Below are 56,534 nucleotides of genomic sequence, written 5' to 3'. Positions count from 1 at the left end.
TTTGACATCTGTAACTCCTCGTTATTCAGATTATATCTGTTAAACAAGGTGTACGGTTAATCGAGGGAGGATCATCTGTTTGAAAATTCCTATCAAAATCTATTAATGAGAATATGGCTTCTATTGATTATTTATGCATTACTAAAATGATGCTCTTTCTAATAAGGCATAAAATAATTTAAGAAAGCTTGAAAAATAAAATTGACTTATTAAAAGATAACTTCTAAGCTTTAATTGTGCAGTGCAACATGAAGGGGAATACCATGCAAAGAGAATCACAAAGAAACATAGAAGAAAATTTTAATTTAATGAGTCGTTCTGCAGAGGAACTAATGAAGCTTAATATAAAAACTTTACAAAGTTTTTCATTTATAAAGCCTGAAGATTTGTCAAAATTAAACAGCCCAACCGAACTTATGGAAAAAACCTTTGGTATTATCTATGAAAATGGACATAAGATGCTTAATTATTGTGAGGAAGCAACCGAAATTGTAGGTCAAACTGTTGCTAACGCTTCAAATCAAGTTAAAGAAAACTTTTCTCAAGCAAAAAATACTGCCGAATACGTTATGAAAGAAGCTAAAGCTAATATTAAAAAGGCTGTATTCTAATTTTAATAATAAGGGGTATGTCATGGAAATTGAAAATAACGATACTTCAAGACAATCAAAACGAGTCTTGGAAGAGACTAAAAAATTAGGAACTGATATTTATAATGATGGCACGGAAACAATTAATGAGTTGAAAGACAAGTTTCAGGAGCATTCTGACAAAGTTGTTCAGAATGTCAAAGAAAAACCCTTTACTTCTTTATTAATTGCAGCAGGGATTGGTTTTATCTTATCTCGGTTGTTAAAGCCTTAATAACTTACATCATTTAATGGATTCATTTTAAAAGTGCATTTTATGCACTTTGTTTTTTTATCTCACTTCAGGAAAACTTTCTTTTATAGTGGGATTTTGAACTTTACAAGACCATAGCCCATGGATTGCGTATCCCATTTTCATCTGAAATTCCTTTTTGAATAACAATAAGTCAATATCAGTATAAGGAGCTCGTGCAAACTGAGCCTTTCCTCCAGAAAACCCTAGATGTTCGTAAAAAGAACCTTTGCTGAATATTTTTAATTATTCTTTTTTAAAAGGAATAAATTTTGCATTGACTAATCACTATTTGAGGAAATTCCATAATGAAGTTAGCAAAAGAAGTCATTAATTTTCTTAAAAAAAATGAACTCAAATTAATTACCGCAGAGTCTTGTACGGCAGGAAAAATTCTCTCTCTCCTCGCCGAACAGGAAGGATGTGGTGATTGTGTAGAAGCTGGTTATGTCGTGTATTCCGAAGCAGCAAAAAAATCCATCTTAGGTGTTAGGCAAAATACAATTAATAAATATACCCTAACTAGTGAACAAGTTGCTTGTGAAATGCTTATAGGGGTACTGAAAAAAAGGAAAGGAACAATTGGTGTTGCTACTACTGGAATTACTGGCAAAAAATCCATGGATGGCATTCAGCCCGGAACTATCTGTCTTGCGTGGGGAATCATTAACAATAATAGAGTTAAAATACGGTCTCAGACTTTTTGGTTAAAAGGATCAAGGAAAGAATTAGAATTAAATGCGGCAAAAATTGCTTTAGAAGGATTAATGAATTTTTATGATGAAATACAGAAAAAATATTCTAATATTTAAAGAAAGTGGTTCAAATCGAGATTATTTGTAAAAATTTAAATAATTGGCTGCAATCCAACAGTATTAAGTCTATTGTTTAGTTGTATTTTAAAATTTAAGCGGAAGTTTTAATCGTTAATTGATCACCCTATCAAGTGAGTAAAAGGGGGAGTACAAATGGTAAGCTTTGAATATAAGGGTTTTTTAGGTTCTTATGAAATAAAAAAAATACAGTCTAATTTGTTTGCAGCAGATGGGGATATTCGAAAAAAAAACGACTCATTCGGTTATGCAAGAAAATTTTATACCGAAAATCTTAATGAGTTGGATGCTCAGAAAGACATTATCAGTTTAATGGAAGACTATATTAATTATGAACTTCAGCAAATAAAGGAATAGGATAAAAGTATATGCTACCTAAGCTTTTAAAATTTTATAATAGTCAGAGAGGGTTGCTCTCTGACCTTAATTATTAAATAACTGGTCGTTGAGTGGATTCAGTAGGAGCTTCATGACAAACTTGCTTGCATTTCATACTCATACACGCACCAATACAACTTGAGATAGCACCAATAAAAAAGAGCATAAACATAATCCAAGAGCTTCCTGTGAGGGTATTTGGTGTAACTTTCACATTGGTTTGATTATTCTCCATTGCCATATTTGAACTGCTTGAGTTTGCACTTGAAGTTATCGCAATAGGTTGAGGCGAAGACTGATCAACAGATATAGTAGGTGCTAAATTTTTAGTATAAGCAGAAGTATAATGTGATAAAGGCATTATCATAAGAGCACTTAATAAAAGGGCGATGCTCCATGTCAAAAAGCCATAAATTACTCCACCGTGACAATGACAGTGATGTGAGCGGCCTAAATAGCCAGCGACAAATCCTGCACTGCCCATAGAGATAATGACTCCAATTAAAAATCCAATTAAACCTCCTATAGCAATAGCAGTTGTGCCATTAGGAGATGCATTAAAGACACTTAGACCAATTGCTACTCCATAGAGCTGGAGTAAAAAGCCAAGCCCCACGCCAATAAATGCTCCTGAAAAAATGGCAGACCAAGAGATATGCGGTGAAAAATCACATTTTGAATGAGTTAAATCATTATTCATAATAAAATCCTTTTTATAATTGAGAGACTGGCCAAATTAGGGTACTAATAGGAAAGCCTAATAGCCATCCAATAATATAACCTATAATAATCTCCTTATATATCCCAATAAGGTATAGAATATTCCAAAAACTTTCCTGAGCTAAAAGCAGGCAGGCTGTGGGAGATTTTTGATAATCTATATGACGGGTAGTAAATTAAAATTATATGAACCCAACATTTTGGTTAATTAAGGATTGTTTCTTTAAGCCCAATTTATTCCCATGAAGGTACTGTTCAAGAATGGTTTAAACAACTGTCTGCAGTGGTCTAACAGGGACATTACGAGGCAACGGTAATCAGGCTTTTGAGAGTACCTGGTCATAGATTAAGTGAGTAGATAAATGATTAAAATAGGTAAATACAATAAATTAAGAGTAATAAAAGAGGTACCGTTTGGACTCTATTTAAATGGAGAAAATTTTGGTGAAATTCTATTACCCAACAAATTTGTGCCAAAAGGCGTAACGATTAATGACCAAGTAGATGTTTTTATTTACTTTGATTCGGAAGATAAAATTATCGCTACCACAAAGACCCCTTTTGCGCAGTTAGGTGACTACGCTTTTTTAAAAGTTATTGATGTCAATTCTGTCGGTGCCTTTCTTGATTGGGGTTTGGATAAGGATTTATTAGTCCCTCGAGCGCTACAACAACGGCCTATGGAGAAGGATAAATCTTATCTCGTCTATGTGAAACAAGATAATCAAAATCGTATCATTGCTAGTTCTAAACTCGATGATTTTTTAGATAAGTCTCAGCCCCATTTTAAACAGGGAGAAGAGGTGAATCTTTTGATAGCAGAGTCTACTCTATTAGGGACGAAAGTTATTATTAATAACAGTCACTGGGGTTTAATTCACGCTGGTGATATTTTTCAACGCCTCAATTATGGCGCAAAAATTCAAGGTTACATTAAAACGATACGAGAAGATGGCAAAATAGATGTAGTCTTGAGAAAAATTGGTCAAGATCGAATTCATGAGCTAGCAACGCAAATACTTAAGGAGCTACAGGAGGCGGGTGGCTTTTTGCCCTTGCACGATAAGAGCCCCTCTCTGGATATAAAACGCATGTTCGGTGAAAGTAAAAAAGGTTTCAAAGCTGCGATTGGTCACCTTTATAAACATAACGAAATTGATATCGAAGAAAATGGCATTCGGTTACGTCGTAAAAAGAACAAGGCCGATAATTAATTGAGCTAGAGCATTTACTTAATTTTATGAACATTCACTTTGCGTCCTTTCAATTTCCCATGTTGTAGATATTGTTGAGCTTTTTCGACGTGGTTGTGATGAATTGCTACATAGGAGTGTAGGGCTGTGACATTAATTTTGCCAATAGTGTCTCCTGCTAATCCTGCATCTTTGGTCAATGCTCCTAGAATATCTCCCGGTCGAATTTTATCTTTTTTACCGGCAGCAAGGCATAGGGTAACCATTTCTGGTACTAATCGACTGTCATGATGGTTTTCAAGTTCATCACTATTTCCCCAGAGAATAGGGTGCAGAAAATTATCTTCAATAGCGCGAATTCTTTGTGCATCTGCAGGGATTGTAATACTTAAAGCAAGGCCTTTATTCCCAGCGCGTCCAGTTCGGCCTATACGATGAACATGAACATCGTGATCAAAGGCGAGATCAAAATTAATCACGGCAGGAAGTTCTTTAATATCAATGCCTCGAGCTGCAACGTCAGTTGCGACCAGGATTGAACAACTATGATTGGCAAATCGCAAGATAGCCAGATCGCGATCGATTTGCTCCATATCCCCATTTAAAGAGATAGCGCTAAAGCCTTCATGGATAAGTTCGCTTGTCACATCCGTTGTTTGTTGTTTGGTATTACAAAAGATTAAAGTTGAAACTGGTTTAAAGTGTAACAATAATGATTTCAATAAGGAAAATTTCTGATCGGGCTTGGTTACTTCATAAAAACGTTGTTCTATATCCATTTCCGTAGGAGGCGTTTCAATAAAGATTTCTTTGGGGTTAACCATGAACTGTTTTGATAGTTGTTTGATTTCTTCAGGATAGGTCGCAGAAAAAAGTAAGGTTTGACGTTGTTTGGGACAAGCAGAAATAATGCTGCTGATGTCATCAAAAAATCCCATATCCAGCATTCTATCTGCTTCATCTAAAACTAAAGCTCGAAGTTTGCTTAAGTCTAAAGAGGAATTATTTAAGTGCTTAAGAACTCTTCCCGGTGTTCCTACTATGATATGTGCCCCGTGTCTTAATGAGTTTAGCTGCGGTTTCATCGGTATGCCACCGGACAAATTAATAATTTTAACGTTAGGCATCAAGCAGGCTAATCGACGGATTGCTTGACTGACTTGCTCTGCGAGTTCACGAGTAGGGCAAAGAACCAAGCCTTGGACTCCAAAAAAGGAGATCTTTAAATTATTTAATAGAGATAAACCAAAAGCAGCCGTCTTTCCACTCCCTGTTTTTGCCTGAGCAATGATATCCTCATTTTTAAGGATTATGGGAAGACTTTGTTTTTGAATAGGAGTCATATTGTCATAATTTAAAGAAGCGAGACTTTCTATTAATTCTTGACGCAAGGGTAACTGGGAGAAAGATAGTTCTTGATTGGTGAATTCGGATTGAATCATTGGAAGCACTTGTGTTTTATAAATTAAAGGTAGACTAACATTTTCAGTTCAATTTTGAAACAGTTTGTTTTTGGACTGGGTTAATTATGTTTTTTTCCTATTCAGTATTTTTAAACATGGAACTAAAATTGAAAGTTAAGTGTTAATTAATCTAAATAATGTTAAAATTGCACCTCTATTCACACAATTAGACTTTAATTCAGTCTTTTTGTTTTATTTATACATTAGGAACATTGGATGCAGATTGGTACTGTTATACGTTTTAACAAAATAAAAGGTTATGGTTTTATTTCTCCAGAATCGCAGGGCAAAGAGATTTTTGTTCACTTTTCTGAGGTTCAAACTACCGGTTACAAAGAACTAAAAGAAGGGCAACGTGTTAATTACGTCCTTAAACAGGGTGAAAGAGGTGAATTTGCTACACAGGTAAATATTATTCTCTAAAATAGTGAAGTGAGGCAGGGGTTGATGTTAGATGTAAAAAATATAGGTATGCAGTTTGGACCAAAATCGTTATTCCAAAATGTGGATTTGATCTTATTGCCCACTCAACGTTATGGTGTAGTCGGTGCCAATGGGACCGGAAAGTCTACTTTTTTAAAAATTTTAGCCGGCGAAGAGCAAGCCTCTCAGGGCTCTGTGGAAAAAGCAAAAAATCATAAAATAGGTATTTTGAAGCAAGATCATTTTCGTTATGAAAAAGATCGCCTCGTTGATGTGGTTATTCGTGGAAATGCCGTTTTATGGGACGCCCTCTGTGAAAAAGAGAGCTTATATGCTAAAGAAACCTTTAGTGAGGAAGATGGCTACCGTTTAAGTGAATTAGAAGAAATAGTGATGAATCAAGGCGGTTATGAAGCAGAATCTACCGTAAAAAATTTATTGCTAGGTTTAGGTATTGCCGAAAAATTCCATTATGGTCCGCTGAGTGCTTTATCGGGTGGTTACAAACTACGAGTTTTATTGGCACAGGTTCTTTATCAAAAACCGGATATTATGTTGTTGGATGAACCAACCAACCATTTGGATATTATATCCATTGCATGGTTGGAAGAGTTTTTGAAAACATCGTTTAAAGGATTATTAATTTTTATTTCCCATGATAGAAGTTTTCTCAATAATACCTCCACCAATATACTTGATATTGATTATGATACCGTACTGGATTATCCAGGAAATTATGACAAGTTTTGTTTCGCGAAAGAAGAACGATTACGATTGAAACAAAGCGAGTTGAAAAACCAGGAAAAACGCATAGAAGCGTTACAAGGTTTTGTTGACCGGTTTGGGGCAAAAGCAAGTAAAGCAAGCCAAGCCGCTTCACGTCAAAAAATGATAGATCGTATTGAATTAGTTGAGATTAAAGACTCCAATATTTTCAAACCTTATTTTAATTTCCAGCACAAAAAATCTTCGGGTAAATTGGTTGTTAAAGTCGAGCAGCTACACAAAAAATTTGATGAACGCGTATTATTAAAAAATGTATCTTTTAACATACACCGTGGCGATAAATGTGCAGTTATTGGACCTAATGGAATTGGAAAATCAACATTACTGAAAATTTTATTAAGAGAACTCTATGCCGATCAGGGAGATTTTGAATGGAGTGATACTGTCAGTGTGGGTTATTTTGCACAAGATTATCGAACTCAGTTAATTCCAGAACAATCTGTATTGCAATGGATGGAAGATAATATTGCTGCACCTGGACAGGAAATTAGAAAAGTGCTTGGGCAAGTATTGTTTCGTGGATCAGATGTAGATAAAAAAATTGGGGTATTAAGTGGTGGGGAGTCTGCCCGGTTAATTATGGCCAAATTAATTTTAGAAAAACATAATGTTCTGATATTTGATGAGCCAACCAACCATTTGGATCTTGAGTCAATAGATGCTTTAATCGAAGCAATCCAACTGTTTCCAGGAACAGTATTATTTGTAAGTCATAATCGTTATTTTATTGATGATATTGCAACGCGTGTTATTGTATTAACTGAGCAACATGGTGTGCAGAATTTTCTCGGTAATTACCATGATTATTTAGAACAGTATGGACAAGATTACCTTGCTACGGCATAGAGTCGGTTGACTAGCTACCCTTAATTACTGAAGGGTAGGCTTCTAAGAGCGGTTGGACTACACACTGCTCCAAAGATCCTGTATTGATTATATTTAAAATTACTCTTAACTTAGGTATCTTTAGCCTTAAAAAGTATGAAGAGTATACTATGTTAAGCTTACAAGATTCTTCGCAATTACATTCGCATAGTCAAAGGAGGAATCTATGGGAGAGAAGGAGATTCGCGCGGCACTGGAGAGGCGTGCCAAATGGGTAGAGTAACTCAATAGCCAATGCGCTTAATTCAGTTTTAGCCAAAATCTTAGCGATAATCTGAGTTATGACCAAATTGTATCGTTAAAATATTGACTAATTAGAGAGGATCCTTTTGATTAGGGTTCCCGACTGAGGGGGAAGATAAGGATTTTCAAAAGTTATAAACGTTATTTTTTTCTTCTGGATAATGTAAGCACGGAGAGTTTAAAAATTTCTCTATGGATAAATGTGATAATGGGGAAGTGAAATTTCCACTTTTAGCATTCTCACTAGTATGTAAAGAAATTTCTCCTTTTTTATTAATTAATATTACTGCTGAGTTATCAATATACCAAACAGGATAATCTGAATCATCGATACAATCCTTTTTCGCAATTTTGATTTGATATAATGCCCCCAGTGAACTCTTATCAGCCGCTAGAGGAATTGAATCCATGGGTTGGATTGCTAGAGCACTCCTTCTGGGAGTATGCCTTGCATCACCATTTTCATCTACAACTAGCAGGAGTAATTCTCTATCCGTTATATAAGGTTGATAATTTGGGTCTGATTCAATTTTATTACATGCAGATATAAAATTTTTTAGCCAGGGGCATTGGAAAATATGAAATTTAGAACGCATTTTATCTTCCTTATAACAGATAATTTACAATATGGTTAATATTATAACAAATTATAAATTATGTGGATAGTTGGTCCGATTCTAAAGGTTGCCGTTTTTGCAGTTATCTAGTGCTATTTTTAACCTTTTAAATTAAACTTTGACCAACTAGATTGTTTTAGTTAAAATGAGACCAAATTGATCCTCTAGGATACGGTCTTTATGTTTAGATTTCCCCCAATTATAGCTGCATTCTGCATTGCTTTATCACCTCTTGCTTATGGCCAAGTATCCATTTTGCCTGACGTTAAAGTTATTATAAAGACCGATGTATCTGATGGAGCTTCAGAAATTTTTTGGAGACATGGTTTGGGCATGTTCATATGGAATTTTGGTATGTGTTTTCCTAATCTTACACAGTCGGGAGGTCTTGATTTACAAACAGAGTTAGAGACGTTTATTCATGGTGAAAATGACGGCCCACCTGGCCAATTGATAGCAGAAGATCACAATCAGAATTTAAAGGACTCTTCTATTTCTGAAGGCGAATTAAGCACCACAAATATTGATATTTTTCATGACTCTCAAAACGGAGAAACTTCATTTTGTATTCTGCAAGTAACTCTTGATAGAAATACCTCAAAATTATTATCAGCGAATTGGTTGGTCAATGATCCTTATCAACCAGATCCTTCTGTTAAACCCGCTCGCTGTACTTTCTCAATGGCTGATCAAGTCATCACTATTAATGTGACGAATAATTAGAGGATTTAACTCATGAAGAACCTTATTTTGAAATTTGCTTTGTTTGTAATGACTATGGTGTCAAGTACTTTAATCTATGCACAAGATGAAAAAGATCCCCTCATTGTTGTAAACAATTATTCGGATCATTCCTATGAGAAATATGCGCCTGCAGGCCTACTTCATTTCTCAGTTCACCATTTTGAAAAAGCGGAAAATAGTACTCTGTTTAGTTCTGCTGCAATATTAAAAGGCGATAGAATTGAAGGCAGCTTCTCTGGTAATAACTATCATGAGCGAGTTGAAATAAGAAGTATGTCTGGCTATTACATTTGTGCTGTTGGGCTTAAAAAATTCGACTCCCAAACCCCTGTGGAAATCAATTTGTTGCAAGGGACTAAACAGATGAGAACCCATGCAAAATGTCAATTTAGCCAAGATGGAAATGGTGTAACTATAAATATAATTAATTTTTAATGTTTTTTAAACGCACGGCGTGTAAAAAACCATTCTAAAAGAATAAATAGAGGTCCTAAAAGAAAGGTATGCTGCTTGAATTTAGGATGCAAAGCCACTCTTTTAAGCACAGTTCGGAGCAATTGTAAACGAAGAAGAGTCCATATAAATTTAAACATAAATCAACTCCAAAACAAAGGACAATAAAAGTATAGTATATATTTAAACCAAATGGGCTAATATATATTCTTAAAAATGGAGAACTTGTGTTAAAAGGAGTTGATGTTTTAGGCTTCACCGAAGCCACTAATTGGATATTTTGCATTCATATTGCACTTTATAGGCAATAATTGAGTATAATTATGAAATGTTTTAATTTTTGGTTCGGATAAATGGGAAAAGATTTAAATCAAACAGAAGCTGCGTTACTTATTCAAAAAACTTGGTGCGGGCACCAAACCAGGAAAAAATACCATTTTCAACAGCTTCCAAAGGCCGGGTTTTTTGTTAGTAAAACCTATATTGTTGGTAATGATCCGAAAATTGGAGACTTAGAACCTTATAAGACCTCAAAAGGTAAAATTGCGCTAGTGGCTACTTCAGGCATAAGAGCTCTTGATCTAATCTGTACCCTAGGCAATAAAGAAAGTACACCTAAATTGATTATTGTTGATTACAGTCGCTTTGTAGTTGAGTTTTGGAGAAAATTACGTGAGTTAGTAGTATCTTCTCACTTTTCAGATAACAGCGATTTTGAGCAAGCTTTTGTTAGTTTCTTAACTAAAAATAAAGACTTATATGAAACTCAAGATCGAATATTTGATGATAAGAGAAATCTAAATTATGAAAATCAAAATCCGGTTATTTACATGAAAGAACTGGTAGAACGTCACAGTTTAGAGTTTGTTGTATCAGTGATTAAGCATTCCACTATTATTGCGCAATCTTGGCAAGAGCAGAGTTTATTTTATGTTTTGAAAAACATTATCGACCTCAATAACATTGAGGAAGTTTATGCTTATCCTTCTAATATAGAAGCAGCTGGAAACTGTACTAGGTTAAGCATTAAGCTCTTGAATCCTAAACTAACTATTTCTACAAATCTCCCTAGCGCAACGTCTATTCCAGACCGCGTTTTTTTGGAAGAACGAATAGAAATTGATGCATCGGATTGGACCGATGATTGTGATGATTCCGAAGACTCTGATGATGAAGATGTCAATGTAGATTCTGAGCAAGAAAAAACGATTGATGAGGAGAGTCAGACTTTAGGACTCTAGCCTACAGCCTTTCGAACTTGCGTCCCTACGCAATTTCGAATTATAAAAGCACCGATAATATTTCTCATGAGTTTGTCTTTTAGTATCTTCATTTTTTAATTTCCCCTGTTTCATTATATAAATGGGTAAATACATATTGTTCAGGTGAAAAATCATAGTTAAGAATATCTGATTGTTGCACATTACTAGCTTGGCATCTAAAGTAGAAAAAACAGTTTTTTTTCCTCTTTAGTTCAGTAACTTTAAAGCATCCTTGAAAAATAAAAGGGGTTTCCCAAACAGCACCCAACACAAGAGTTTCAATATTAATTCCTATAAATTGTTTCTTATTTGACAGGATGCATTCAACCAAGCTCTAATAACATTATAAAAAATAATACAAATATAAAAGGCTTGAAACGGTAACAAGCAAAAGAGTGAGAAGACCCAGAAAATTGGACAAAGTACCATTTCTTTTATCACCCATTATCTTTGAATTATTAGCAATTAAAAGAATAGTAAAGAGTAAGGGGGGAGAAACAAGACAATTGGCAATCGCAGAAATAATCAGTGCCTTAATTGGATTAACTCCAATTAAATTAAGTAATAAGCTCAATAGAATTGAAAGGATAATAAAAAAGTAAAACATTTTAGCCGACTTAAGTGAATGATTTAATCCCTCTTTATGATCAAAGGCTGTGCAAAGAGTATAAGAAAGGCAGCCACATAACACGGGTATGGATAAAAAGCCCGTTCCAATAATCCCTAATGAAAAAAGAAGAAAAGATAACTCTCCTGCGATTGGTTCTAACGCTTTGGCAGCAGTCTCCACGGTTAAAATATCATGAATACCATTTTTATAAAGAATTGTTCCAGTGGTTAAGATAATAAAATACATCACCAGATTTGAAGCCAACATTCCTATACCCACGTCAATTTTCATGTCAAAAAATTTATTTTCAGTAACAGCTTTTCGTTTAAATCGTAGCTCTTCTGCTGACATGGTCGTTTGCCAAAAAAAGAGATAGGGGGAGATGGTGGTGCCTAATATTGCAACTAATAAACCAATAAATTCTTTATTAAAATGTATTTCAGGAACGAAAGTTGACTTCAAAATTTCAATGGTGTTTTGTTTTGCTAAAAACGGAACAACTAGATAGAGAAGTAAAGACAAACAGAGGTATTTTAGAAAAGACACAATTTGTTTATAACTTAGAAAAATAATGCTATGAACTATCACTAAACAAATAAATACTGAAACAGCCCAAATAGGAATAATTGGGAAAAGCAAATGGATGACTGCTGCCATACTTGCCAGATTTGCACTTATATTAAATACTAAAGTCGGTACCATAAGAGAAATTGTAAAAATCACTAGGCTTCTAGAATAGTGATTTTTAATATTAGCTATTAATCCTTTAGAGGTCACAAGTCCAATACGGGCACACATTTCTTGAACGGCAAACATTAATGGAAAAGTGATTAACGCAGTCCATAAAAAAGCTAAGCCAAAATGAGCGCCTGCTTGAGAGTAAGTTGCAATGCCAGAGGGATCATCATCGCTTGCACCTGTTATAAGGCCGGGTCCTAATTTTTTTAAGAAGGCGGAGATTTTTTTCATGAGTTTGACCCATTTTAAAAAGGAACAACTAAGCACTATTCATTTTTTTAGAAGTAAATCAGGTTTTTCGACAAATTCAAGCACTGTTTTGCAGAGTATTTTATACTATAGGTTATAAAGGAACTTATTTAAAGCGTTCAGGATCTTTAATTCTATGGGCCTCAGATAATTTATCTTCAATCATTTTTTTCAAAAGTTGCCGATGACAATGATTTTCGTCGGTACAAGCGGATGAACATAACAAGGTGATATTTTCTCCTGACTCTATCACTTTTGCGAGAAAAGCAATTAAATTTTGTGAGTTTTTATTGTTCATTTCTTTGAAATATTGAAGACAATATTTGTCCCATACGATGGGTATTCCCGTCACTTTTCCATAAGCTTTTGCATGTAATTCCCGACTAGGAGCCAGTTGTCTAAACCAAATGTCCCAGGTTTCATCTTTTTTAGGTAAACCTCGAGGACGATAGCGACACACAAGAATCCGCCAGCCATCTGTTGGTGAGTTTGGGTCACACCATCTTTTAGTATTAATAACCATACAAATCAACATTTATGAGGATAAAAGTCATGTACAGTATAGTCTATCGATTGAGTAGTTAAATTAAAGCTAGAATTGGTAAGGCTAATTAACGTTTCGATGTAGAAAAAATTACCTATTCTCATAGGATAAAAAATATACAAAAAGCATAAGCTCCTGGCTGCTGCATTAACAGCTAAGCCTCTGAAGGAAGCAAAGAGCGCTGTATTTGACCCTGAATAAAATTAATAGATGTGCCTAGCATAATGTCATTTTTGATGAAGCTTGGTCTTTTTTAATTCTAGTTATCAATACTTGGGAAACAAGTGCATGAATTAATCATGCACTTTTATTAAAAGATAGATTATCTACCAAAACGTGGCTTATTTTGGTCTTCATGGCTTTCACCATGACGATCCTGACCTTGGCGATCTTTGCCATGCTTATCTTGAGCTTGCTGATCTTTGCTATGGCCTTGTTGATCTTTGCCATGCTTGTTCTGGCCTTGTTGATTTTGGCCTTGGTGGTCTGGGCGTTTTTGATTGTCCATAATAATTCTCCTAAGTTGTTTTTAAATTCCCCTTTAAGGAATAGTCCACATTAGCTCTCTATGCAAACCTAAAAAAATAATTGATTCCCCAAGTTCCTAAATACTCTAGTAAAATAGAGCCAAAAAAAATTCCTCTAGCTATGATTTAACTACGCTCCCAAAAGCGTAAATTGCGACATAGAGCTAAAAATTCCGAGGTTTCTTTGGCATTCTTTATTAAGCATATTCCTTTATCAATTTTGATACCCAGGTTGCTAAACAAGCTGTCTAAATCCTGTGTGTATCCAATAAATTTGGCATGAACATAGGCATCTTTTATAAATTCTTCTGCTTTAAACAGATCCATTCCAATTAATGACTTCCAATCTGGAAGTAATATCGCCACAGCATCATAGAGAACAGAGGGCCCTCCACCTAGTTTTTCATTTGCCTGGATTTTAGAACCATCATTCAAGGTCACACAACCCACTCGAGGCGCAATAATCGCTATTGTTGCCCCTTCTTTTATAGCTGCTTTTTTAAAAGAGTCATAAATGGTGGCATCGGCCCCATCAGAGATTAGTATTCCTAATTTACGACCGCTAAATGTTTGATGAGAATTTTTTAATATGCTGAGTTTTGAAGAGGGCTTCAAGCTTTCAAGCACCGTTGTTTGGTTAGGCGATGATTTAGGCAACTTTTCTAGGCCTAAATTATTAGCTACAGTAGCGGCAAGTGCTTGATCAATATGAATTAAGTGAGAAACTACTCGGGCACGTATGGCTTCTTTTTCTACTTTGCTTAACTCAAAAGTCAGTGCGTCTGCGATATGATGTTGCTCAATAGGGGTTTGACTAATGTAGAATTGACGGGCTTGACTGTAGTGATCACTAAATTTTTCTGGACGCACTCGTAATTTTAAGCCTTCTTCTTGAGTTTCAAAAGATGAAAAACCCTTAGAGCTGTTTTCACGAGGTCCTTCATTCCAAGAGTTAGGCTGATAATTAACACGACCTTTAGGATTGTGAAAAGCCATATGACCATCTTGTTGGAAGTTTGCAAAAGGGCATTTGGGTGCATTAATAGGTAGATGGGTAAAATTTGGACTTCCTAGACGTTTCAATTGCGTATCGAGGTAAGAAAAATTTCGCCCTTGTAACAGAGGGTCGTTAGTAAAATCAATTCCCGGAATTATATTTTGTGTACAAAATGCTACCTGTTCTGTTTCTGCAAAAAAATTATCAACGCAGCGATTTAATACTAAGCGCCCTACAATTTTAATGGGAACTTCTTCTTCAGGAATTAGTTTGGTTGCATCGAGCACATCAAAAGGAAATTGGTTGCAAAACTCGTCATCAAATAGCTGTAAGCCTAGCTCCCATTCAGGGAAATCCCCATTCTGAATTGCATTCCATAGATCTCGTCGATGAAAATCAGGATCAGCACCGTTGATTTTCACTGCTTCGTCCCAGGTGACAGATTGTAAACCCTGCTTGGGTTTCCAATGGAATTTTACAAAGGTTGACTCTCCCTCTTCGTTAACTAGCCTGAAGGTATGGACACCAAAGCCTTCCATGAATCTAAAAGAACGAGGAATAGTTCTGTCTGACATAATCCACATAATCATATGCATACTTTCTGGAGTCAGCGAGACAAAATCCCAAAAATTATCATGAGCAGTTTGCGCTTGAGGAAAACCCCGATCAGGCTCATCTTTGGCAGCATGAATCAAATCCGGAAATTTAATTGCATCCTGGATAAAAAAAACGGGAATATTATTACCAACAATATCCCAATTTCCTTGCGTGGTATAAAGTTTCACCGCAAATCCACGAACATCACGAGCTAAATCCGGCGAACCTTTATTGCCAGCTACAGTAGAAAAGCGTACAAATGCCGGAGTTTTCTCCCCTTTCTTTTGAAAAGGGGCGGCCATAGTTAAGTCGCTTAATGTTTCATAGGCTTCAAAATAGCCATGTGCTCCAAACCCACGTGCATGGACAACCCGTTCCGGAATACGTTCATGATCAAAATGAAAAATTTTCTCGCGAAATAGAAAATCCTCAAGTAAAGCAGGACCCCGGGAACCTATTTTTAGTATATTAGCATCATCACTTATTAGAGTACCTTGTTGGGTGGTTAATGAGGGTAAGGTTTCGTTTGAGATGGAATGGGTATCACCACCTATTCCTTGCAAAACGGATTCATCATGAAGTTGAATTTTATGGTATTTGTTGCGGGTGAAGTTCTTCTTTCCCATTGATTTTTTATCGTCTTTATTTGACATTCAACATTCCTTGTTTATTAATCTAAATTTAGTGTAACTTAATTTTCCTTTTATCTAAATTATTTTCAAATTTTTTTATTTTGAAAAGCGTTAATTTACTTTAGTAAGATAATTGTGTTCCAGGACTTTTTTTTAAGCAAAATGATTTTCCTAAAATCAAGGTAAGGAAAAAATATTACAGATAGAAAGACTATACTTAAAAGGTTTTCAAATTTTATAAGGCTTTATTATTTAATGGTTCATTTCATATTTAGAATTCAGGAAACTATAGATGTCAGACGATTCAAATCAATCAAAACAAGCGAAGATAATTAAAGAACTAAATGTTAGTTTAACGTTTAATGTGACACAAGAAATCGCGAGGCGCGTTAAGTTTTTAAAAAATTATCTAAAAAAATCGAAAAAGAATACTTATATTTTAGGTTTAAGTGGTGGAATAGACTCGACAGTGACTGGTACTTTGGCGCAAATCGCCGTCAAGGAACTCTGCGATGAAGGATACTCCTGTCAATTTATTGGGATAAGGCTACCTTATGGGATACAAAAAGATGAAGCTGACGCAAAAATGGCAGTGGATTCCATTAAACCCGATGTTAACCTAACTTTTAATATTAAACCCATTTGTGATGCAAGCTTAGCAGCTCTAGAACTTGGAAAAACTCGCTTTGAGAATGAATTTCACAAAGATTTTATTCTAGGTAATATAAAGGCGCGTGAACGAATGATTATTCAGTATGCTCAGGCAGGAATTAGTAACGGCTTAGTTTTAGGTACTGATCATGCTTCCGAGGCCTTAATGGGATTTTTTACCAAATTTGGTGATGGTGCTTGTGATTTAGCTCCCTTAACGGGACTTAATAAAAGACGAATTAGAAAAATTGCTTCACAGCTTAAAATACCTGAACGATTAATTAATAAATGCCCAACAGCGGATTTAGAAAGTTTAGCCCCCCTACGTCCTGATGAAGATTCCTACGGACTAACCTATGATCAGATCGATGATTTTCTAGAAGGAAAAATCCTAGAAGAAGAGATATATCAATTAATTTTTAATGCTTACAACAGTACTTCCCACAAAAGGAGATTGCCTGCGATTCCACAAGAGAACGGCCCATTTAATTGACGATTTTAAATTCAATGGGTTTGAAAGAGAAATTATTCGATTGCCCAGCAGAACAAGCAGTTAAACCTACAATTAAATCCATATGGCTTTTGAAGATAATCGTATCTCCTTTTTTACTTAAAGGAGGTAATACTTTCAACATGCCTGTTGCTGGATTCAGTGATACATTCATAAATATATTAAAGGTCGTAGTTATTTGCTCTTGCTCGATCCCATACTTTTCTAAAGCTTGAGCTAAATGTTCATAACAACCGTCGGGTGGGTTTGGATTTTTATAAGTAATGCGGAATAAATTTTTGCAGCAGGGTGAATATAAAAAATCATGTTGTCCTACCTCATCGTGAATAATGGTGAGCATGGGATTACTTTTATTGGAAAACAAAATGTTATTGGTAGAAAGGAAAAGTTGACCGTTATAATCAATACTTTTCCCTGACGATAAAAACTCCTTCTTATTGGCTAATGAGAAACAAAACAAATCAGCAACTTGCTCCCCTAAAACATCCTTTACGATTAACAATTGGTTCTTTTTTAAAATAAATCCTTTGCCTGAACAGGGCGCTATAGTAAACCATTTGTGTTGAGTTTTTTTCATTTGCTTAAAAGGACAATAATAATCTTTATTAGTTTTCCGTCCACTATACTGAAGTGCTTCCGAAGCTTCGCCATAATCCATTAGCATTGGGTTTATCGAGCCAGAAAATTTACAATCTTTTTCTCTGATTTTGTCCCGCATACGGTCAAAAACGCCTTCCTCTCGCAGTTTTTCAAACTGCTCATGTAAATTAAACACAAGAGCAGGGCATACAAATTGTCTTGCCTTTCTGGAGCTCTGGGGATGCAAACCAACTATAAAAAAACCATAGCCACCTAAACTGAAGCTAAACATAGGATTGGTAATATCAGCGCTAATTGTTTCATCCCAATCATACATTTGGTTATCAAGATTATGTAGAGATTGAAGGCGAGTCCACATGTTATTCTCAAATTCTAATTCTGTTAATTCAGTGGGGGCTTTAAAAATAACAACGAGAGTCTGAAGTAAATTTTTTTCTAACTTCCAACCTTCGATGAATTGGTAAATTTTACTTAAAATTAGAACATCATCCTTCGCTGAAGTTAAATCTCGAGCAGTAATGAAGGTAATTTGCTTTCTTTTTGCAGCAGCTTTAGCCCCAATGCAAGGAAATTTCGGGTTTTCTATAAATTTTAAAAATGTCTTTTCTATTTTTAACATGAATGCATCAATTCCTTTTGATTAGTATTAGTAGAATAAAAATTCAAATTAGATTATAGAAGAAGTTCAGCGACCTTGTTTTATTGAAATCAGAACATCTAATAGGTTATCTTAAAAAATCACTCAAAATCTTAAATTAGCTATGTACTTATTCGTAATTTATATTGGAGGTTCGCATACTCAGTCTCTTATTGAACTTCATGATATACGCTTTGTAGTAGCCGATTGCCTTGAAGAAACTTACCCTAGTTTGCACGAAAGCTGGTGGGGAATTCCTTCAAGCTTGCATATAGACGCTTGGGGAAAAGTAACCTCTATTCCTGGTTATAAGATACATTTATCTAAATCACCTTCTCAGGGTGACAAGAAATTATACTTTGTAAACTTAGGCGGATATGATCCACTTCAATTTACTGAGCTACATAAAAATATTTTTATTGCAGCCCCAAATATAGCTGATGCCAAACGAACCGCACTCCAGCATGTCGCAGATTGGAGCATGGGGCATCGTGATTTTATTTATGATGTAGATAGCCTACTTGACTTGAATGAATTATTAGCCAGTGAAAAAACATTCATTCACTTAATACCCGATCCCAATAGCAAGTTATTTGAATTTACTTGTAAATATATTGCGATCAAGAACATCAAACCTGGTTAAATTTTCTTCAATTAAATCAATAGCAAAAAAAACGAAATTTTTTTTATTTTTAGGTTCAACTACACTTTATTAACCACGAACTATTATGGATTAGTTATGAAAGCTCTTTGTTGGCATGGAAAACATAACGTACAAATAGATGCGGTGCCTGAACCACGAATTATCAATAAGCAAGATGCAATTATCAGAATAACGGCGACTGCAATCTGTGGCTCTGATTTACATCTCTATAACGATATGATGCCTACCATGGAATCCGGTGATATTTTAGGGCATGAATTCATGGGAGAAGTAGTAGAGGTTGGCAAAGGTAATAAAAAGCTAAAAATTGGTGATAAGGTCGTAGTTCCTTTCACTATTTCTTGTGGAAAATGTTTTTTTTGTAAAAATAAATTATATTCCCTCTGTGATAGTTCTAACCCTAATGCTGAGCTTGCAAAAAAGCAATTGGGACAATCTCCTGCAGGCTTATTTGGGTATTCCCATTTATTAGGCGGTTATTCGGGCGGTCAAGCAGAATTTGTTCGTGTTCCTTACTCCGATGTAGGTCCCATAAAAGTCCCTAATGATATTGCTGATGAAAAGGTTTTATTTTTAAGTGATATTTTACCTACGGGCTATATGGCTGCAGAAAACTGTCAGATTAAATCTGGTGATACTGTAGCTATATGGGGTTGTGGTCCTGTAGGACAATTCGCCATAAAGAGCGCATGGATGTTAGGAGCTGCAAGGGTCATTGCCATTGATTGTATTCCTGAACGTTTAAAACTTGCAGAGAGCTATGGTCAAGCTGAATTAATTAATTTTGAGAACGAAGATGTTTATGAGGCACTTATGGTCATGACTCGTGGAAAAGGACCCGATGCTTGTATTGATGCAGTAGGATGTGAAGCCCATGTAGGCCCCTCTTATGATTCGGTAATTGATCGGGTAAAACAAGCTGCTTCTCTTACATCAGGTAGAGCTCATGTCATCAGGGAAGCTATTAAGTGTTGTGCTAAGGGAGGTACTGTATCTATTCCCGGTGTGTATGTCGGTAATTTAGATAATATACCAATTGGCGCTGCAATGAATAAAGGTTTGACTTTTAAAATGGGCCAAACTCATGTTCCTCGATATTTAGAGTTACTTTTAAAGAAAATTTTAGATGAAACCATCGATCCATCGAAAATTATTACTCATCGCATTAAATTAAAAAATGCTCCCGATGCTTATAAAACATTTAATGAGAAAAAAAACGGTTGTATCAAAGTAGTAATGACACCTTAACAAGGAGGTCCTATGGATATCTATGACTATTTAAAATTAGACCACGACCATGTAGCTCAATTATTTAAACAATTTGAACATTCGACATTGCTAGATCGTAAAAAGCAAATTGTAGCCTTAATTACCCAAGAACTTTTTGTTCACGCTCATTCTGAACAAGAAACTTTTTATCAGGCTTTAAAGAAATTTGATTTGACTAAAGAAGAGGCTTTGCACGGACAAAAAGAACATAAAGAAATCGAAGATCAAATAAACCTTATTGTAAATTCTAAGGAATTTGCGGCATCTTGGGTAAAAAAAGTGGAGAAATTAAAAGAAATTGTCGATCATCATGTAAAGGAGGAAGAGGGTACTATTTTTAAACATGCAAAAAAAGTTTTATCAAAAGAAGATGCTTATATTATTAAAGAAGAGATGCATTATTTAAAACAAAGTTTATTGCTCTCTTTAAAAAAAGCAGAGTCGACTTCGTCTAAAAAATCCAAGTCTAAAATAGATTCACATGCACATAAGGCGAAAAAAAAAATTAAATAGAGTATCTGGAGTTTTTGAAAAAATGTAATTTATTGCTTAGTGACTTTCAGCTTAAACTTGAGAGGGTTAAATAAAACAACTTTCTTGTCCGTAAAAAGCTCGGAAGTACTCACTAAGTCTTAAGTCTAGATAGTCAGATCAAGGGAATGCGTTTGATAAGTTGAAAAAGAAGTTGTATTGAAAACCTGCCAATTAATAGTACATTTTAAATTATTTGAATCAATTAAATAAAAACTATTCAGTTTGTCTTTACTACGCAGGCAACAGAGCGAACCTGCATGAAGAATGGCACAAGAGCCAGCCTGATTTTTCGAAATTAACTTTAAAGTTGCATAATGTAAATGTCCAGTACAAACCATGTGAATCGGACTGTCTTTTAAATAATTTATAAACTCTTCTGCATTATTTAAAGGATGATGCATCCCTGAAAAATAATTCAGATTATGGTGGAAAAAAAGAATATTTAATTGCCCTGAAGTTGAAGAAAAATGATTTTTAATACGATCTAAGGTTTGAGGAGCTAATGTTCCATCTTTAATTTTATAAGGAGTGACACTATTAACCCCTAAAATATTAACTTCGTCATTGTAAAAACTAGCATCTAGCTGGGGGGAAATATAGTGTTTGTATCGTTTAAAAGGATTAAGTAGTCGCGAAAACGCATTATAGAGTGGAATATCATGATTTCCGGGAACTATTAGAAAGGGAGCAGGTAGGCGCTTTAAGAATATTTGCAGTAGTTGGTATTGTTCGTGCCTCGCTCGTTGTGTCAAGTCGCCTGATATAATAATTATATCCGGTTTTAAAATGGCTAAACTCTCAAAAAAAGGTTCAATAATTAAGGGATTATGCATCCCGAAATGTAAATCTGAGATATGAATTATTTTCATGATGAGATCGATAAAAAAGTTAATGAGTGGGGTAGGGTTTTAAAAAGTAAAGGCCCTTTAACCTTCTGGGTATCACCATCCAAAGAAATAGTAATTTCTTTGTTATTATTAAAATATACCTCAATAGGCAATTTCGATTGATGTATTTCAAACTGCGAGTCGCTAGTAAATAAATGTTTTATTATTTTTAACAAGCGTATTTTGCCGTGTTTTAAAAAATACAACCCTAACAATGACGCATGAAAACTCTTCCTTTTTAAAGTCATGGGAAATTCGTATGAATATAAATTATTACTCACCATGAGAAAGGAAGTACGTAGGGAAAGATTTAGATGTTTACTCTTAATTGTTAAAGAAATGATCCTGTGCTTTTTTAAACTGTGAATAAAACTGGGTATATAACTTAACCATTTATTATAAGTTCGGGTGTATAGATCGCGTTTATTAGCAAATTTCGGATAAAACCCAACAGAAGCATTATTAAGAAAAATAAAACCGTTTACTGTTCCTACATCAATTGTAACTGTCTGGTTTTTTTGAAGACTTTCAATTAAGTCTTTGGCATTCAGTGGTAATCCTAATTCCTTAGCCAGATGGTTAAGAGTTCCCAAAGGAAGGACGCCTAAAATAGTCGAAGTATTAATGCAATATTGTGCAGCAGTACGTATGGTTCCATCACCCCCTCCAACAAAAATAAGCTTATGCTTAGATATACATTTTTGTAAAGTTAAAGCTAATTTTTTTGGTGATATCACATACAATTTGTAAGGTATTTTTGTTTCTTCAAATGCATCCAAATAAGGTTTGTATTCGGCGTGATTTTTTGCCTTATTATTAATAACAACAGCAATAGTATTCATTTTTTCTCCGTTGTCTCATACTGAAATATTCGGCTTCTTACCGACTAAAGTTTAATAAATTCAACTACATTGATTTGATCTTGTCTGGTCTAGAAAGGAGATAAAAAGATTCTGAAGGTATGATTTTAATTATAGATAATTATTAATATAAAAGCGTAGATAATTATAATTCCTTAATTTGTGGTCTTAAATGACATTGGTAAAAAAATATCAGACGAAGATTTTTCTGCTAATATTGAGAGAAATACCCTTAACGGCAACGAGTTGAACTACCTAATTAGGCCAGAAGTATCACCAAAAAATTACAGGATATTTATTTTAGTCTACAGAATGGAGTAAATTAAGGAGTAATGGGTATGAGCTTGAAAGAAATTCGCGAAAAGTATGAAAAATTACGTGAAATTATTGCCGAACGTCAGCTTTTCGAGGGTAAAATTGAAAACCAAAAGCCGCCCTATATTACTCATCCTACCCATGCTAATTTTTTTGATATAAATGGTTATACCCTACTTCATTATGCTTCTATGGCTGGTGATGAAGAAGCGGTTGCTAATCTCATCAAGGATCCAAACGTTAATATCGAGCAGATTCCACTTTTTCAAAAGGAAGGAATCACTGCCTTAGAAATGGCATTAGAAGCAGGGCACCTCGAGATAGCGAAAATTTTATTTGAGAGGGGGGCAAAATGTTCTCATATCTTAGCGGCGAAAGTACATCCAACCTGCCGTGTTTGGTTTAATGATCAAATTTTAGAATCACTCAATGAATCTTATCCTCAATTAAAGGAATCAAACTTCGATAAATCAAAATCAAGCAGGTTTTTTAATAGTTTTATGGCTAGTCCCTTTGACAGGCTTGCAGAGCTTGGCGATTTAGAGACTATTAAAAATGGAGCTAATGAATTTCGATATTCGGAATCACTCTTACCAAGACTACTACTTATTGCAGCTAGTAATGGCCATCAAGATCTTGTGGATTATCTACTCTCAAAAGGAGGGGAATTGAGTCCGAACAATTCTTCTTTCAGGCAAACGGCATTACATGCAGCAGCTCAGCATCATCAACATCAACTGGTTCAATATTTATTATCCTTGGGTTCTTATATAAACTATCAAAACGAAGTAAAAAAAACTCCCTTGATGTTGGCTGTAGAAGCGAACGACCTTAAAATGGTAAAGTTACTCTTGGAGCATCAAGCCGATGTTCTGTTAAAAGACGTTTATGGAAATTGTGTTTTTCATTATGCTATTCGTCAAAATAATCCAGAAATTACTCAATTGCTACTGGAACATCCTCAAAAAGAATTACTCTTAAAGAGCAAAAATATTTATGGTTTTACCGGCGTTGATAGGGCGATTGATGCCGGTAATGAAGAACAACTAACATTAATCTATCCTAAGAAAGAGCTGGAAGCGGTTAGAAAAAATCCATTATATGGTCAACAAAGGGCAGCAATCAATCACCGATATTTGCTGCCCATAATGCACTATTATTTGATGCTTAATTATCGCGATACGGATTATCTTGCTATTACTGGCCACTGTAATGGTTTTTCCATTTTGCGAAATTTTTATTCTGCAAGAGGACAGAAGTCATACTATTATGAGAATCTTAGATTTATTTCTAAATTGCGCCGTAGTTTATCTACCTTAAATGCCTCCTTCCCAGAAGAATCAGAGCAAGCAAAATATCACGAAAGTGTCAGTTCATTACTTGAGTATTGGACGCAAGATATCATTTGGTTTCAGGGTACAGCAACAAGAAGTGTAATCCCTATTCCTCAAGAGGAAACAGAAAGAAAATTTGAGCTAGTTGCCCCAGCAACAAAAGAGGTTTCTATTGTTTCTGTTAGCGATATGGACACTAAACAAATGACACTAGGACAAGTGAATGAGTATTTATCCCTCATTAGGAAGATGCCCGCAGGAATCCAATTTAATCTAGGAGGTGGTGAGCACGGAACAAGTGGTGATGTGGTTGAGAGTGGTACCTATGTTGATTATCATGATCCTAATTTTGAATTTGAAGCCGATCCTGAGCTGCTCGCCCATTCTCTTAGCGATCTCGTTATGGATATAAAATATCGTGCTATAAAAAAAATAACAGAGGATAATAAATTACCAATTTCTTTCTATATTTTCTATTTTAGTAACCAAACAGAGGATATTGCTCTAGATAAATTCAAGTTATTTTCAAAGCAGGAGCGGCCCAAAAATAAAGAAACAGCTAAAAAATATCAAGAAAATTCCCCTTGTCAATTTACCCATCTACATGCAGCATTAATAACTGGGAGTAGTCGATCTTTAGAAAAATTACTTCAAGAGGGACATTGCGATCCAACAGCTAAAGATAGTTTTGGCCGTAATATTTTTGATATAGCACTTCAAAATAAAAACGCCAAAATGATATCTCTAATTCTGCAATATTTACCCAATACGTTTGATATCAGTGAGGCCCTTTTATCAAATTCAACAGAAGATAATAATCAAATTTCTGATATTCTGATCAAATATGCAAAACCAGAAGATCTTATAGCATTGTGTGTCAAACAGATTGAATTTAGTAATCTTGCCTTTGTTGAAAGTTTTGTGAAACACCATAAAGAGATTATCAACCTATGTTCAACCAGGGGCCATAGTTTATTAGTAAGTGCCCTAGAACTGAAAAATTACTCTATTGTTGAAGTTTTAATAAAAAATGGAGCCTCGAGCTTGCTTTTAGGCAAACCAAAAAATATTCTTGATGAGGAACCACAGCCCATATCAGCTTTACAGTATGTCATAGACCAAAATTTAGTTGATTATTTTTCTGTTATTCTGGGCGATTCACCTCAATTTCTAGGGCTCTTGAAAGCTCATAGTGAAGGAAACACCAAGCAAGAAATAGAATTATTAAAAGAGATGACTTTTGATTCCCCAGAGCCAATGCATCAAAGTATTTTGAGTATTTTATTAGTTTCTGCAATTAAATTAAAAAATACCGAGCTTTTTATCGCATTGACTCAAAAGGCTAATAGAGCCATTTTAGACCAATTATATGACGGAAAACCGTTGATTGTGCAAGCAGTTGCCGAAAAAAATCTGCCAATGCTAGAAGCTCTATTAGAACAAGGCGCATGCGTCGATAATCAAACTCATCCCGGTAAAAATACAGCTCTTCATGTTGCATTAAAATTAAAATTAGATAGTGAATTTATTAAAGTTTTAATCGACTATCATGCAAGAACTGATATCGCAGATAGAGAAGGTGTTGTTGCTACCCAACTTGCTAATACGGCTCCTGAAGACATACAGCAACTAATTTCTCCTAGTCAGTATAGACCTACTATGTTTAAATGAGATGGCGCTAGCAACCAGAAACAAAACTTTTTAGTGCTATTGTTAGTAGAACAAAGGGAAGCGGCATGCCCATGGCGCAATACTTAAATTACTTAATATCGAAGAAAAGCATGGTATAGGTGGTTTGCTTTAAGAGTCTTTGACTGCAACAAATATCTGTCTAAGGGGTTATTAACAAATGATAAATCGCATCTTCATCGTGGGTCATATGGGTACAGGTAAGTTTATATTTACCGAAGCATTGGCTAAAAAATTAGGATGGCAACTCGTTGATGCAAATCCAAGCCTTGAACGTTATATTGGACGACTTACAAGAGACATTCTGGGAGAGCAAGGAGAAGCATCCTTTAATCGCTGTCAAGCAGACATCATTTCTCATTGTATAGGAAAAGAAAATGTTGTCGTTTTATTGGAGGAATGTATTGTTTCGAGCGAACAATGTCGAAAATTATTGTCCTCAGAATTTGTTGTTTATTTGAAAGTCTCTATACCAACTCAACTTGGTCGTATGAAAAATGGTCGGGTTCCATCGCTCCCGGTGGATGATATGAAAAGTTTCTTGGAAAAACAACATCAGGAACGAGATGCTTTTTATGAAGAAGTAGCTACCTTAGTTGTTGAATCTGTTGGTTATTCTGATCAAATTTTGGAAATTAATAAAATTATTGAGGAAGATATCAACAAAGTTATAAAGGCCATTGCATAGGGAGAAATAGAGATTCTCTTTTCCCTTAAATACTTTTAAGTATGATTAATCCTAAAATTAGACAGGAATATATAAAGAGTAGGGGATCCGGTGAGATACAACTTTCTTAATATTTCTACCATGCAATCCTACAGTGTAAAAGCAATAAATAATATAAAGATGAAAACATGATAAAAATAGATTTCCTTAAAAATTATCCTGAAGCAATCGAACCGCTTGCTCAAATTTGGTATCAAGTTTTAGGACGCATATGGGTTCCTGATGTGTCTATTGAGCGTGTTAAGCAACGATTTCATGAGCATTTGAATGACAATGTAATCCCATTGACTATACTAGCTCTTTCTGAAGACAAACCTGTTGGGATGTGTAGTTTGCGTGAGAATGATGGTATTCGTCCTGACTTAATGCCTTGGCTTGGTTCTCTTGTGGTGGATCCTGATTACCAAAATCAGGGTATAGGAGAACAGCTTATTAATGCTACGAAACAAAAAGCCAAGCAATTAGGATTTAATCAGCTATTTTTATTTGCATTTGATCCAACGATTCCAGAGTATTACCAGAAATTAGGTTGGCAAAAAATAGGTCTAGATCACTTTAAAGAGCATCCTGTTACCGTAATGGAGCTTGGATTATGAGATTTACTTTGTCCTTTGAAGAAAATCCAAACCCCAATGATTTTGAGGTCTTGATTAATGGTATTACTGATTATGCCAAGCAACAGAAAGGATTTGATGCCTTAGATTTCTTTGCATTCTTTATTCGTGACGAGAGTAAGACGATTGTAGGTGGCTGTAGCGGTGCAACGCTTTATGGTGGCTTACACATCGACAGCCTTTGGGTTAGTGAGATTATTAGAAATAAAGGATGGGGTACAAAATTAATCAATGCTGCCCTGACTTATGGAAAAGAAAAAAATTGTAGCTTTGCGACAGTGAATACCATGGATTGGGAAGCCCTCGGGTTTTACCAAAAGTTAGGTTTTAGAGTGGAATTTAAGCGAACCGGCTTTCATAAAAATTCGGTATTTTATTTTCTACGTAAAGAGTTTTTACAGCCTCCCTTATCGAAGCCAGGACTAGATCAAATAGAAATACGTGTTTTTGAACCAAAAGATATTCCTCTTTTAGTCACAGAGTTTACTCGTAATCGTTGGCATAAGCCCCAGTCTACTTTTGATCTTTATTGGCATGAGCAGAATACTAACGAACGATTTATGTGGGTTGTTTTTTATAATGAACAGATTGCAGGTTATGTCACTTTAAAATGGGAATCTAGCTACCAATCTTTTAAAGAACAACATATTCCCGAGATTATGGATCTGAATGTTTTGCCACCTTATCGCAATAAAGGGATTGGTACAGGTTTATTAGAGGTTGCGGAGCAATTAGCATCAACTCGAAGTCAGGTAGTTGGTCTAGGTGTTGGATTGTACAACGATTATGGCAATGCCCAAAAACTATATATTAAAAAAGGTTATATTCCCGATGGGTTGGGAGTAACTTACAATTACCAACCGGTTATTCCTGGAGATAGTGCGCCCGTGGATGACGATTTAGTATTGTGGTTCACGAAACAGTTGAGCTTACCTTAACAATGAACGAAGAAAGATGAAATTTCCTTCCCTTTTAGGTTTAGATACAAGTTAGGTGAGCAAGGCCTCTCTTTTTATCAGGAGGCCAGATAAAAAGAATACACTTATTCAATAGAATAGGTGTTTGATTAACAGAAGCGGAACTTATACATTAAATAGGGTGGATATTAGCCGTGATTAGGAAGTAATCTTAGTTGAACATGCTTGAATGACAACTACAAAATTGAAGTGGGAACAAAGTTGTCATAAAAGTGGTCGACGTACATGCTAGGCCTTTTTCAGCGAACTGGCAGTGTCATAAGTATAAGGGTTAAGGTAATTTCTAAATTCGTCAATAGGAATTATTTTCGTAAAGAAACCATATGAAGCTTCATCTGGGTCAAAAGTATACTCTAAAATGTTTGGTTTTCCCGATACTCCACCCAAACCAGGCAGTACTACACCTCCTTGAAATGCATGGATTGCGCGATGTCTGCCTTCCAATATTACAATTTTATTATCGTGACGCATGGCTAGGGTCACTTCTGAAGGTGAAAAATCATTTCCCCTGTCATCGTCTGGTTCGCCTTCAAGATAACATGCATCTACCTTGAACCTGATTGTTTGTAATCCGAGGCCTTGAGATTTATTTTCGAGTGTTATGAATATACAATAATCAGATGTCAATTCCTTAATTTCAGATGTTTTCGGTAACTCACCGAAAAAGTTTTCTGCTATAAACACTGAGTTCGATTTTTGTGTTTGAAATAGGAAGGCTTTATAAGCAAACATAATGATATTCCTCTGAAAGGCTTTTTTATATCCTATTAATTGTTTGGTTTTTTCTGAATGAATAATATACATAACAAATATTAAATAAACATTAACAACTTTCGTTGAATCAATGGATCGAATTGCCCCAAATTGTGTGGGCCCGTATGCCTTGGGTAAGATAACGTACCTATCCCTCACAAGCAGGGCAAATGAGGGAAATATAAAAAAGGTGTCCTATGAATGTTCTAGATCGCCAAAATTTGAAAAATCAAAATTTTGCGATAGATAAGGCTTTTTATCCCATTAAGAACTAGAAGGGAAAGGTTGATAATTCAATGGTCTTGTCAGCTATTAAACTATTTTTATAGATTGCAAGCGCGTTGACTATTGTTTCATCCTGAGAATCTTTTTTATTGTTAGTCGCATTCACGATTGGTTCAATAACTTCATTATTGAGTTGTTTAATGGAGTCATTATTGTTCTCAGTAAGATGTTCTTTTACCTTAATCTCATAGGTTGCCCTAGCTTCATTAGTAGAAGCAAATCCTAAAGATGCAGCTATATTGTATTTCAAATAGGTACCATTATTACTAGCAAGTAAACTGTAAATTAACAAATCTAAAACGACCTGATCCTCACTATATTCTGCAAAAAGGTCTTGGAATGTTTGAGCACGTATACGGCCACGTTCATTATCAAAAAAACGTGATAAATATCCTAGAGTAAAGGGTCTATCTTCCGTATAGTTCCCTATCGCTGTCTGACAAAGTTGAGAAATATTTTTAGTTTCTTGATCGATATAGTTTGCTTCTCTATTAAGAAAAACAAAACGACGAAATATTTTTTGTGTCTCACAGGGATTGTTTGCAGTAAGAGTTTCAATATTCTCTATTATTCCTTTATATGAGTCCAGCAATCTCGGATTGATTATTTTTTCTAGCCCACGAAAATCCTCTATCAATCCTGTGATATGTATATCTAACTTTTCGTTGAGCTTCTCTTTTAATTCTTCATTTAGAAAATTCAAATCTTCTCGATTTAGAAGAGAATCATTGAGTAACGTACTAATTTCTTCATAGGCTGTAAAATCAGAATCCTCTTGATGAGGAAAGGCTTTTAGTATTCCTACTAATTCCTGCAGTTTTTCAATGGCTCTTGTTCTAGCGGCTCCTCTACGTTCACATTTTTCATCTTCATCTATCAATAAAGGAATTTGTCCGATCTCTTCGTTATATTCTTGTTGTATTTTCTCTATACCCTCCTTAATTGCAAGGAGCTCAAAGTTTAAGTTAAATTTTTCTTTATCTTTTTTAGCAAAACTCCTTTCTTGGCTTTGAATAAAATCAATTGCTTCTGAAAGTTGTTCTAAAGAGGATTTAAAATGGTCTTTAAGATATTTTATATGGGCGGCTTTTGCCTTAGCTTTATCGAATTGCAATTCATAGGCACGAATTTCCTTTGCAGAGAATTGAATATGGTGTAAAGGGTGATTTGGATCATAAAAATCATTATTATGTTCACAATCCTTAAACAAAATTCCATGTCTTTTTTCCCATTCCTTAGGTGCTGTTGTAAAAGTATATGAAAAGGGAGTCGAAAAACTCTCCATCCGTATAGCCTTGTCACCAGGTGGAGTAAAGGTGTGTAAAGGAACATTGGCTTTCTGAAGTTTATTCCAAAGAGTGAGCATAAGTTTCTTTAAGTGCTCAATATTGGGCTTGTCTCCCTCAAGGATTGAGGGTAGATAAATACATACTTCCTTACCTCTCTGATCCCTATCATTACCAAAGCTATTTGTGGTGCCATCAAAATCTTTTAAAGCTTGTTGATCATCTAATTGTATGATCTTAATATCTACTTTTTCGCCTTCAAAAACCTCTTCGAGGATTTTTCTCACCAGAGCAAAATTTTCTCTATTCATCAAATAAGTTGGATCTACATGGATGCGAAATTCCTTTTTAGGACTTTCGTAAGAAATTTCTTGTTTTATAGTTAAAAACTTCGACATCGCTGAGGTACCCCATCAAAAAGATTTTGGCAAGTATATTTAAAAGTACAATTAGTTAAACTGGGTTGCTTACTATAAAGTGACTACCTAGTTTAATTAATGGTCAATTATAACGCATTTTGAGCCAATTAATACTATTTTTATATTCATCATTGCTATTTGAATGAGCTAACTTTATTTATAGTTTATCGTTGAGATTGGCAGCTTATTAACTAAGTTAGTGGAGCACTCCTAAAGTTAAATGGCCTCTGGATAATCGATGTCGAAGCCTCAGCTCAATCATGTAAGCTTATTTATTTAGGCGAATAGCAGCTAGGGTATTGATGTTGCCTCCAAAGCCAGAGACCTATGTGATAAGAAGTCTTCGACGTAAACAAGTGTCTACCAGCTTTAGTGGTTCAATGAAAAAGCTATCAAAACCATATTTTAAATTCATCGTTAGTTTATATGGATATGTAATCGAAACCATTATCATCATTCAATTTGCACCCTATATGCACCCTGATAGTTTTGATTCGTCGGGTATATTTTATGTAACCCATTGATTTCATTGGCGTCCCGGGCAGGATTCGAACCTGCGACCTGCCCCTTAGGAGGCGTAAAGTTTTTAATTTTATGTTGTCCGATAAAATCCATAATTCCTTATAAAATATAGCATTTATCCCTATTGATTTGTCCGATCTTGTCCATTAGAATTCATTGCTGTCCGTAGATTTGGCTATACCATAGGCTATACCAATTTTTATTAAATCCAACCTGGAGTGCAATATAATGGATTCGAAAAAAGCACCAACAAAGCAAGAAACTCAAGAACGCAAACAACGTGGAGGAACTGATCGCAGTGCAATGTTTCCTGTGGCTCCCCCAAAGGTTGAGTTACCAGAAGATTATAGTCCATGGCTTACTGATTTAAAACAGCGTATTCACTCGGAACGATTGCGTATTGTTTTAACCAGTAATGCGGCGATGATATTGTTGTACTGGGATATTGGTCATCGTATTTTAGAAAAACAAAATATACAAGGATGGGGGGCGAAAATTATTGATCGCCTAGCATTTGACTTGCGTGAGCAATTCCCTGAAATGAAAGGATTATCTCCTCGTAACCTTAAGTATATGCGTGCTTTTGCTGCAGCCTGGCCTGATCGGGAAATCGTGCAACGTAGCGTTGCACAATTGTCATGGCGTCATAACATTACACTTTTAGAAAAGCTCAAAATGCAAGAAGAGCGGCTTTGGTACGCTATGAAAGCCTATGAATTTGGTTGGTCATACAATATTCTTGCTATGCAAATAGAGGTTAAAGCACACCTACGCTTAGGAAAAGCACAAAATAACTTCCTTACAACCTTACCCCCAACGGATTCTGATTATGCTGTGCAGGTTTTTAAAGACCCATATCTGTTCGATTTTCTTGGGACAGATGCGCCACGCCGTGAAAGAGAGCTTGAACAAGGCTTAATTGACCATGTTCAAAAGTTCTTATTAGAACTCGGACAAGGGTTTGCGTTTGTTGGCCGCCAAGTACATTTGGAGTTAGGGGATCAAGATTTCTATGCAGATTTACTCTTTTATCATCTCAAATTGCGTTGTTATGTGGTTGTAGAGTTGAAGGCACGTGAATTTAAGCCGGGTGACGACACTAAATTGGGCATGTATATGCATGCTGTTGATAAATTATTATCTCATCCAGATGATAAACCAACATTAGGTTTGCTCTTAGTAAGGGAAAAAAATCGTGTTTTGGTTGAATACGCTTTAAGTAGCACAAGTCGCCCAATTAGTGTTGCTCAATGGGAAACGGAGTTAACACAATCATTGCCTGATAGTTTGAAAGGAAGTTTACCTAGTATCGAAGAGATAGAAGCCGAATTGAGCAGTGATTTTGATGGATTGGTTGATGGAGGTAACGTATGAGCGAGAAATACTCAGAAAATAAACTGACCATTAGAAATAGTACGGCTGAATTCCTGATTTTTACGCAGCAAGCTGGTGAAAGTAGTATTGAAGTGCGTTATGAAGAGGGAACTATTTGGTTAACGCAAAAGCTGATGGCTGAGTTGTTTGATGTAACAACGGCTAACGTGAACATACATCTTAAGAATATATACGAAGAGAAAGAGCTTGTACAAAATTTAACTATTAAAGAATTCTTAATAGTTAAAAAAGAAGGTGAGAGACAGGTTTCCCGTAGTGTCGATCATTATAATCTAGATGCCATCATATCCGTTGGTTACCGTGTGAACTCCAAGCGTGCTACGCAATTTCGTCAATGGGCAACTCATGTTTTGAGAGAGTTTTCTATTAAAGGTTTTGTCCTAGATAAAAAACGACTTGAAAATGGTAGCTTCCTTGGCGAAGATTATTTTGAAAGTTTGCTAGAAGAAATTCGAGAAATCCGTCTCAGTGAACGTCGCTTTTATCAAAAAATCACTGATATTTACGCAACTAGTGTTGATTACAATAAAAATGCGCCTACTACCCGGGATTTTTTCGCTAAAGTGCAAAATAAATTGCATTACGCAATCCATGGCCATACTGCATCAGAGCTGATACTTAATCGTGCAGATAGCAACAAGCCGCACATGGGGCTCACAAATTGGGAGCATAGCCCAGATGGAAAAATCCTCAAAACAGATGTACCCATTGCAAAAAACTATCTGACAGCAGAAGAAATAGACTCTCTCGGCCGTATAGTCAATGCTTATCTAGAATTAGCAGAGGATCGTGCCAGACGAAAAATTCCAATGACAATGGAGGATTGGGCCACACGATTAGATAAGTTTCTTGAATTTGACGAGCGTGAAATTTTGAAAAATGCAGGAAAGATTAGTGCAAAAATCGCTAAAGATCACGCCGAAAGCGAATTTGAGAAATATCGCATCATACAAGATCGTCTTTTTGAGTCAGATTTTGATAAAGAAATGAAGACGATTATGGAACAAATGATGGATCAAGATAAACATGGGTAAATTAACTATAAAATATATTGAGCATCAAACCGATCCAAAAAATAAAGAATATCGAAAACCAGATGGCGAAGGGTTGTTTCTTCGGATTCGTCCTAATGGTGCAAAAAGCTGGTTATTTTGCTTTCGAATAGGGAAAGATCGCACCTGGCGTCAAATGACGTTAGGTTCACTTAAAGATGTGTCTTTAAAAGAGGCTCGAGAGCAATTAAAAGCATTAAAGCAATTAGTTAAAGATGGGATTGATCCACGCCATGCAAGAGCGGCTACTAAGCAAGAGAATATCCAAGCTGTTTCTATGCAGGTGTTATTTGATTCTTGGATTGAATATATAAAGATAGCCAAAGAGGTTAGTACAACCTGGATAAAGCGCCATGAAGATCGCTGGCGATTGCATTTAAAGAAAGTTTTAGGAAGTATCTTGGCTAGGGATATAACTCGTGCTCATCTTTCCAGCGCTTTAGATGCTATGACTCGTAAAGGGATCAAAGAAGAAACCCGTAAAGCTTTAACTACTCTTAATTTAATGCTGGATTATGCTTTAACTCGGCATTTTATCGAAGTAAATCCTGCACGAATGTTAAAACCAAAAGATTTCTCAGCCACTGCTGGTAAGCCGCGTGACCGCGCACTGGCGTTACCAGAATTGCGTAAACTGTGGATAGCTTTAGATCAAGCCAGTGATTTATTGGATAAAGACAATAGCGTATCAAAGATGTCTGTTATTACGACAAGCGCCATTAAACTACTTATTTTGACTGGTGCTCGCCGCTCTGAGGTTGCTGGTATGTGCTGGTCAGAGCTTAATCTTGAAACCAAAGAATGGATATTGCCCTCAGAAAGAACCAAAAACCGCCAAGGTCATATTATTTACTTGTCTGAATTATCAATTGAAATCATCCATGCACTCAAGCCTATATCTGGCAACTCTGCTTTCGTTTTTGATACTGGTAGATATTCGGATGGGGGACATATTCATGAGGATTCTTTGACGGGGGTGATTGCGCGTTTACGTGGCACTACGAAAGGAACAAAAAAGAAAAGCTACATTGATGCACCTTTGGCCGATATAAAACCATTTACTGTTCATGACATCAGACGATCTGCGGCTACAGCATGGGGAGAATATTTAAAAGCTGAGCCTCATGTGATTGAGAAAATGTTAAATCATCAACCACTGAATAAATTAATCGCTACTTATCAAAGAGCGGTATACGCACAAGAGCAGAAAAATATCTGGGAGCGCTGGGGCAGCTTTGTAGATTTGCATATTGCTAATGAATACCAAAATGTTACAGCGCTTAGAGAAATTAGCTGATTAATTATTTTTTGTGAGGCAAGTTTATTATATGACAAACATATTAAATTTAGAACTAATTACTGATGATAAACGGGCTAAAGAAGTACTTGTTATGGGGATGAAAAGAAAAATCCAAGTGTTTGTAATCGATAAACAAACAAGTCGTTAGAGGCTACTCTCCCCATCTCATTTAACAATGATATATCAAGCAATGCCAGGCAGGACGAGAATTGTTTTTGAGCAGCCAATATGTAATCCACAAACGGGAAAATATAACCATTTTGGTATTTTTGGCGATTACGGATTTCAGGATTTATGGATCAATCAAGATGCGTATGAAGAACTATTTAATAAAAACGATCAGCTTTTGCCTCAATCAGAGACAACTCATTTAAATATAATAGGTGTATTGGTAGATACAATTTTAGCTACAACTGCCAGAGGACAAAAAATCTCGTGTTTCGATTCACAAGCAACGCTAATCGAATATCTATTATCTAATTACCCCAATATTCAAGGTATATCAAAATCGACTTTGGAAAATAAATTTTCAAAAGCAAATAAATCCATCAGCTAATATTTAAATATCCAGTAGGGTGAAAACGCACCCTAGCTAGGGTGAAAATCTCATTCTGGCCATATACGCTCTGTTTTGTCTTTTATCGAACGGAGTAAATTCAATATGAACCATTTACCAGATGCCGGATATTTAAGATTGACTCAAATAATCGGTAATAAAAAATCAAAACCACCACTACCACCTATTATTCCTGTTGGAAAATCCACCTGGTGGGAAGGCGTGAGATCTGGCCGTTGTCCTAAACCCGTAAAACTTGGCCCTCGTATCACCGCATGGAGGGTGGAAGATATCCGTAAACTAATTGAAACAGGTTGTTTTTAAAGGATTTCAATTATGGATATTTCATCACGTTCAAATAAGCGTATTGTCGAGACAGTGCGTGCGAGTGATTTAAAACCAGAGCCTATTTCTTGGTATTGGAATGGTTGGATTGCTGCAGGGAAAATGCATATTTTAGGAGGTGCTCCAGGGACAGGTAAAACAACTATTTGCATATATTTCGCTGCTGTAATAAGTCCAATTGTTTCAGCGGTATCTGGAGATAGTCATAAAAATAGTGAGGTACGCAGAGGATTACAACCACTTGTTGATTTGGCTGCTACTATGCGTTTTGCACTAATTGGGATTACACATTTAACCAAAGGAACCGCGGGCCGTGATCCTATTGAAAGAATTACTGGCAGTTTGGCTTTTGGTGCGCTTGCTAGAATAGTCCTTGTAGCTGCGAAGTCACAAAGGGTAAAAGAGGGAGGTAATTGTCCCCGTATTTTTCTACGTGCAAAATCCAATATTGGTTTAGATGAAGGAGGGTTTGAATATGACTTACAGCAAAGCACACTTGATGATCATGGTGGATTATCAACTTCCGCTGTGATTTGGGTTAATGCAATTCAGGGTACAGCGAGGGAACTATTAGTAAAAGCTGAATGCATTAAAAAGATTAGTGCTTTAGATGATGCTAAAACTTTTCTCATTGATTTACTGGCTGATGGTCCAGTACTTCAGAAAACAATTGAAAAAGAATGCAAAATGGCAAATATATCCTGGGGTACTGTGAGGAGAGCACGGGATGCTCTTGGTATAATATCAAAGAAAGATGGATTAGGGGCTTGGTATTGGCAACTTAAAAGTGAAGATGCTCAAAATAATTAAAGATGCTCAAATATCTTTTTTGAGCACCTTTAGAGATTTGAACATCTTCCTGCAAATAACAGGAAAAATACAGGCAGAGGGAATATTAAATGGCTAAATTCAAGGCGGGACAGTCAGGTAATCCAACTGGTAGAAAGCCTGGCACAAAAAATAAACAACACAATTGGCAATGTTGTTAATTCCACATGCGGAGAATTTAGTTAATAAAGCAGTTGAGCTTGCACTTTCTGGAGATGTACAGGCTTTAAAATTATGCCTCGATCGATTAATTCCCAGAGCAACTGGTCAATGTTTTCAAGTCGATATGAATGTGCTTGATGTAGAGCAAACACAAAATTTGTCAGCTATAGGTCGTCATATTATCAATTTGATGTTGGCAGGTAATATGGCACCTGAAGACGCTCAAAAATTTCTAGTCACACTTGATAGTCATCGTAAATTGATTGAGCATTACTGATTTAGTAAGAAAAATTGATGAGCTTGAGGAAATATATAAAACAACATAAAGTGTTATTTTTCATTCAAATCGCTTGTGCATTGAATGTTAATGTAGGGGCACTAGTACCGCGACTTTCAGAGTTGATTAATCCCCATATCGAGCAGTAATTTGGGCTCTTTCTGAGCTAATGATTTAATAATCATTCTAATAATTCTCCTCTGTGTATACATGATTGGACAAAATATTTACATTGCCATTCTTTTCTCATAGAATGCCGCACTTATAAGTTAGAAACTCTTATAAACTTAAATCGGCGTGCTCAGAATAAGAACAGTAATACTGTGCTCAATAATAATCTCAGAATAATAATATGTTCGAGGGTCGAAGTTGATGCTATAAACTTAACTAGAGAACACTTCTATGCGTTATTTTTTCGCCTTTATTTTTTCGTTATTCACTGCATCGAGCGGATTTGCGGCCGATGCTTCTAACCATGCTTTATCTATTTTATCCTCACCAGAGCTGATAGTGTTTCTGGGTCTTATTTCAACTTCTACTGTCTATTTCTTTTTCAAATCAGATCGTTTTTCAATTATACATGGGCCAGAAATATTAACTACGCTTGGAATATTGGGATGTTTTTTAGGGATAGCTTTAGCTTTATTAGAATTTAATAGTAATAACATAACCAGCAGCGTTCCTGCATTGCTTGAAGGAATTAAAACAGCATTTTGGTCTTCTGTTGCTGGTATTTCTGGTGCTTTGATTGTAAGAGTTAGACATAAGTTTTCAAAAAACTTCACACAGCAAACAGGCAAGGGCGCCAAACAAGACCCTATGGATTCTTTAATTAAAGAGATAGTTAATTTAAGAAAAACACTATCAGGCGATGAAGACGGTTCTTTGCTCTCACAAGTTAAAATGTTAAGACAAGACTCCAATGATCAGCAAAAGAAATTGCAAGATTCATTTGATAATTTTGCCAAGCATATGATTGAAAATAATCAAAAAGCACTTATAGAAGCATTGAAAGAAGTTATTAAGGATTTTAATCAAAATCTCACAGACCAATTTGGTGAAAATTTCAAACAGCTTAATCAGGCCGTTGAGAAGTTAGTTATTTGGCAGCAACAATATAAAGAAGAGCTTGATGTAATCAAGCGATATCAATCTCAGTTTGCAAATGATATGAAGCAATCGTCAGAAGCATTTGCAACCGTTGTAGAGCATGCCAAAGAATTTACAGATATAGCTCAAAACTTAAAGTTACTGCTTGAATCAATGGATAAGCAAAAAGATGTGCTTTTCATTCAGGAAAAAGCGTTAAGCGAACTTTTAAGTACTATGAAGGATCTCATTCCTGAATTTTCTGAAAATACTTCAAAAATGTTATCTGAAATAGCTAATGGTGTGAAGCATGTTCAACTGGAAACAGTAAAAGTAATTTCAGATTACAGTTCGGAGATAAAAAACGTAAATAATGAGATGAAAAATACTTTAACTGATGTAATTAAAGGCACACACAACTCTCTCGCTGATGGCCTTAAAGATAGTGTGAAAATAATTCAAGAAAGCGTCCAAGAAGTTCAATCACAAACAGCCGAAGTAATTAAAAATCATGGCTCACAATTACAATCTACGCAAGCTGAAATGAAAAACGTACTTATTGACGGCATTAATAAAGCTCAGCAAGAAGTAACTGCTGGTTTGCAAGAGAACGCAAAGATTATTAGAGAGGGGGTACTTGCGTTAGATAAAGAGCTGGAAAAAAGCCTTACTGATTCTTTAACTAGCTTAGGGAAACAGCTTGCGTCTTTATCTGAAAAATTTGTTCAAGATTATTTGCCTTTGACGGAAAGACTGCGTGAAGTGGTGCGATTAGCTAAAAAGAGTGAGGCGACCTAAGCATGGATAGTTCTAACCAATCTTATTGGATCCCTTTAAGCGATTTAATGACAGGATTAATGATGATATTTATGTTAATTGCTGTCACCTTTATGTTACGAGTTGAACAGACTACTACATTAGTTGTTAAAGAGTATGAAGAAACAAAAAGCGATCTTGCTCAGGCCTTACAAAAAGAGTTTGCCATGAACTTGAAGCAATGGAACGCTGAAATACTAGGTGATATGACTATCCGATTTGATGATCCTAATGTGTTATTTGATACGGGTTCTGCTGTTGTAAAACCAGCATTTAAAGAAATTCTAAATGATTTTATTCCTCGCTATATTGAGTTGGTAACATCAAAAAAATATAGCCATTCTATTAAGGAAATCCGTATTGAGGGACATACCTCAAAAAAATGGGCAGCAGATACAGATGAAAAAACAGCTTTTATTAAAAATATGCGCTTATCACAAGAAAGAGCACAATCAATGCTTGAGTACATTCTTAACCTATCAACCCTCAGCCCCCATGAAAAATGGATGCGTGAATATCTTACTTCCAGTGGCTTCTCTTCTTCAAAGCCAATATTTGATGAGCAACATTTAGTAGATGATGAGCGGTCTCAACGAGTCGAGTTTGTGATTGTCACAAATGCTGAATCTAAAATGGATGCAATTTCTAAAGAAATTCTAAGTTTGAAAAATGGTTAAATTAGTTGATTTTTTTAATTTTGCACCTTTAAATAAGCTAAGGCATTCAATGGTTGCTGAGCTTGTGCAAGAATTTAAGTTTGATACAGGCATCTCATTGTTAGAAGACGATTTTATAAAAATGTTAGATGGAGATGGCATTGAGATCGAGAGCCTGGAGGAGATTGATTTTAGAGGAGACAAAACTTTAGGATATAAGGGACAACGAGTTTTAATTTATATTCGTGACGTTCACTCCTTTAGAGAAGAAATAAGGATGCCTAAATTTCATATATCAACTTGTGATACCTTGGTAACAATGTGGAAAAAAAGGCGTTCTGAAAGATACGTTTTATACCGTAAAGAAAATGGAATTTTTCCAGTGAATATATTCAAGGCTGGTAAAGCTGATATTCGACATGAAAAGCTAAATGTGTGTAGAAACTGTTTAACTAACCTCAACTGGAATAATTACACCCAAAAGAGACATGCGCGGGATAGCCTTGTATCGGAGTTTTCTATTGCCAAATTTTTTGAAATATTCCCTAAGTCATTATTATCAGTCAAACCCACTTATGATGCGGATAATGCACCTTTAAATGACTATACTGCTAACTGGAATGAGATCAGTAAGGATGCGAAAAGAAAAGCAGGGTATCGTTGTGAAAATACAATTTGTCGCATTGATCTAACGGGGCGACATAGTCAATATTTGCATGTTCATCATATTGATGGTCAGAGAAACAATAATAAAAAACATAATTTGAAAGTGTTGTGTGTGAAGTGCCATGCTCATGAACCAGATCATGGGCATATGAAAAGCGGCCAAGACTATAAGAAATTTGTTGCTATGTATGAAGATTTAAAAGAACAAAATTATTAAAACATATCGTATCTTTGCTTTCGCTTTTCTAGTATAACACGTGCTTTTTATAGAAGTGTCGGAAGCTTTTATGAATTATATTGAATACTCTAAGAAATTAGCAAAGATTAAACCCGGGCAAGAAGTCTTCGTAGCATTTCTCGATATACTTGGATTTTCGGATGTTGTTCGTAAAAACACCCATGAAAACCTGATTGCGATTTATCAAGCATATCTTCGTCCTATAATTGACATGTCGCTTAGCGAAGCCGCTGAGCAAGTTGTGAAAAACTCCTCTTGGATTGAACAGATTGAAAATGCCGACACCCATGAGCATATGGCTCCAAAATTAGATAATGTGACCATGAGCTGCTTGACGATATCTGATTCTATAATTTTGTCTAGTGCTGGCAATGCACTTACAGATTTTATGACTTTACTCGCCACGGTAAGAAACTTAATGGCAAGGGCATTATACTTCGGCTTCCCATTACGAGGTGCTATTGCGCACGGCATGTTAACTCTAGATGGTGAAATAACCCCAGAAAATCCAAATATTATTCATCATCAAATGCTAGGTCTGCCAATTGTAGAGGCTGTTGGTCTTGAAAAAAAACAAATGTGGTCAGGTTGCGGAATAGATTCAACTGTAGCGGAAAAAATTGGCCCAAAATTGATGAAGCTTGATCCCGTGTTGTTGACATTATACAAAGTCCCTATCAAGGGTGAAGATAAAAAATTAATGCCGGTCGTCAACTGGGTTCAAGGTATTGCAGACAATGATAAACCAGGAATTGATGCTAGAAAGATTAGAGAGGCATTTTTTGCTCACGGAAAGGAGTGGAGCTCAGATGTTGAGACTATAATTTCAAATACGATTGAATTTTTTAATGAAATGAGTAGTCATCCGGTATATAAAAACGAAATGACCCCAGAAGAATATTGGGATTCTGTAGTAGATGTAATAAAATAATATGAAAAAGTCAGTTATTAAGAATCTCTAAATAGCTGATCAATTATTCTTCTGGCCACAGAGGTTAAAACAGGATTGGTATTTTTATAATAGGGCAGAATAATAAGCGCAATTGATAGCGCCCAGCCTTTCCCTCTTTGCCAAGTATGCTCATCAATATTCACAAGATGCTTGCGAAAAATTGCTCTTGAATCCGCATTGAGTAAACTCCACGCGACAATCAAATCACAAGCAGGATCTCCAAGCCCAACATCTGCAAAATCAATGACCGCGCTTAGCTTATTATTTTGAATCAATACATTTCCTGGCAAAAGATCGCCATGCATCCAAACAGGTGATTTATCCCAGGTCGGCGTATTTGACAATTTCTCCCATAAAAGAGCTAATGGTTTAGTATCTATATCATTTTCTAAAGCTTTTAAAGCTTTTTTAGTCTCGTTATCTAGTTCTTTTAATGGAGTGCCTCTGCGTGATAAAGGACCGGCTTCAGGAAGCTTAATGCTATGTAATTCATTTAAGAAATAAGCTAAATCAACAGCAAGCTTGTCGTATTCCTTTTCTTTTTCAAATTCTGGATTATGTCCATCATTCCATTTGGTAATGCTCCAAGGCCAAGGATAAGCCACATTAGGCGTACCTTTGAATACTGGTTCAGATATAGGAGTTTTTAAATGTTGAGCAAGTTGAGGAATCCAAAGATATTCTTTGTTGATGCCATTGGAAACACTTCCTGGTGACCATTCAATTCGAGGAATGCGAACAACATATTTGTCACCTAGGCGGAATAATGCATTATCGGTGCCGCTTGAAAGAATAGGATTGAGCTCTAGATTGGCCCATTGAGGGCATTGCTCTTTTAGAAGGGACTGAACAAGCCTTGCATTTACTTCTTGTTCGTTGTCGTGCATTTTTGTCATGTTTATCTTCTATTACAGAGGGTAGTAATAATTAATTTGGCTATATCTGAGGCTATACCAGATGTGAAAATTTATTTTTAAAATTTCAGTTTAAATTCATAACCCATTGATTTCATTGGCGTCCCGGAGAGGATTTGAACCTCCGACCTGCCCCTTAGGAGGGGGCTGCGCTATCCAGCTGTGCCACCGGGACTAATCGTTGCAAAGTCTAACTCTGTTGCTAATAAATAACAACTCCTTTACATATCTACGTAATTAGGACCACCACCACCTTCCGGGGCTTGCCAGATGATATTTTGGCGGGGGTCTTTAATGTCGCAGGTTTTGCAGTGGATGCAATTTTGTGCATTAATCTGAAGCCTGGGGCCTTTTTCTTCTTCGACAATTTCATAAACTGCAGCAGGGCAATAGCGTGTTTCTGGGGAGTCGTATTGTTGATAATTCACTCTTATAGTAAGAATTGGATTACGAAGTTTTAAATGGCAGGGCTGATTTTCTTCGTGATAGGTATTTGATAAATAGACGGAAGAAAGTTTATCAAAAGTGAGAATGCCATCCGGTTTAGGGTAGTCGATCTTCTTTGCTTTATCTGCTGGGGTTAGACTAGTGTAATCGTCATGATTTTTCAGAGTCCAGGGCGATCTTCCAAAACTAATATAAGTTTCAAACGCTGCATTGATTAAACCAAACCATAAGCCATGACGGAATCCCGGGCGAATATTTCTTACCCGATATAACTCATTAAAAAGCCAAGATTTTTTTATTTTCTCGGGATATTGTTTGAGTTCAACTTCTGCTTCTTCTGGTTGAGTTAGTAATTCGAAGCAAGCTTCAGCAGCAAGCATACCGGACTGCATCGACGTGTGAATGCCTTTGATTTTCGGTACGTTGAGAAAACCTGCGCAATCACCGATTAAAGCACCCCCTGGAAAAGTGAGTTTAGGTATAGATTGCCAACCGCCTTCATTAAGGGCACGTGCGCCGTAACTAATTCGCTCTCCATCAGTGAGTAAGTCTTTTACCAGAGGATGAGTTTTAAAACGTTGTAATTCAGCAAAAGGGTTTAACCAGGGATTTTTGTAATCCAAACCAACTACAAAACCGATCGCAACTCGCCTGTTAGATAAATGATAAATGAATGAACCGCCGTAGGTTTGATTATCCATTGGCCAACCTACGGTATGAATTACTTTTCCAGGCCGATGCTTTTCTTCAAGAACTTGCCATACTTCTTTAATACCAATTCCATATGTCTGCGGTTGAGCTTTATCGCGTAGGTGATAATGTTGCATTAGCGTTTGACTAAGTTGACCCCGGCAGCCTTCGGCGAATAGAGTTTGTTTCGCGTGCAATTGCATACCTGGCTGATAATTGGCTGATTTATTACCGTTTCTATCAATACCAACACTGCCAGTAGAAACACCTATCACTTGATTTTGTTCGTTATAAAGTACTTCGGTAGCGGCAAAGCCGGGGTAAATTTCACAACCTAGTTTCTCAGCTTCAGTGGCAAGAAAGCGGCAAAGTTCTCCTAAGCTGATAATGTAATTACCATGATTACGCATGGGGCTTGGTGTAGGTAGATGATAAGCGCGCTCTTCGGTAAGAAAATAAAAAGAATCTTCGGTGACAGCTGTATCCAAAGGAGCATCCTGCCAATTGTCGGGGAGTAATTCTTTTAAGCTTCTTAATTCAATAACCGCCCCAGAAAGAATATGGGCACCGACTTGAGCTCCTTTTTCCAGAATACAAACGGTTATTTCTTTGTTCTCTTTGGCGGCTAGCTGTTTAAGTTTGATAGCTGCAGATAAGCCAGCGGGTCCTGCACCGACAATGACGATGTCATATTCCATTGATTCGTATTCCACGCTGTCTCCAATCCACTCTAAAGTCAAAATCATCGCTTTTCTAGCGTTTAAGATCAAGATAGTTTTGCATTAGATGATTTTAAGGAGAGGACCAAAGAAATAATCATCTAGAGTAACAATTGCTTTGAGAGTTCCAAAGCCAGCCAAGCCTCTGTGATTCCTAAGGTTTCGCAAAATAGGAGAAATGTCATGTTAAAAGCCAATTTTGACTTTAGAAAATTTAAAATAAGTCTTAAGAAAAAATTTTTCTATTGATGATAGCCAGACCTAGTAGAAAATTTTCGCTAAATACCGTATAAATTGGAGTCTGTCTCGTGCATGATTTTAATTTGAGCAATTAAGGGAAGGAATAAGCATGATAAGAATAATGCGCTTAATCGCGATAGGATGTTTCTTATCCATTAATGTGTTTGCTAACTCTTATTTACCATCGACGATCTCGACACCTGAAAACTTAGGTAATCGTTGGTCTATTATTGCAAGTCTAGGGTATAGTAATTATCAGTACATGTATCGCTCAGAAGGCCAAACAGCAATAGGTCGCTTAGCATTCGCTGCCGAGCTATTAACTGCTAGTCAAGCTAATTTTGGTTTGGAAGTAGGGGTGCAAACAGGGAATCGCATGCATTTTGCCATTCCGCAAAATCCTTTGGCAACCTTAGGTTGTGCGGTTCGGACTACAATGAGGCCAATGTTAGACCTATTGATTACAGCCAATGCGAATCCTGTGAATGAAAGCTTACTTTTCACCCAGCTGAAAGGGGGTATTACTTATCGTAATTGGCAAATTGACAGTTATAGAATAAGCAATAAATCCGAAATAGCTGGCGAAGTTCAAGCAGGTTTAGGTTATCCATTAACAGAAATTACCAACTTAAATTTGCTCTATCAGGGTGTTTTTGGCGGCAATCCGAGACTTCGAGTTAATCCTTTTACTGATACCGGATTTATGTCTAGTTTGCCTATTCAGCATGGAGTGTTACTGGGTTTTTCTATAATTGCTTAACATTTGGAATATATTTTAAACAATTTTACTTTTTTTCCTCTATAAATCGCGTAGAATAACCCCGCACTAAATAACATATTCAATGAGATTTATCTCGGTGGGTAATACCAAAAACCTTGGATAAGACTTCATCTGCGAGAGAACAATATTGGCGTGACGCGGAATGGTTTTTTGCCAGATTAACGTGAAAGGATATTGATAGATGAGAAAAGGTGAGATTTTTGCAACTGGCTTAACTTTGAATTTTTTTGATTCTCCCGATTTTGAAAAAGAAAATGGAGATTCTCGAGAGGATTCCGTCATTATCGCACGCAATGCGCTACGTATTCTAATGATGGGTTGGCACGATAATTGGAAAGATCTTGCTTCTAAACGAGTATTAAAAGCAATTTTTGTTAAACGGGATCACGAATTAACTCGCGGCATGCGCCTTGCTTTTCAGCAAGGATTTGATTCTATTTTTGACCAATTACAAGATAGTGATCTCAATGAGCAACAGTTAAATCAGGCACAATTATTTATTTCTAATTGCCTCTCTCTTTTACCCTTTTCTGATCCTAACCCCTATGAATCCTTTATTATCCCGCAGTTAATCGAAGGTCAATGGCGAAAAGTAGAGTATAAAATAACTCCGATTGAGTTAACGCCTACTAAAGGATTTAGTAAATTACTTATTGATGAGTATGATCGCGTTTTTGCTTATGGATTGACACCACTTATCGATACTGAAGCCGAACCTCATCTTATTTTCATGGGCACCACCTATCCTGCAGGACAGGGATTTAGTACCCAAGTGGATACAGATTTAGCGCTTGGCACACCAGGCAGTTTTTTATACGAGCATGGACGGAAAAAAATTATTGAGTGGGTCACACAACAGTATCGACTTGGCAAAAAAACTCATGTTTGTGGTACTAGTTTAGGAGGTTCTTTATCATTGCTCTCCGATACTGAAATCGGAAATATGTTTTCTCGGGTTGATGCGGTGAATTCCCCAGGTGAGTATGAACCTTGGTTATACAAGTTTCCTTATGATCATTGGGATGAATTTGTGCAAAGGGAAGAGGATCCTCCTACTTATGTGCAAAAACAAGGGAATGATCTAGTTTCTAGGCATGGAAAATGGAAAAAAGAATGGCATATTCTTCAAGTTAATCCCCCAGAATCAATAAGAGGTCCTAACGTATTGACTGATCATGCACTGATGTACACTGGCTTTGCAGAAACAGAAGTCGTTGTCGTTGATACTGAAGAAGATAATGAAGAGCGAAGAAGTCGAGATTTTTGGAGTTATACATTACTACGCGGATTGAGTTATTATTTTGGCTATTTGCCTTATCGGGTTGCTATTTTACCCATGCTTCGATTCGTATTAAATAATAAATTGGCAACAGCGCTTACACTCCTTTTTGTCTTGGCTAGTATTTTTTTACTACCCGCACTTTCCACTGCTGTAGCTACCGTTTTGTTCACTGCAGCATTGATTCCCTTAACCATATTTTATGCTTTGAAGGTCTATGAATCGATAAAAATTGTATTAGGCTGGAATGAGGTCACGCAACCCGCTTGCCATTCTCCCAATTTACCAAGAAATGAAGAGTTAGATCTTTATGCGAATGAGGTCAGTACAAGTTTTACTTACAAGGAAATTAGAGAGTACTACGAGGCAAAGCGCTGTACATTAAAAGGCAAAGAGTTTTTACCTGAAGAAAATGAAAAAAATCAGGAAAAACGTGAAATGCTTAGCTATAGCTCAGACCCATCTCATGATGATGAACGGGTGGATTTCAGAGCTTCTAAAGCAAAAATATTCAGCATGAAACAAACGATTCAATTATTGGGGCGCTTTGGGTTACAGGCCTCTGCAAACCCTTCTCTAAAAACAGCTTTGCAGGAGGAGTATGATGCTTATAAGGTGGGGAAACCAGAAAAGAGCAGTCTGAGTTTTGTTTAATATTAACCCCCACTGGGTAGACTGGTTTTCACGGTGGATGACTAATCTCGATATTATTACTAACGTCACCCTCCGCGAAACTGCGAGTCTAAGAATTGGCTTGAGGCCAACCTACCTCTTCTGAGGATCAAAAGGGAGAAACTCGTGAAGGACTACATTAGACATTTTAGTCAGCAATCTGAAAATTACCTACTGTTTCGTCCCAATTATCCCACCGTTTTATATGATTATCTTTCCAATTTAGTGCAGGAGCATCAAAATGCTTGGGATTGTGGAACTGGTAATGGCCAGGCTGCACTTGCCTTGACTCAGTATTTTACGCTAATAACCGCCACCGATATTAATCAGGCTCAGCTTGATCAAGCTCCGAGGAATGAAAAAATTCGCTATATTTGTTGTACTGCCGAAAATACTCCGATTTTACCTCATTCAATTGATTTAATTACTGTTGCCCAAGCACTGCATTGGTTTAATTTCGATTTATTTTATGAAGAGGTGAGAAGAGTAAGTAAACCAGCAGGAATCATCGCTGTCTGGTGTTATTCCCTTGGTAAATTTGATACCGGTTTGGACGATTTAGTCACTAAACTTTATACTGATATTTTAGGTGATGAATATTGGCCTATGGAGCGTCGATATATTGATGAAGAATATCGGACTATTCCGTTTCCGTTTAGCAAAATAAGTTCACCCTCTTTTACCATTGATAAAAAATTAAATCTTGCTCAATTTCTTGGTTATTTGAATACCTGGTCTGCGGTCAAAGAGTATCAGCTTCGCAATAAGCTCAATCCAATTAATTGGATACTCAAAGAGCTTGAAGCGATTTGGGGCGATCCTAAACAATATCATCCATTACAGTGGCCAATCCATTTATTAGTGGGTTCAGTATAAGGGAACCGTTTTTAGTTGATTGGATCATCGTTTCCTTCATCAATAAGCACATTAAACGTTGCAGCAATTTGACCGCAGGGATTTTTGGCTATCACAGTCACATCAAACTGATCGCCAAATTTTGCATTAATATGAATTTCCCCCGTTTGAGGATTAATAGAAACAATGTTATTTCTGTTGCGGGGTTTTGCAATCACCGAAAAGTTTAAATCATTACCCTGAAAGGCTTCTCTGGTAGGAATAGCTGCAGTGTTATTAGGGGGCATAACCCAATCAAGAAGGGGGTTAATAACTTTAGGACAACTAGTTTGGGTAGCCGCATAGCTAACGCAGCAGAAAATCAGCAACGAAATTAGCACTGCCTTAAGTTTGTAGGTTGTCATTCCATTTTCTCCTACGTGACTACTTAAAAATATAGGAGAAACAACCGCTTTTTTCCATCTGTGACAACAAAGGCTATGAGACTTGTCTGACTAAAGACAGATAGGTTAGTCCTGAGCTCATCTCTTCTTCAGCTTAGGGGGCACGGCCATAAACTCACTTTTTCGATTAATTTATATGGCTTTTTTGCAAATTCCGTATCCATTTCTGACGATTTTCCTTACCCATGTCTGAACTTTTAATCACATAATGCACAATATAAAACCCATCATTAGCTTTCCTTACTATTTGCAATTCATCTTGTTTTAAGTGATTTGGTGTGGGAATAATAAATTCAAAAATAATTTGTTGCGGACTTTCTTCAATGATATTAATAATCGGGCTAATTCCTGATTGTTTTAATTGTAGAACCGTTGCTTCTACATACTGCCTAAGTGTGATTTTGTTTTGTATTCCTGGGATAAATTGACTTGTTACCAATTCCTTCCATTGGTTAATATCATCTCCAGCCGGAACATATTCTACTGTCGTTATTGTCGCAGTTTTCTCTCCCCAAACGGCTTGCCAAGGGCGATTGTCGAATACAATCGTTTGAGTTTCATAGTGTTTTATGTTGGGATTGATGGCTGAAGAATTGAAGGGTTTAGTACTGCAAAAGAGCTTGTTTTGATAAGTATAAAACTCAACACATTGTGGATTATTCTTGTCGGTCACTTCAATAAGTGACTTAGTGTCGATGGTTGCATGGGTCTTGAAAATAAAGAATAGCGATATAATGAGGGAAAACAATCTTAAGAATTTATTCATCTCATTTTCCTTTTCCTTTAATAAGCGTGCCTAGCTTAAAATGGTTATCTATTTCAAGCTAGGCTAAGTTTAAAAACCAGAAAGAACTATTTTTCCTCTTGATTTGCCTGAGATAAGGAGCTCATGCGCTCTGGTTAAATTGGCTGAATTAATTACACCAAAATGATCATTGAGTGTGGTTTGAATGAGCTCTTTATCCACCAGTTCTGCTACCTGGGTTAATATTCGATGTTGAGTACTCATATCAGGAGTTTTATACATTGAGCGGGTAAACATCATTTCCCAGTGAATAGAGATGCTTTTTAATTTAAAGATTCTAAAATCAAGCTGATCGGGATCATCGATTAAAGCAAATTTTGCCTGTGGTTTTAAGCAATTGACTATCTCTTCGACATGCTCCGCGCTGTGAGTTAGGCCAATGACATAATCGACTTCACCGATACCCTGTTTTTCTAATTGTTGCAACAGGGGTTCTTTGTGATCGATGACATAGTCTGCCCCATTATTTTTGATCCATTTCAGTGATTCTTCGCGTCCAGCAGTACCGATAATAGTTAATTCGGTTAGCCTCTTAGCGAGTTGTACTAATATAGAGCCTACTCCCCCCGCGGCCCCAATAATCAATAGACTGCCTTTTTGATTAGCGGTTATATTCAAGCGATCAAATAAAAGTTCCCAGGCAGTAATCGAAGTCAGCGGTAGGGCCGCCGCTTGTTCAAACGACAAGGTTTTCGGTTTCCAGCCGGTTATGCGCTCATCGACCAAAGTAAATTCGCTATAACAGCCTGGCCGAGTGATATCCCCTGCAAACCAAACCTCATCACCGGGTTTAAAAACTGAGACCTGCTCGCCAATTTCTTTAACAATTCCTGATGCGTCCCAACCAAGTATACGACGCTCTCCTTCTTGTACGCGTTTGCGTGTCTTAAAATCGACGGGATTGACCGCTATCGCTTTTATTTCCACTAATAAATCATGTCCTGTGGGTTTAGGTCTAGGGAGTTCGAGGTCGACGAGTGGATTAATTTCATCGTTGGATTTCGACAACCAATTGCCTTCATAGAATATCCTTTGTTTATTTAAATATTGTCCATTTCCTGGAACTAAATAGTTTGGTTATTAACCCAGCATAAAGGATTTCGGGGGGTCTGTGAATTCAATAAACTAAGATTTAAACAGGCTATCAAATGCCATCTTGGTGATAAAGCTCCTTAAAAAAAATAAGCATAGGCCACCATGGACTAATAACCTCAAGCCATTCTTTGATATATACTTAAACAAATAAATGAGGAATGGGCCTTGCTATGCGAATGATCTTAGGTGGTTTATTGTTGGCTTTACTGGGAATTGCTCAGGCAACTACTGCTCATAATATGAGCATTAATGTTAATACAACGCAATCTAACTTTCTGATTAGCTTACCGTCTAACCCTACAACGGGGTATCGATGGATGGTTACAGGTTATGACAAATCTTTATTGCATCTTATGTCAAGCCAATATATTGCTCCGCAATCAAAATTAATGGGTGCAGGCGGGAAGATGCAGTTTATTTTCGAATTATTGCCGGACGCTACCTTTCCTGCAAGCACTGATATTCATTTAAAATATGCCCAACCCTGGGAACCACAGAATAGTACTTTGAAGACAGTCACTGTTAACTTTCAGAGCACTAACAATTAATTTGTTTCATAGGGTTATTAAATATTCGCTATTCCCATTGTGTTTCATCCTTTGATAAGGTACTTTATTTTCTGAGTTTTCTCTAATTAGGGATGATTAATGAAGCGGCTTTCTCCTAAGTCCGGTATCTTTATATTCTTTTCTTTATTTGCAATCCAAGCTTTTCCCCATGCCGTTACTTTCTATGGGTTAGATAGTATTCAGCATTATCATGGCAGATCCAATGGTGCATTTTTTATTCAAATGGGTAATTTTTCCGGTAAATTAAATGCTTATCATTACCAAAAAAGAATGCAGCAAAAAATTAGTCACCCCATTAAACTCGAACGAAAAGGAGGAAACTATGTTGTTATGATAGGGCCTTTGGGTTCTATGGGACAGGTTAGAGAAGTAGTGGCTCAAGCAAAATCTAGATTTGTACAAACAAAAAAAATCCCTCAAGAATCAAGGTTTCGATTTTTACGTGGTAAACAAAAGCAATCAGTACCGCTCACAAGAACAATTATACGACCAGAAAAGGAACCCCTAGAAAAAGAACCGGTAGAGTATTTTGGCTTAATCAATGAGAATTGGTATGTCGGTGTCTTCGGTGGCGTGCAGTGGAATGATATCTCCCATAAAATAACAGTTAATAACAGCTCGCGTGCCGAATCTCCATATAACAAAGATACTTATCTCTCAGGAATCAACAATCAAGCTTTTGCAGGAGCATCTGGAGGATACCGCTGGGAATTTAATAATCGATGGCTTCCTGCTTTGGGAGTAGGTTTGCGCTATCAGCGAGTCTTTGCTCGAAATGTTGGTAAAAGCATTCTTCAATATTCAATGCCCGAATTTGCAAATTACAATTATAGTTGGCAAATTTACTCAGACGTTGCTTTAGCAACAGCGAAATTTAATTTCTTGCAGTATCGAGCATTTGCTCCCTACCTAAGTGGTTCAGTGGGGGCGGGCTTTAATAAATCGCGTAATTATAAAGAAGTCGCTTTGGAAGGAGTGACACCAAGAATTAGCCCTTTTTTCACTGATAATCTGACTACTCAATTTGCATATAATGTGGGAGCAGGGGTGGATTTACAGATCAGCAGCCGTTTTATCGTCTCTTTAGGTTATGAATATCAAGATTTAGGTAGTGTTTCATCTGGAAGTGGAGCCGGTAATAATTGGGTAGGGCAGGCATTAAACTTAGGTAGTTATAGATCGAATGCGGCATTGTTAAGTGTGAATTATTTATTGGGTGACCGTTAAATTGATTCGGCATTCCCTACTGAGATTACAAAGATTTATGGATGGAGAAATTAATGAGTAACGTTCGGATAGTTCTGATATGGGTTTTATCATTTTTCTTTATCCAAGAATGCATAGCAGGTATTGATCCAGTTGCGTGGTCTGTTGAGCCGGCAACAGGGTTTCCTTCAGTAGCGCTAGGAGGGACAAGTTCTATAATCTATACTTTATCTAACAGACTTCCCGTTACTGCAACTATTAACACCTCGTTTGTTAAATCTAATGATTCATTTTATATTCAAGATAATTGCAATAACTTTCCATTATTCCCAAGTACTAGCTGTACGATAACTATTATGTATTTTCCTCAAGTGCCAGGCAAAGCGTTTATCCAACTGAGTTATGGTTATCATAATAATCGCATCTCTCTTCCGGCTGCTGCTGTGACAACGACTAATGTTACGCCTTCTACAAATTGAGGTGTCTATGAGTTTCTAGAGTTGATAAAACAGATCTCTTCAGTCAATTGCGAGAAGCATAGCTGTGCAGCTATTGAGAATTTCTTTATTGAAAGGGAAATGGAGTGTTCATTGAAAAAAAGTATTCAGGTTGTCACTATTATTGCATGGTTAGCAATAATAGTTATACGACAACCTGATTAAAGATTTGAGTGGATTTAGTTTAAGCGACTTCTACTTCTTCCGCTTGAGGACCTTTTTGTCCTTGTCCTGCTTTAAATAGTACGGATGCACCTTCAGAAAGGGTCTTGAAACCGCTACCTTGAATAGCACTGAAGTGAACAAAATAATCTTTGCCGTTACTTTCAATAAAACCAAAGCCTTTGCTCTCGTTAAACCATTTTACTTTACCGCGTATTTTCTCTGCTGCCATAGTTACCTATTCCTAATAATTTGAATCTTTATTTTGTAGTATCAATATTCAATCTTTCTAGTCTTCGTAAACGAACAAAAGAAAAATTCATAAGAACTACTTCTCTATTGTATACCATTTATTGCTGAAATTGTTAAAAATTTAAAATATTTAATTATTTTAATGATTATTTTACATAAGCAGTACATTTATTAGCAAGTCCGACCAAAATAAAACCAATCCTAGTTTTTGAGGTAGAAATTATAGTTATCCATTATTAAGTAATCCAATTGTTGCGTGCTGAAATCATTTGGGTGCGTGCAACTTAATATTAATTTTTATGTTTTTTGGAATGCTTAGTTGGGCTAGTGGATAGGTGGTCTATGCCTTTATTGAACAAACTTGCTGAATAAAGTGGACGAATAACAACGATTGTCCCTGCCCAACTATTGTTTTTGTCCGCTTTCTTAACAAAACTATGATTCAACCATTTCGCATCATCAGTAAACATACGTACACAGCCATGACTGGCACGATAGCCGGGCATATCTTCTGAACCATGTAATGCAAAACCTTTATGAAAGAACATGCAATAAGGCATGCTAGCACCTCCTTTGCCAGCCGGAAATGCATTAGAGACGCAGTTTTCATTTTCCTTGCTAAATACTCTAAAAATACCGGTTAAAGTTCGACAAGAGTTACTACTATCTGAACATTTATCACTACCAGAAGAAATGGGTCCCCATTTGATCAACTGGCCGTTCTCATCATAAGCTGCCCAAGCTAACTTTTCTTGGTCGACAATAATTTGATTATCAGAAGATGGAGCAATTTTTTTAGGAAAGGGAGAGATATCAAGTAGATTAACAGCATTTAAATTTTGCGGTACTGCAATGACTTGGCCCGAATGCAAAGGGTTATAGGTGCGATTTAATCGTTGTACAAGATCTCGTTGAGCTTCGTCAGGAAATAATTTATGCCAACTTTGCTCATCTTTTATTTTAATACAATTGTATTGAGGGTATTTACAGAGACCTGTCCCGTAATAAATTGATTCCGATTCAGTTGATTCCGCTTTTGCAATGACAGGTAATAAGGATATTATTGCTAATATTATTAGTTGCTTCATGTTAAGAATCCCCATCCATTTCGATTCAAAAGCAGGATCTACGCAAGAGGTTGGACTTAGATCCTGTAAGTTACACCATCAATCATTTTTGATGTAAAATAAACTCTAAAGTCTCGCAAAACTTTTCAATTTCCTTCTCAGTATTATAGTAATGAATGGATGCTCTTACCAATGAATTTATATTTCTTTTTTCCAAATCTAATCTTGCATATTCTTGTAAGGATATTGAAACGTTAATCTTATGTTTTTTAAGCTTCTCTTGAATAAAATTGGGTTCTACTTTTTGACAATTGAAGCTGACAATACCACATTTATTTTTCCCAAGATCCTGTAGATTTACTCCTTTAATAGTTTTTAAGTTTTCTCTTAACTGATGGGCTAACCCTTGAATTCTTTGCCAAGTTACATCGACTCCAGTTGCTAAGGCATAATCGATGGCTGTTGCTAAACCAATTTTGGCGGCAATATTTTGTTCCCAGGTTTCAAATCGGCGAGCATCATTACGCAATTTATATTCATTATTGGAGATCCATTGAGCTGAATGAAGATCTATAAATGGCGGTTCGTAGTTTTGGATGATTGCTTTCCGTGCAAATAAAAAGCCTGTGCCTCGCGGACCACGTAAATATTTACGGCCTGTAGCACATAAAAAATCGCAACCAATTTCATGGACATCAATGGGCATTTGTCCTAGGGATTGGGTGGTGTCTACTAGATAGGGAATATTATGTTTTTTAGCAATTATTCCTGCTTCAATTATTGGGTTAATAAGTCCGCCTTGGGTGGGGACATGAGTGAGAGCAATTAATTTAACTTTTTCATTCAATTTTCTATTTAAATCATCTAAATCAAGTTGCCCATATTCATCATTAGAAATGACGATAATTTCAACCCCAAGTTGCTTGGCTTTATGCAAAAAAGCCAAATAGTTACTTGCATATTCGCTTATCGCAGTAACAATCCGATCACCTTTTTTAAATTTGAAACTATAAAACGCCATTTCCCAAGCTCGAGTAGCATTTTCAACAAAGGCGATTTCGTCTGGAAGACAATTTATTAAACCTGCTGCGTTATGATATAGTTTTTCTGACTTTTCGAGATTAAATTGTGCTGCTTCATAGCCACCCATTGCAGCTTCCAAGTCGAGATGTTCTTTAATTGAAGAGATAACGGCTAGAGGAGATAAAGATGCGCCTGCATTGTTAAAATGTAATACTTGCGTGCAGCCAGGAGTATCTTTTCTTAATTTTTCGATGTCTAATGAGTGCATAGAAATTAAATCCTTTGTTCAATTAGTGAGTCGCGCCTCTATAGTATATCAAATAGCTTTGGAGTTAATATGACTATTACTGAATCAATTATCGCTTTTATAGTTGCCGGCGGCTTACTTACTATCGTCCCCGGTTTAGACACCGCTTTGGTTTTAAGAACGTCTGCAGCGGAGGGGATAAAAAAAGCCGGATTGGCTGCGTTAGGAGTTAATGTCGGTTGTCTTGCTTGGGGTGTGGCGGTTGCTTTTGGTTTAGGAGCACTTATTGCGACTTCCCATTTGGCCTATGACATTCTCAAATGGTCTGGGGCAATTTATCTCGCCTGGTTGGGCTTATATCTTCTTATTAAACCGCGGAACAATTTTTCAATTGCGAGCAAGGGTTCAACGTTACAAAAAGAGAAGGATTTAGGTTGGTTTTGGAAGGGTATTTGTGGAAATTTACTAAACCCAAAAGTGGGTATTTTCTATATTTCTTTTTTACCGCAATTTATTCCTCAAGGAGTGCCGGTTGCTGCTTATACTGTCCTGCTGGCTGTGATTCATGCCATCTTGGGTTTGCTGTGGTTTAGCTTATTGCTTCTTGCTAGTCAACCTCTGACACGAGGTCTGAAAAATCCGAAAATCATCCGTAGATTGGACCGATTGACAGGTGGCCTGTTTCTTGGCTTTGGAATAAAAATAGCACTATCAAGTCGTTAACAGAAAATTTATCTTGTGTCGAAGTAAGTTGCGTTCCAATCGGCTATAATGGGGGTTCTTATAAAAGAAGGGGCAATAAAAATGCGTAGTTTTTTTATTTATTTGCTAATCGGATTTCTCAGTTTGGGATTATTAGTGAATGAGGCATCTGCTAAACGTTTTGGCGGCGGAAGAAGCTTTGGTGTACAGCGCTCTCATAGTACCTT

The 56,534-nt window shown here is 36.3% G+C and carries 59 protein-coding genes and 1 tRNA gene (1 of these 60 cut by a window edge); 38 read left to right on the top strand and 22 right to left on the bottom strand.

Going from position 1 to position 56,534, the window contains the following annotated elements:
- Nucleotides 1–263 precede the first annotated feature (263 nt).
- From Ldro_RS01100 to Ldro_RS01085, 4 genes are all read left to right on the top strand, one after another.
- A complete protein-coding gene (locus Ldro_RS01100; protein ID WP_058494569.1) occupies nucleotides 264–611 on the top strand; it encodes a hypothetical protein in 348 nt (115 codons plus the stop codon).
- A 22-nt stretch (nucleotides 612–633) separates the two neighbouring features.
- The gene (locus Ldro_RS01095) at nucleotides 634–864 is read left to right on the top strand and encodes a hypothetical protein (RefSeq protein ID WP_058494568.1); all 231 of its coding nucleotides are present in this window, start codon (nucleotides 634–636) and stop codon (nucleotides 862–864) included.
- A 326-nt stretch (nucleotides 865–1,190) separates the two neighbouring features.
- Nucleotides 1,191–1,694, top strand: coding sequence for a CinA family protein (locus tag Ldro_RS01090; RefSeq protein ID WP_058494567.1), 504 nt, complete (start codon nucleotides 1,191–1,193; stop codon nucleotides 1,692–1,694).
- A gap of 156 nt (nucleotides 1,695–1,850) precedes the next feature.
- The gene (locus Ldro_RS01085) at nucleotides 1,851–2,072 is read left to right on the top strand and encodes a hypothetical protein (protein WP_058494566.1); all 222 of its coding nucleotides are present in this window, start codon (nucleotides 1,851–1,853) and stop codon (nucleotides 2,070–2,072) included.
- Between the two features lie 73 nt (nucleotides 2,073–2,145).
- Here the strand turns inward: Ldro_RS01085 and Ldro_RS01080 are convergent, their stop codons facing one another.
- Complete coding sequence (locus tag Ldro_RS01080; RefSeq protein WP_058494565.1) at nucleotides 2,146–2,793, bottom strand: hypothetical protein; 648 nt, start codon at nucleotides 2,791–2,793, stop codon at nucleotides 2,146–2,148.
- Between the two features lie 382 nt (nucleotides 2,794–3,175).
- On the opposite strand from Ldro_RS01080, the gene Ldro_RS01075 reads away from it, so the two are divergent.
- Entirely contained in the window at nucleotides 3,176–4,027 is an 852-nt protein-coding gene (locus tag Ldro_RS01075; protein ID WP_058494564.1) for a CvfB family protein, read from the top strand.
- 14 nt (nucleotides 4,028–4,041) lie between these two features.
- On the opposite strand, the gene dbpA is transcribed toward Ldro_RS01075, so the two are convergent.
- A complete protein-coding gene (dbpA, locus tag Ldro_RS01070) occupies nucleotides 4,042–5,448 on the bottom strand; it encodes an ATP-dependent RNA helicase DbpA (protein ID WP_058494563.1) in 1,407 nt (468 codons plus the stop codon).
- A gap of 237 nt (nucleotides 5,449–5,685) precedes the next feature.
- Between dbpA and Ldro_RS01065 the strand changes: the two genes are divergently transcribed.
- Together Ldro_RS01065 and Ldro_RS01060 are read left to right on the top strand one after the other, a co-directional pair.
- Nucleotides 5,686–5,892, top strand: coding sequence for a cold-shock protein (locus Ldro_RS01065; RefSeq protein WP_058494562.1), 207 nt, complete (start codon nucleotides 5,686–5,688; stop codon nucleotides 5,890–5,892).
- Between the two features lie 24 nt (nucleotides 5,893–5,916).
- Nucleotides 5,917–7,524, top strand: coding sequence for an ABC-F family ATP-binding cassette domain-containing protein (locus Ldro_RS01060; RefSeq protein ID WP_058494561.1), 1,608 nt, complete (start codon nucleotides 5,917–5,919; stop codon nucleotides 7,522–7,524).
- Nucleotides 7,525–7,931: 407 nt separating this feature from the next.
- Here the strand turns inward: Ldro_RS01060 and Ldro_RS01055 are convergent, their stop codons facing one another.
- Nucleotides 7,932–8,402, bottom strand: coding sequence for a hypothetical protein (locus tag Ldro_RS01055; RefSeq protein ID WP_058494560.1), 471 nt, complete (start codon nucleotides 8,400–8,402; stop codon nucleotides 7,932–7,934).
- 201 nt (nucleotides 8,403–8,603) lie between these two features.
- On the opposite strand from Ldro_RS01055, the gene Ldro_RS01050 reads away from it, so the two are divergent.
- Entirely contained in the window at nucleotides 8,604–9,146 is a 543-nt protein-coding gene (locus Ldro_RS01050) for a hypothetical protein (RefSeq protein WP_058494559.1), read from the top strand.
- A 12-nt stretch (nucleotides 9,147–9,158) separates the two neighbouring features.
- Nucleotides 9,159–9,602 carry a hypothetical protein gene (locus Ldro_RS01045; protein WP_058494558.1) on the top strand — a complete coding sequence of 148 codons (444 nt, stop codon included), beginning with the start codon at nucleotides 9,159–9,161 and terminating at the stop codon, nucleotides 9,600–9,602.
- On the opposite strand, the gene Ldro_RS16195 is transcribed toward Ldro_RS01045, so the two are convergent.
- Nucleotides 9,599–9,760, bottom strand: a complete 162-nt coding sequence (locus Ldro_RS16195; protein ID WP_157066445.1) for a hypothetical protein — start codon at nucleotides 9,758–9,760, stop codon at nucleotides 9,599–9,601. The genes Ldro_RS01045 and Ldro_RS16195 overlap by 4 nt on opposite strands.
- Before the next feature lie 213 nt (nucleotides 9,761–9,973).
- Between Ldro_RS16195 and Ldro_RS01040 the strand changes: the two genes are divergently transcribed.
- On the top strand, nucleotides 9,974–10,861 hold the full coding sequence (locus Ldro_RS01040) for an IQ calmodulin-binding motif-containing protein (RefSeq protein WP_058494557.1): 888 nt from the start codon (nucleotides 9,974–9,976) through the stop codon (nucleotides 10,859–10,861).
- Nucleotides 10,862–11,225: 364 nt separating this feature from the next.
- Here Ldro_RS01040 and Ldro_RS01030 read toward each other — a convergent pair whose 3' ends face one another.
- The 4 genes from Ldro_RS01030 to Ldro_RS01015 all read right to left on the bottom strand — a co-directional run bounded on the left by Ldro_RS01030 (nucleotide 11,226) and on the right by Ldro_RS01015 (nucleotide 15,797).
- Nucleotides 11,226–12,461 (bottom strand): NRAMP family divalent metal transporter, encoded by a 1,236-nt coding sequence (locus Ldro_RS01030; RefSeq protein WP_058494555.1) that lies wholly within the window; start codon nucleotides 12,459–12,461, stop codon nucleotides 11,226–11,228.
- Nucleotides 12,462–12,585: 124 nt separating this feature from the next.
- On the bottom strand, nucleotides 12,586–13,002 hold the full coding sequence (locus Ldro_RS01025; RefSeq protein ID WP_058494554.1) for a DUF488 domain-containing protein: 417 nt from the start codon (nucleotides 13,000–13,002) through the stop codon (nucleotides 12,586–12,588).
- Between the two features lie 343 nt (nucleotides 13,003–13,345).
- On the bottom strand, nucleotides 13,346–13,531 hold the full coding sequence (locus tag Ldro_RS01020; protein ID WP_058494553.1) for a hypothetical protein: 186 nt from the start codon (nucleotides 13,529–13,531) through the stop codon (nucleotides 13,346–13,348).
- A 145-nt stretch (nucleotides 13,532–13,676) separates the two neighbouring features.
- Nucleotides 13,677–15,797, bottom strand: coding sequence for a catalase (locus Ldro_RS01015; RefSeq protein WP_058494552.1), 2,121 nt, complete (start codon nucleotides 15,795–15,797; stop codon nucleotides 13,677–13,679).
- Between the two features lie 271 nt (nucleotides 15,798–16,068).
- Between Ldro_RS01015 and nadE the strand changes: the two genes are divergently transcribed.
- Complete coding sequence (nadE, locus tag Ldro_RS01010) at nucleotides 16,069–16,920, top strand: ammonia-dependent NAD(+) synthetase (RefSeq protein WP_058494551.1); 852 nt, start codon at nucleotides 16,069–16,071, stop codon at nucleotides 16,918–16,920.
- Here nadE and gntA read toward each other — a convergent pair.
- Entirely contained in the window at nucleotides 16,913–18,157 is a 1,245-nt protein-coding gene (gene gntA / locus Ldro_RS15960) for a guanitoxin biosynthesis heme-dependent pre-guanitoxin N-hydroxylase GntA (protein ID WP_083497867.1), read from the bottom strand. The genes nadE and gntA overlap by 8 nt on opposite strands.
- A 142-nt stretch (nucleotides 18,158–18,299) precedes the next feature.
- On the opposite strand from gntA, the gene Ldro_RS01000 reads away from it, so the two are divergent.
- From Ldro_RS01000 to Ldro_RS00990, 3 genes are all read left to right on the top strand, one after another.
- The gene (locus Ldro_RS01000) at nucleotides 18,300–18,818 is read left to right on the top strand and encodes a DUF1543 domain-containing protein (RefSeq protein WP_058494550.1); all 519 of its coding nucleotides are present in this window, start codon (nucleotides 18,300–18,302) and stop codon (nucleotides 18,816–18,818) included.
- Nucleotides 18,819–18,914: 96 nt separating this feature from the next.
- Nucleotides 18,915–20,087, top strand: coding sequence for a zinc-dependent alcohol dehydrogenase (locus Ldro_RS00995; RefSeq protein WP_058494549.1), 1,173 nt, complete (start codon nucleotides 18,915–18,917; stop codon nucleotides 20,085–20,087).
- A 12-nt stretch (nucleotides 20,088–20,099) separates the two neighbouring features.
- Nucleotides 20,100–20,621, top strand: a complete 522-nt coding sequence (locus Ldro_RS00990; RefSeq protein WP_058494548.1) for a hemerythrin domain-containing protein — start codon at nucleotides 20,100–20,102, stop codon at nucleotides 20,619–20,621.
- A 125-nt stretch (nucleotides 20,622–20,746) separates the two neighbouring features.
- On the opposite strand, the gene Ldro_RS00985 is transcribed toward Ldro_RS00990, so the two are convergent.
- Both Ldro_RS00985 and Ldro_RS00980 read right to left on the bottom strand, forming a co-directional pair.
- Complete coding sequence (locus Ldro_RS00985; protein ID WP_058494547.1) at nucleotides 20,747–21,511, bottom strand: metallophosphoesterase family protein; 765 nt, start codon at nucleotides 21,509–21,511, stop codon at nucleotides 20,747–20,749.
- Complete coding sequence (locus Ldro_RS00980) at nucleotides 21,508–22,371, bottom strand: diacylglycerol/lipid kinase family protein (RefSeq protein WP_058494546.1); 864 nt, start codon at nucleotides 22,369–22,371, stop codon at nucleotides 21,508–21,510. Before Ldro_RS00980 ends, Ldro_RS00985 begins: the two co-directional genes overlap by 4 nt.
- A 356-nt stretch (nucleotides 22,372–22,727) precedes the next feature.
- On the opposite strand from Ldro_RS00980, the gene Ldro_RS00975 reads away from it, so the two are divergent.
- The 4 genes from Ldro_RS00975 to Ldro_RS00955 all read left to right on the top strand — a co-directional run bounded on the left by Ldro_RS00975 (nucleotide 22,728) and on the right by Ldro_RS00955 (nucleotide 28,006).
- The gene (locus Ldro_RS00975) at nucleotides 22,728–25,709 is read left to right on the top strand and encodes an ankyrin repeat domain-containing protein (protein ID WP_058494545.1); all 2,982 of its coding nucleotides are present in this window, start codon (nucleotides 22,728–22,730) and stop codon (nucleotides 25,707–25,709) included.
- Nucleotides 25,710–25,887: 178 nt separating this feature from the next.
- Nucleotides 25,888–26,415, top strand: a complete 528-nt coding sequence (locus Ldro_RS00970; protein WP_058494544.1) for a shikimate kinase — start codon at nucleotides 25,888–25,890, stop codon at nucleotides 26,413–26,415.
- Between the two features lie 167 nt (nucleotides 26,416–26,582).
- On the top strand, nucleotides 26,583–27,050 hold the full coding sequence (locus Ldro_RS00965) for a GNAT family N-acetyltransferase (RefSeq protein WP_058494543.1): 468 nt from the start codon (nucleotides 26,583–26,585) through the stop codon (nucleotides 27,048–27,050).
- Complete coding sequence (locus Ldro_RS00955; protein ID WP_238583935.1) at nucleotides 27,047–28,006, top strand: GNAT family N-acetyltransferase; 960 nt, start codon at nucleotides 27,047–27,049, stop codon at nucleotides 28,004–28,006. Before Ldro_RS00965 ends, Ldro_RS00955 begins: the two co-directional genes overlap by 4 nt.
- Before the next feature lie 267 nt (nucleotides 28,007–28,273).
- Here Ldro_RS00955 and Ldro_RS00950 read toward each other — a convergent pair whose 3' ends face one another.
- A complete protein-coding gene (locus tag Ldro_RS00950; protein WP_131764330.1) occupies nucleotides 28,274–28,777 on the bottom strand; it encodes a hypothetical protein in 504 nt (167 codons plus the stop codon).
- Between the two features lie 292 nt (nucleotides 28,778–29,069).
- On the bottom strand, nucleotides 29,070–30,767 hold the full coding sequence (locus Ldro_RS00945; RefSeq protein WP_058494541.1) for a hypothetical protein: 1,698 nt from the start codon (nucleotides 30,765–30,767) through the stop codon (nucleotides 29,070–29,072).
- 771 nt (nucleotides 30,768–31,538) lie between these two features.
- Here Ldro_RS00945 and Ldro_RS00940 point away from each other — a divergent pair.
- The 12 genes from Ldro_RS00940 to Ldro_RS00890 all read left to right on the top strand — a co-directional run bounded on the left by Ldro_RS00940 (nucleotide 31,539) and on the right by Ldro_RS00890 (nucleotide 41,621).
- Nucleotides 31,539–32,684 (top strand): PDDEXK nuclease domain-containing protein, encoded by a 1,146-nt coding sequence (locus Ldro_RS00940; protein WP_202972515.1) that lies wholly within the window; start codon nucleotides 31,539–31,541, stop codon nucleotides 32,682–32,684.
- Nucleotides 32,681–33,739: a virulence RhuM family protein gene (locus Ldro_RS00935; protein WP_058494540.1), complete on the top strand. Its 1,059-nt coding sequence runs from the start codon at nucleotides 32,681–32,683 to the stop codon at nucleotides 33,737–33,739. Before Ldro_RS00940 ends, Ldro_RS00935 begins: the two co-directional genes overlap by 4 nt.
- On the top strand, nucleotides 33,732–35,054 hold the full coding sequence (locus Ldro_RS00930) for a tyrosine-type recombinase/integrase (RefSeq protein ID WP_058494539.1): 1,323 nt from the start codon (nucleotides 33,732–33,734) through the stop codon (nucleotides 35,052–35,054). The genes Ldro_RS00935 and Ldro_RS00930 overlap by 8 nt, the downstream gene beginning before the upstream one ends.
- A gap of 178 nt (nucleotides 35,055–35,232) precedes the next feature.
- Entirely contained in the window at nucleotides 35,233–35,613 is a 381-nt protein-coding gene (locus Ldro_RS00925; protein ID WP_131764329.1) for a hypothetical protein, read from the top strand.
- 105 nt (nucleotides 35,614–35,718) lie between these two features.
- Entirely contained in the window at nucleotides 35,719–35,937 is a 219-nt protein-coding gene (locus tag Ldro_RS00920; protein WP_058494537.1) for a helix-turn-helix transcriptional regulator, read from the top strand.
- A 12-nt stretch (nucleotides 35,938–35,949) separates the two neighbouring features.
- Entirely contained in the window at nucleotides 35,950–36,768 is an 819-nt protein-coding gene (locus Ldro_RS00915; RefSeq protein WP_058494536.1) for an AAA family ATPase, read from the top strand.
- 89 nt (nucleotides 36,769–36,857) lie between these two features.
- Nucleotides 36,858–36,947 carry a DUF5681 domain-containing protein gene (locus tag Ldro_RS16960; protein WP_353743752.1) on the top strand — a complete coding sequence of 30 codons (90 nt, stop codon included), beginning with the start codon at nucleotides 36,858–36,860 and terminating at the stop codon, nucleotides 36,945–36,947.
- The gene (locus Ldro_RS00910) at nucleotides 36,938–37,225 is read left to right on the top strand and encodes a hypothetical protein (protein ID WP_058494535.1); all 288 of its coding nucleotides are present in this window, start codon (nucleotides 36,938–36,940) and stop codon (nucleotides 37,223–37,225) included. The genes Ldro_RS16960 and Ldro_RS00910 overlap by 10 nt, the downstream gene beginning before the upstream one ends.
- 402 nt (nucleotides 37,226–37,627) lie before the next feature.
- Complete coding sequence (locus Ldro_RS00905) at nucleotides 37,628–39,112, top strand: hypothetical protein (protein WP_058494534.1); 1,485 nt, start codon at nucleotides 37,628–37,630, stop codon at nucleotides 39,110–39,112.
- A gap of 2 nt (nucleotides 39,113–39,114) precedes the next feature.
- Nucleotides 39,115–39,807: an OmpA/MotB family protein gene (locus Ldro_RS00900; protein WP_058494533.1), complete on the top strand. Its 693-nt coding sequence runs from the start codon at nucleotides 39,115–39,117 to the stop codon at nucleotides 39,805–39,807.
- A complete protein-coding gene (locus Ldro_RS00895) occupies nucleotides 39,800–40,669 on the top strand; it encodes an HNH endonuclease signature motif containing protein (RefSeq protein WP_058494532.1) in 870 nt (289 codons plus the stop codon). The genes Ldro_RS00900 and Ldro_RS00895 overlap by 8 nt, the downstream gene beginning before the upstream one ends.
- 70 nt (nucleotides 40,670–40,739) lie before the next feature.
- The gene (locus tag Ldro_RS00890) at nucleotides 40,740–41,621 is read left to right on the top strand and encodes a hypothetical protein (RefSeq protein ID WP_058494531.1); all 882 of its coding nucleotides are present in this window, start codon (nucleotides 40,740–40,742) and stop codon (nucleotides 41,619–41,621) included.
- 17 nt (nucleotides 41,622–41,638) lie between these two features.
- On the opposite strand, the gene Ldro_RS00885 is transcribed toward Ldro_RS00890, so the two are convergent.
- From Ldro_RS00885 to Ldro_RS00875, 3 genes are all read right to left on the bottom strand, one after another.
- The gene (locus Ldro_RS00885) at nucleotides 41,639–42,538 is read right to left on the bottom strand and encodes an aminoglycoside phosphotransferase family protein (protein ID WP_058494530.1); all 900 of its coding nucleotides are present in this window, start codon (nucleotides 42,536–42,538) and stop codon (nucleotides 41,639–41,641) included.
- 116 nt (nucleotides 42,539–42,654) lie between these two features.
- Nucleotides 42,655–42,731: transfer RNA gene (locus Ldro_RS00880), tRNA-Arg, on the bottom strand.
- Nucleotides 42,732–42,777: 46 nt separating this feature from the next.
- Nucleotides 42,778–44,406, bottom strand: coding sequence for an electron transfer flavoprotein-ubiquinone oxidoreductase (locus Ldro_RS00875; protein WP_058494529.1), 1,629 nt, complete (start codon nucleotides 44,404–44,406; stop codon nucleotides 42,778–42,780).
- A 355-nt stretch (nucleotides 44,407–44,761) separates the two neighbouring features.
- On the opposite strand from Ldro_RS00875, the gene Ldro_RS00870 reads away from it, so the two are divergent.
- From Ldro_RS00870 to Ldro_RS00860, 3 genes are all read left to right on the top strand, one after another.
- Nucleotides 44,762–45,412, top strand: a complete 651-nt coding sequence (locus tag Ldro_RS00870) for a hypothetical protein (RefSeq protein WP_083497865.1) — start codon at nucleotides 44,762–44,764, stop codon at nucleotides 45,410–45,412.
- A 202-nt stretch (nucleotides 45,413–45,614) separates the two neighbouring features.
- A complete protein-coding gene (locus Ldro_RS00865; protein WP_058494528.1) occupies nucleotides 45,615–47,366 on the top strand; it encodes a hypothetical protein in 1,752 nt (583 codons plus the stop codon).
- A 144-nt stretch (nucleotides 47,367–47,510) separates the two neighbouring features.
- The gene (locus Ldro_RS00860) at nucleotides 47,511–48,260 is read left to right on the top strand and encodes a class I SAM-dependent methyltransferase (RefSeq protein ID WP_065235876.1); all 750 of its coding nucleotides are present in this window, start codon (nucleotides 47,511–47,513) and stop codon (nucleotides 48,258–48,260) included.
- Between the two features lie 11 nt (nucleotides 48,261–48,271).
- Here Ldro_RS00860 and Ldro_RS00855 read toward each other — a convergent pair whose 3' ends face one another.
- The 3 genes from Ldro_RS00855 to Ldro_RS00845 form a co-directional block, all read right to left on the bottom strand.
- On the bottom strand, nucleotides 48,272–48,643 hold the full coding sequence (locus tag Ldro_RS00855; protein WP_058494527.1) for a hypothetical protein: 372 nt from the start codon (nucleotides 48,641–48,643) through the stop codon (nucleotides 48,272–48,274).
- 166 nt (nucleotides 48,644–48,809) lie between these two features.
- The gene (locus Ldro_RS00850; RefSeq protein WP_058494526.1) at nucleotides 48,810–49,448 is read right to left on the bottom strand and encodes a hypothetical protein; all 639 of its coding nucleotides are present in this window, start codon (nucleotides 49,446–49,448) and stop codon (nucleotides 48,810–48,812) included.
- Nucleotides 49,449–49,517: 69 nt separating this feature from the next.
- Nucleotides 49,518–50,495, bottom strand: coding sequence for a zinc-binding alcohol dehydrogenase family protein (locus Ldro_RS00845; RefSeq protein WP_238583933.1), 978 nt, complete (start codon nucleotides 50,493–50,495; stop codon nucleotides 49,518–49,520).
- Nucleotides 50,496–50,752: 257 nt separating this feature from the next.
- On the opposite strand from Ldro_RS00845, the gene Ldro_RS00840 reads away from it, so the two are divergent.
- From Ldro_RS00840 to Ldro_RS00830, 3 genes are all read left to right on the top strand, one after another.
- Nucleotides 50,753–51,130 (top strand): protease inhibitor I42 family protein, encoded by a 378-nt coding sequence (locus Ldro_RS00840; protein ID WP_058494580.1) that lies wholly within the window; start codon nucleotides 50,753–50,755, stop codon nucleotides 51,128–51,130.
- A gap of 99 nt (nucleotides 51,131–51,229) precedes the next feature.
- Nucleotides 51,230–52,378 (top strand): SPOR domain-containing protein, encoded by a 1,149-nt coding sequence (locus Ldro_RS00835; protein ID WP_058494524.1) that lies wholly within the window; start codon nucleotides 51,230–51,232, stop codon nucleotides 52,376–52,378.
- Between the two features lie 53 nt (nucleotides 52,379–52,431).
- Nucleotides 52,432–52,836, top strand: coding sequence for a hypothetical protein (locus Ldro_RS00830; RefSeq protein WP_058494523.1), 405 nt, complete (start codon nucleotides 52,432–52,434; stop codon nucleotides 52,834–52,836).
- A gap of 202 nt (nucleotides 52,837–53,038) precedes the next feature.
- On the opposite strand, the gene Ldro_RS00825 is transcribed toward Ldro_RS00830, so the two are convergent.
- The 3 genes from Ldro_RS00825 to Ldro_RS00815 form a co-directional block, all read right to left on the bottom strand.
- A complete protein-coding gene (locus Ldro_RS00825; RefSeq protein WP_058494522.1) occupies nucleotides 53,039–53,248 on the bottom strand; it encodes a cold-shock protein in 210 nt (69 codons plus the stop codon).
- Between the two features lie 310 nt (nucleotides 53,249–53,558).
- Nucleotides 53,559–54,356, bottom strand: coding sequence for a L,D-transpeptidase (locus tag Ldro_RS00820; RefSeq protein ID WP_065235875.1), 798 nt, complete (start codon nucleotides 54,354–54,356; stop codon nucleotides 53,559–53,561).
- Between the two features lie 82 nt (nucleotides 54,357–54,438).
- A complete protein-coding gene (locus Ldro_RS00815; RefSeq protein WP_058494521.1) occupies nucleotides 54,439–55,626 on the bottom strand; it encodes an aminotransferase class V-fold PLP-dependent enzyme in 1,188 nt (395 codons plus the stop codon).
- Nucleotides 55,627–55,695: 69 nt separating this feature from the next.
- On the opposite strand from Ldro_RS00815, the gene Ldro_RS00810 reads away from it, so the two are divergent.
- Together Ldro_RS00810 and Ldro_RS00805 are read left to right on the top strand one after the other, a co-directional pair.
- Nucleotides 55,696–56,328: a LysE family translocator gene (locus Ldro_RS00810; protein WP_058494520.1), complete on the top strand. Its 633-nt coding sequence runs from the start codon at nucleotides 55,696–55,698 to the stop codon at nucleotides 56,326–56,328.
- Nucleotides 56,329–56,409: 81 nt separating this feature from the next.
- Nucleotides 56,410–56,534, top strand: partial view of a Tim44 domain-containing protein gene (locus Ldro_RS00805; RefSeq protein WP_058494519.1) — the start only. The gene runs 691 nt beyond the window's last position; the window shows 125 of its 816 coding nt (coding positions 1–125); the start codon lies at nucleotides 56,410–56,412; its stop codon lies beyond the right edge, outside the window.

Source organism: Legionella drozanskii LLAP-1, from assembly GCF_001467585.1.
In the GTDB taxonomy this organism is placed as follows: Bacteria; Pseudomonadota; Gammaproteobacteria; order Legionellales; family Legionellaceae; genus Tatlockia; species Tatlockia drozanskii.
The sequence above is the reverse complement of the archived record's forward strand: the minus strand, read 5'-3'. Positions and strand labels throughout refer to the sequence as shown.

Bases quoted from the DNA above. Each gene is read 5' to 3' on its own strand.
- Ldro_RS00870 (WP_083497865.1), top strand. From the start codon at position 44,762: ATGATAAGAATAATGCGCTTAATCGCGATAGGATGTTTCTTATCCATT.
- Ldro_RS01080 (WP_058494565.1), bottom strand. From the start codon at position 2,793: ATGAATAATGATTTAACTCATTCAAAATGTGATTTTTCACCGCATATC.
- Ldro_RS00990 (WP_058494548.1), top strand. From the start codon at position 20,100: ATGGATATCTATGACTATTTAAAATTAGACCACGACCATGTAGCTCAA.
- Ldro_RS01060 (WP_058494561.1), top strand. From the start codon at position 5,917: ATGTTAGATGTAAAAAATATAGGTATGCAGTTTGGACCAAAATCGTTA.
- Ldro_RS00855 (WP_058494527.1), bottom strand. From the start codon at position 48,643: ATGACAACCTACAAACTTAAGGCAGTGCTAATTTCGTTGCTGATTTTC.
- Ldro_RS00985 (WP_058494547.1), bottom strand. From the start codon at position 21,511: ATGAAAATAATTCATATCTCAGATTTACATTTCGGGATGCATAATCCC.
- Ldro_RS01025 (WP_058494554.1), bottom strand. From the start codon at position 13,002: ATGGTTATTAATACTAAAAGATGGTGTGACCCAAACTCACCAACAGAT.
- Ldro_RS00925 (WP_131764329.1), top strand. From the start codon at position 35,233: ATGATATATCAAGCAATGCCAGGCAGGACGAGAATTGTTTTTGAGCAG.
- Ldro_RS16960 (WP_353743752.1), top strand. From the start codon at position 36,858: ATGGCTAAATTCAAGGCGGGACAGTCAGGTAATCCAACTGGTAGAAAG.
- Ldro_RS00965 (WP_058494543.1), top strand. From the start codon at position 26,583: ATGATAAAAATAGATTTCCTTAAAAATTATCCTGAAGCAATCGAACCG.
- Ldro_RS00885 (WP_058494530.1), bottom strand. From the start codon at position 42,538: ATGACAAAAATGCACGACAACGAACAAGAAGTAAATGCAAGGCTTGTT.
- Ldro_RS00865 (WP_058494528.1), top strand. From the start codon at position 45,615: ATGAGAAAAGGTGAGATTTTTGCAACTGGCTTAACTTTGAATTTTTTT.
- Ldro_RS00890 (WP_058494531.1), top strand. From the start codon at position 40,740: ATGAATTATATTGAATACTCTAAGAAATTAGCAAAGATTAAACCCGGG.
- dbpA (WP_058494563.1), bottom strand. From the start codon at position 5,448: ATGATTCAATCCGAATTCACCAATCAAGAACTATCTTTCTCCCAGTTA.
- Ldro_RS01095 (WP_058494568.1), top strand. From the start codon at position 634: ATGGAAATTGAAAATAACGATACTTCAAGACAATCAAAACGAGTCTTG.
- Ldro_RS00850 (WP_058494526.1), bottom strand. From the start codon at position 49,448: ATGAATAAATTCTTAAGATTGTTTTCCCTCATTATATCGCTATTCTTT.
- Ldro_RS00905 (WP_058494534.1), top strand. From the start codon at position 37,628: ATGCGTTATTTTTTCGCCTTTATTTTTTCGTTATTCACTGCATCGAGC.
- Ldro_RS00915 (WP_058494536.1), top strand. From the start codon at position 35,950: ATGGATATTTCATCACGTTCAAATAAGCGTATTGTCGAGACAGTGCGT.
- Ldro_RS01065 (WP_058494562.1), top strand. From the start codon at position 5,686: ATGCAGATTGGTACTGTTATACGTTTTAACAAAATAAAAGGTTATGGT.
- Ldro_RS01030 (WP_058494555.1), bottom strand. From the start codon at position 12,461: ATGAAAAAAATCTCCGCCTTCTTAAAAAAATTAGGACCCGGCCTTATA.
- Ldro_RS00810 (WP_058494520.1), top strand. From the start codon at position 55,696: ATGACTATTACTGAATCAATTATCGCTTTTATAGTTGCCGGCGGCTTA.
- Ldro_RS00825 (WP_058494522.1), bottom strand. From the start codon at position 53,248: ATGGCAGCAGAGAAAATACGCGGTAAAGTAAAATGGTTTAACGAGAGC.
- Ldro_RS00950 (WP_131764330.1), bottom strand. From the start codon at position 28,777: ATGTTTGCTTATAAAGCCTTCCTATTTCAAACACAAAAATCGAACTCA.
- Ldro_RS01090 (WP_058494567.1), top strand. From the start codon at position 1,191: ATGAAGTTAGCAAAAGAAGTCATTAATTTTCTTAAAAAAAATGAACTC.
- Ldro_RS00900 (WP_058494533.1), top strand. From the start codon at position 39,115: ATGGATAGTTCTAACCAATCTTATTGGATCCCTTTAAGCGATTTAATG.
- Ldro_RS01075 (WP_058494564.1), top strand. From the start codon at position 3,176: ATGATTAAAATAGGTAAATACAATAAATTAAGAGTAATAAAAGAGGTA.
- Ldro_RS16195 (WP_157066445.1), bottom strand. From the start codon at position 9,760: ATGTTTAAATTTATATGGACTCTTCTTCGTTTACAATTGCTCCGAACT.
- Ldro_RS00930 (WP_058494539.1), top strand. From the start codon at position 33,732: ATGGGTAAATTAACTATAAAATATATTGAGCATCAAACCGATCCAAAA.
- Ldro_RS00820 (WP_065235875.1), bottom strand. From the start codon at position 54,356: ATGAAGCAACTAATAATATTAGCAATAATATCCTTATTACCTGTCATT.
- Ldro_RS00840 (WP_058494580.1), top strand. From the start codon at position 50,753: ATGCGAATGATCTTAGGTGGTTTATTGTTGGCTTTACTGGGAATTGCT.
- Ldro_RS01000 (WP_058494550.1), top strand. From the start codon at position 18,300: ATGTACTTATTCGTAATTTATATTGGAGGTTCGCATACTCAGTCTCTT.
- Ldro_RS00935 (WP_058494540.1), top strand. From the start codon at position 32,681: ATGAGCGAGAAATACTCAGAAAATAAACTGACCATTAGAAATAGTACG.
- Ldro_RS00830 (WP_058494523.1), top strand. From the start codon at position 52,432: ATGAGTAACGTTCGGATAGTTCTGATATGGGTTTTATCATTTTTCTTT.
- Ldro_RS00940 (WP_202972515.1), top strand. From the start codon at position 31,539: ATGGATTCGAAAAAAGCACCAACAAAGCAAGAAACTCAAGAACGCAAA.
- Ldro_RS00815 (WP_058494521.1), bottom strand. From the start codon at position 55,626: ATGCACTCATTAGACATCGAAAAATTAAGAAAAGATACTCCTGGCTGC.
- Ldro_RS00910 (WP_058494535.1), top strand. From the start codon at position 36,938: ATGTTGTTAATTCCACATGCGGAGAATTTAGTTAATAAAGCAGTTGAG.
- Ldro_RS00955 (WP_238583935.1), top strand. From the start codon at position 27,047: ATGAGATTTACTTTGTCCTTTGAAGAAAATCCAAACCCCAATGATTTT.
- Ldro_RS01020 (WP_058494553.1), bottom strand. From the start codon at position 13,531: ATGGACAATCAAAAACGCCCAGACCACCAAGGCCAAAATCAACAAGGC.
- Ldro_RS01100 (WP_058494569.1), top strand. From the start codon at position 264: ATGCAAAGAGAATCACAAAGAAACATAGAAGAAAATTTTAATTTAATG.
- Ldro_RS00980 (WP_058494546.1), bottom strand. From the start codon at position 22,371: ATGAATACTATTGCTGTTGTTATTAATAATAAGGCAAAAAATCACGCC.
- Ldro_RS00995 (WP_058494549.1), top strand. From the start codon at position 18,915: ATGAAAGCTCTTTGTTGGCATGGAAAACATAACGTACAAATAGATGCG.
- Ldro_RS00975 (WP_058494545.1), top strand. From the start codon at position 22,728: ATGAGCTTGAAAGAAATTCGCGAAAAGTATGAAAAATTACGTGAAATT.
- Ldro_RS00835 (WP_058494524.1), top strand. From the start codon at position 51,230: ATGAAGCGGCTTTCTCCTAAGTCCGGTATCTTTATATTCTTTTCTTTA.
- Ldro_RS01055 (WP_058494560.1), bottom strand. From the start codon at position 8,402: ATGCGTTCTAAATTTCATATTTTCCAATGCCCCTGGCTAAAAAATTTT.
- Ldro_RS01015 (WP_058494552.1), bottom strand. From the start codon at position 15,797: ATGTCAAATAAAGACGATAAAAAATCAATGGGAAAGAAGAACTTCACC.
- Ldro_RS01045 (WP_058494558.1), top strand. From the start codon at position 9,159: ATGAAGAACCTTATTTTGAAATTTGCTTTGTTTGTAATGACTATGGTG.
- nadE (WP_058494551.1), top strand. From the start codon at position 16,069: ATGTCAGACGATTCAAATCAATCAAAACAAGCGAAGATAATTAAAGAA.
- Ldro_RS00945 (WP_058494541.1), bottom strand. From the start codon at position 30,767: ATGTCGAAGTTTTTAACTATAAAACAAGAAATTTCTTACGAAAGTCCT.
- Ldro_RS00970 (WP_058494544.1), top strand. From the start codon at position 25,888: ATGATAAATCGCATCTTCATCGTGGGTCATATGGGTACAGGTAAGTTT.
- Ldro_RS01050 (WP_058494559.1), top strand. From the start codon at position 8,604: ATGTTTAGATTTCCCCCAATTATAGCTGCATTCTGCATTGCTTTATCA.
- gntA (WP_083497867.1), bottom strand. From the start codon at position 18,157: ATGTTAAAAATAGAAAAGACATTTTTAAAATTTATAGAAAACCCGAAA.
- Ldro_RS00920 (WP_058494537.1), top strand. From the start codon at position 35,719: ATGAACCATTTACCAGATGCCGGATATTTAAGATTGACTCAAATAATC.
- Ldro_RS01040 (WP_058494557.1), top strand. From the start codon at position 9,974: ATGGGAAAAGATTTAAATCAAACAGAAGCTGCGTTACTTATTCAAAAA.
- Ldro_RS01085 (WP_058494566.1), top strand. From the start codon at position 1,851: ATGGTAAGCTTTGAATATAAGGGTTTTTTAGGTTCTTATGAAATAAAA.
- Ldro_RS00895 (WP_058494532.1), top strand. From the start codon at position 39,800: ATGGTTAAATTAGTTGATTTTTTTAATTTTGCACCTTTAAATAAGCTA.